The 57161-nt window shown below is 63.7% G+C and carries 51 protein-coding genes (2 of these 51 only partly in view); 26 read left to right on the top strand and 25 right to left on the bottom strand.

What is annotated here, in order from left to right:
- The 17 genes from DCM79_RS10365 to DCM79_RS10285 all read right to left on the bottom strand — a co-directional run.
- Positions 1 to 235 carry the 5' portion of a PilZ domain-containing protein gene (locus tag DCM79_RS10365; protein ID WP_257180730.1) on the bottom strand. 5 nt of this gene lie to the left of the window's left edge, so only the first 235 of its 240 coding nucleotides appear in the window; the start codon lies at positions 233 to 235; its stop codon lies beyond the left edge, outside the window.
- A gap of 25 nt (positions 236 to 260) precedes the next feature.
- Positions 261 to 575, bottom strand: coding sequence for a hypothetical protein (locus DCM79_RS10360; RefSeq protein ID WP_028136445.1), 315 nt, complete (start codon positions 573 to 575; stop codon positions 261 to 263).
- Position 576: 1 nt separating this feature from the next.
- Positions 577 to 1752: an OpgC domain-containing protein gene (locus tag DCM79_RS10355; protein ID WP_257179749.1), complete on the bottom strand. Its 1176-nt coding sequence runs from the start codon at positions 1750 to 1752 to the stop codon at positions 577 to 579.
- The gene (locus tag DCM79_RS10350) at positions 1749 to 3956 is read right to left on the bottom strand and encodes a heavy metal translocating P-type ATPase (protein WP_257179748.1); all 2208 of its coding nucleotides are present in this window, start codon (positions 3954 to 3956) and stop codon (positions 1749 to 1751) included. Before DCM79_RS10350 ends, DCM79_RS10355 begins: the two co-directional genes overlap by 4 nt.
- Positions 3953 to 7171 carry an efflux RND transporter permease subunit gene (locus DCM79_RS10345; RefSeq protein WP_257179747.1) on the bottom strand — a complete coding sequence of 1073 codons (3219 nt, stop codon included), beginning with the start codon at positions 7169 to 7171 and terminating at the stop codon, positions 3953 to 3955. Before DCM79_RS10345 ends, DCM79_RS10350 begins: the two co-directional genes overlap by 4 nt.
- Entirely contained in the window at positions 7164 to 8153 is a 990-nt protein-coding gene (gene ihpB / locus DCM79_RS10340) for a divalent metal ion exporter adaptor subunit IhpB (RefSeq protein ID WP_257179746.1), read from the bottom strand. The genes DCM79_RS10345 and ihpB (DCM79_RS10340) overlap by 8 nt, the downstream gene beginning before the upstream one ends.
- Complete coding sequence (ihpA, locus tag DCM79_RS10335; RefSeq protein WP_257179745.1) at positions 8150 to 9421, bottom strand: divalent metal ion exporter subunit IhpA; 1272 nt, start codon at positions 9419 to 9421, stop codon at positions 8150 to 8152. The genes ihpB (DCM79_RS10340) and ihpA overlap by 4 nt, the downstream gene beginning before the upstream one ends.
- 54 nt (positions 9422 to 9475) lie before the next feature.
- Positions 9476 to 9784: a hypothetical protein gene (locus DCM79_RS10330; protein WP_151650244.1), complete on the bottom strand. Its 309-nt coding sequence runs from the start codon at positions 9782 to 9784 to the stop codon at positions 9476 to 9478.
- A 261-nt stretch (positions 9785 to 10045) separates the two neighbouring features.
- Positions 10046 to 10693 (bottom strand): class I SAM-dependent methyltransferase, encoded by a 648-nt coding sequence (locus DCM79_RS10325; protein WP_257179744.1) that lies wholly within the window; start codon positions 10691 to 10693, stop codon positions 10046 to 10048.
- Positions 10690 to 11220, bottom strand: coding sequence for a MarR family winged helix-turn-helix transcriptional regulator (locus DCM79_RS10320; RefSeq protein ID WP_257179743.1), 531 nt, complete (start codon positions 11218 to 11220; stop codon positions 10690 to 10692). The genes DCM79_RS10325 and DCM79_RS10320 overlap by 4 nt, the downstream gene beginning before the upstream one ends.
- A gap of 760 nt (positions 11221 to 11980) precedes the next feature.
- Positions 11981 to 12715: a flagellar basal-body rod protein FlgF gene (gene flgF, locus DCM79_RS10315; RefSeq protein WP_257179742.1), complete on the bottom strand. Its 735-nt coding sequence runs from the start codon at positions 12713 to 12715 to the stop codon at positions 11981 to 11983.
- Positions 12716 to 12905: 190 nt separating this feature from the next.
- Positions 12906 to 13280 (bottom strand): hypothetical protein, encoded by a 375-nt coding sequence (locus tag DCM79_RS10310; protein ID WP_257179741.1) that lies wholly within the window; start codon positions 13278 to 13280, stop codon positions 12906 to 12908.
- Positions 13277 to 16525: an efflux RND transporter permease subunit gene (locus DCM79_RS10305; protein ID WP_257179740.1), complete on the bottom strand. Its 3249-nt coding sequence runs from the start codon at positions 16523 to 16525 to the stop codon at positions 13277 to 13279. Before DCM79_RS10305 ends, DCM79_RS10310 begins: the two co-directional genes overlap by 4 nt.
- On the bottom strand, positions 16515 to 17468 hold the full coding sequence (gene ihpB, locus DCM79_RS10300) for a divalent metal ion exporter adaptor subunit IhpB (protein WP_257179739.1): 954 nt from the start codon (positions 17466 to 17468) through the stop codon (positions 16515 to 16517). The genes DCM79_RS10305 and ihpB (DCM79_RS10300) overlap by 11 nt, the downstream gene beginning before the upstream one ends.
- 235 nt (positions 17469 to 17703) lie before the next feature.
- Positions 17704 to 18054 (bottom strand): hypothetical protein, encoded by a 351-nt coding sequence (locus tag DCM79_RS10295; protein WP_257179738.1) that lies wholly within the window; start codon positions 18052 to 18054, stop codon positions 17704 to 17706.
- A gap of 212 nt (positions 18055 to 18266) precedes the next feature.
- On the bottom strand, positions 18267 to 18674 hold the full coding sequence (locus DCM79_RS10290) for a hypothetical protein (protein WP_257179737.1): 408 nt from the start codon (positions 18672 to 18674) through the stop codon (positions 18267 to 18269).
- 261 nt (positions 18675 to 18935) lie between these two features.
- Positions 18936 to 19139: a hypothetical protein gene (locus DCM79_RS10285; RefSeq protein WP_257179736.1), complete on the bottom strand. Its 204-nt coding sequence runs from the start codon at positions 19137 to 19139 to the stop codon at positions 18936 to 18938.
- 332 nt (positions 19140 to 19471) lie between these two features.
- On the opposite strand from DCM79_RS10285, the gene DCM79_RS10280 reads away from it, so the two are divergent.
- The 12 genes from DCM79_RS10280 (at position 19472) to DCM79_RS10225 (ending at position 31183) form a co-directional block, all read left to right on the top strand.
- Positions 19472 to 20077, top strand: coding sequence for a hypothetical protein (locus DCM79_RS10280; RefSeq protein ID WP_257179735.1), 606 nt, complete (start codon positions 19472 to 19474; stop codon positions 20075 to 20077).
- 8 nt (positions 20078 to 20085) lie between these two features.
- Positions 20086 to 20622: a hypothetical protein gene (locus tag DCM79_RS10275; protein WP_257179734.1), complete on the top strand. Its 537-nt coding sequence runs from the start codon at positions 20086 to 20088 to the stop codon at positions 20620 to 20622.
- Between the two features lie 4 nt (positions 20623 to 20626).
- Positions 20627 to 21430, top strand: coding sequence for a metallophosphoesterase (locus DCM79_RS10270; RefSeq protein WP_257179733.1), 804 nt, complete (start codon positions 20627 to 20629; stop codon positions 21428 to 21430).
- A gap of 83 nt (positions 21431 to 21513) precedes the next feature.
- Positions 21514 to 22101 (top strand): hypothetical protein, encoded by a 588-nt coding sequence (locus DCM79_RS10265; protein ID WP_257179732.1) that lies wholly within the window; start codon positions 21514 to 21516, stop codon positions 22099 to 22101.
- Positions 22098 to 24173, top strand: coding sequence for an AAA family ATPase (locus DCM79_RS10260; RefSeq protein WP_257179731.1), 2076 nt, complete (start codon positions 22098 to 22100; stop codon positions 24171 to 24173). The genes DCM79_RS10265 and DCM79_RS10260 overlap by 4 nt, the downstream gene beginning before the upstream one ends.
- Positions 24170 to 24436 carry a hypothetical protein gene (locus tag DCM79_RS10255; RefSeq protein ID WP_257179730.1) on the top strand — a complete coding sequence of 89 codons (267 nt, stop codon included), beginning with the start codon at positions 24170 to 24172 and terminating at the stop codon, positions 24434 to 24436. Before DCM79_RS10260 ends, DCM79_RS10255 begins: the two co-directional genes overlap by 4 nt.
- Positions 24437 to 25312 carry a tyrosine-type recombinase/integrase gene (locus tag DCM79_RS10250; RefSeq protein WP_257179728.1) on the top strand — a complete coding sequence of 292 codons (876 nt, stop codon included), beginning with the start codon at positions 24437 to 24439 and terminating at the stop codon, positions 25310 to 25312.
- Between the two features lie 488 nt (positions 25313 to 25800).
- On the top strand, positions 25801 to 26007 hold the full coding sequence (locus DCM79_RS10245; RefSeq protein ID WP_257179727.1) for a hypothetical protein: 207 nt from the start codon (positions 25801 to 25803) through the stop codon (positions 26005 to 26007).
- Positions 26000 to 26764, top strand: a complete 765-nt coding sequence (locus DCM79_RS10240; RefSeq protein ID WP_257179726.1) for a Tn7 transposase TnsA N-terminal domain-containing protein — start codon at positions 26000 to 26002, stop codon at positions 26762 to 26764. The genes DCM79_RS10245 and DCM79_RS10240 overlap by 8 nt, the downstream gene beginning before the upstream one ends.
- On the top strand, positions 26758 to 29115 hold the full coding sequence (locus DCM79_RS10235) for a hypothetical protein (protein WP_257179725.1): 2358 nt from the start codon (positions 26758 to 26760) through the stop codon (positions 29113 to 29115). Before DCM79_RS10240 ends, DCM79_RS10235 begins: the two co-directional genes overlap by 7 nt.
- A 6-nt stretch (positions 29116 to 29121) precedes the next feature.
- The gene (locus DCM79_RS10230; protein ID WP_257179724.1) at positions 29122 to 30117 is read left to right on the top strand and encodes an ATP-binding protein; all 996 of its coding nucleotides are present in this window, start codon (positions 29122 to 29124) and stop codon (positions 30115 to 30117) included.
- Positions 30118 to 30127: 10 nt separating this feature from the next.
- Positions 30128 to 31183, top strand: a complete 1056-nt coding sequence (locus DCM79_RS10225) for a TniQ family protein (protein WP_028136468.1) — start codon at positions 30128 to 30130, stop codon at positions 31181 to 31183.
- Here the strand turns inward: DCM79_RS10225 and DCM79_RS10220 are convergent.
- Together DCM79_RS10220 and DCM79_RS10215 are read right to left on the bottom strand one after the other, a co-directional pair.
- A complete protein-coding gene (locus DCM79_RS10220; RefSeq protein WP_151650248.1) occupies positions 31104 to 31418 on the bottom strand; it encodes a hypothetical protein in 315 nt (104 codons plus the stop codon). The genes DCM79_RS10225 and DCM79_RS10220 overlap by 80 nt on opposite strands.
- Before the next feature lie 425 nt (positions 31419 to 31843).
- Positions 31844 to 32710 carry a ferritin family protein gene (locus DCM79_RS10215; RefSeq protein WP_257179723.1) on the bottom strand — a complete coding sequence of 289 codons (867 nt, stop codon included), beginning with the start codon at positions 32708 to 32710 and terminating at the stop codon, positions 31844 to 31846.
- A gap of 179 nt (positions 32711 to 32889) precedes the next feature.
- Here DCM79_RS10215 and DCM79_RS10210 point away from each other — a divergent pair, with 179 nt between their 5' ends.
- The 7 genes from DCM79_RS10210 to DCM79_RS10180 are packed head-to-tail and all read left to right on the top strand — an operon-like array spanning position 32890 to position 41839.
- Positions 32890 to 35184: a 4Fe-4S binding protein gene (locus tag DCM79_RS10210; RefSeq protein ID WP_373568072.1), complete on the top strand. Its 2295-nt coding sequence runs from the start codon at positions 32890 to 32892 to the stop codon at positions 35182 to 35184.
- A gap of 23 nt (positions 35185 to 35207) precedes the next feature.
- The gene (nosZ, locus tag DCM79_RS10205) at positions 35208 to 37154 is read left to right on the top strand and encodes a TAT-dependent nitrous-oxide reductase (protein WP_257179722.1); all 1947 of its coding nucleotides are present in this window, start codon (positions 35208 to 35210) and stop codon (positions 37152 to 37154) included.
- 42 nt (positions 37155 to 37196) lie between these two features.
- Positions 37197 to 38537 carry a nitrous oxide reductase family maturation protein NosD gene (locus DCM79_RS10200; protein ID WP_373568132.1) on the top strand — a complete coding sequence of 447 codons (1341 nt, stop codon included), beginning with the start codon at positions 37197 to 37199 and terminating at the stop codon, positions 38535 to 38537.
- Positions 38534 to 39454, top strand: coding sequence for an ABC transporter ATP-binding protein (locus tag DCM79_RS10195; protein ID WP_257179720.1), 921 nt, complete (start codon positions 38534 to 38536; stop codon positions 39452 to 39454). Before DCM79_RS10200 ends, DCM79_RS10195 begins: the two co-directional genes overlap by 4 nt.
- The gene (locus DCM79_RS10190; protein ID WP_257179719.1) at positions 39451 to 40278 is read left to right on the top strand and encodes an ABC transporter permease; all 828 of its coding nucleotides are present in this window, start codon (positions 39451 to 39453) and stop codon (positions 40276 to 40278) included. The genes DCM79_RS10195 and DCM79_RS10190 overlap by 4 nt, the downstream gene beginning before the upstream one ends.
- Positions 40275 to 40847, top strand: coding sequence for a nitrous oxide reductase accessory protein NosL (locus tag DCM79_RS10185; RefSeq protein WP_257179718.1), 573 nt, complete (start codon positions 40275 to 40277; stop codon positions 40845 to 40847). Before DCM79_RS10190 ends, DCM79_RS10185 begins: the two co-directional genes overlap by 4 nt.
- Complete coding sequence (locus tag DCM79_RS10180) at positions 40844 to 41839, top strand: FAD:protein FMN transferase (RefSeq protein WP_257179717.1); 996 nt, start codon at positions 40844 to 40846, stop codon at positions 41837 to 41839. The genes DCM79_RS10185 and DCM79_RS10180 overlap by 4 nt, the downstream gene beginning before the upstream one ends.
- Before the next feature lie 33 nt (positions 41840 to 41872).
- Here the strand turns inward: DCM79_RS10180 and DCM79_RS10175 are convergent, their stop codons facing one another.
- From DCM79_RS10175 to DCM79_RS10165, 3 genes are all read right to left on the bottom strand, one after another.
- Complete coding sequence (locus DCM79_RS10175) at positions 41873 to 42700, bottom strand: hypothetical protein (RefSeq protein WP_257179716.1); 828 nt, start codon at positions 42698 to 42700, stop codon at positions 41873 to 41875.
- Between the two features lie 89 nt (positions 42701 to 42789).
- Positions 42790 to 44079: a siderophore utilization protein FsrB gene (gene fsrB, locus DCM79_RS10170; protein ID WP_257179715.1), complete on the bottom strand. Its 1290-nt coding sequence runs from the start codon at positions 44077 to 44079 to the stop codon at positions 42790 to 42792.
- A 219-nt stretch (positions 44080 to 44298) separates the two neighbouring features.
- Positions 44299 to 45174 (bottom strand): AraC family transcriptional regulator, encoded by an 876-nt coding sequence (locus tag DCM79_RS10165; protein ID WP_257179714.1) that lies wholly within the window; start codon positions 45172 to 45174, stop codon positions 44299 to 44301.
- A gap of 253 nt (positions 45175 to 45427) precedes the next feature.
- On the opposite strand from DCM79_RS10165, the gene DCM79_RS10160 reads away from it, so the two are divergent.
- The 5 genes from DCM79_RS10160 (at position 45428) to DCM79_RS10140 (ending at position 51473) form a co-directional block, all read left to right on the top strand.
- A complete protein-coding gene (locus DCM79_RS10160; protein WP_257179713.1) occupies positions 45428 to 46648 on the top strand; it encodes an amino acid ABC transporter substrate-binding protein in 1221 nt (406 codons plus the stop codon).
- Between the two features lie 63 nt (positions 46649 to 46711).
- Positions 46712 to 47587, top strand: a complete 876-nt coding sequence (locus tag DCM79_RS10155; RefSeq protein ID WP_257179712.1) for a branched-chain amino acid ABC transporter permease — start codon at positions 46712 to 46714, stop codon at positions 47585 to 47587.
- Complete coding sequence (locus DCM79_RS10150) at positions 47584 to 49260, top strand: branched-chain amino acid ABC transporter ATP-binding protein/permease (RefSeq protein ID WP_257179711.1); 1677 nt, start codon at positions 47584 to 47586, stop codon at positions 49258 to 49260. Before DCM79_RS10155 ends, DCM79_RS10150 begins: the two co-directional genes overlap by 4 nt.
- Entirely contained in the window at positions 49253 to 49984 is a 732-nt protein-coding gene (locus DCM79_RS10145; RefSeq protein ID WP_257179710.1) for an ABC transporter ATP-binding protein, read from the top strand. The genes DCM79_RS10150 and DCM79_RS10145 overlap by 8 nt, the downstream gene beginning before the upstream one ends.
- Positions 49985 to 50021: 37 nt before the next feature.
- Entirely contained in the window at positions 50022 to 51473 is a 1452-nt protein-coding gene (locus DCM79_RS10140) for an aldehyde dehydrogenase (protein ID WP_257179709.1), read from the top strand.
- A 103-nt stretch (positions 51474 to 51576) separates the two neighbouring features.
- Here the strand turns inward: DCM79_RS10140 and DCM79_RS10135 are convergent, their stop codons facing one another.
- From DCM79_RS10135 to DCM79_RS10125, 3 genes are all read right to left on the bottom strand, one after another.
- Positions 51577 to 53568, bottom strand: coding sequence for a TonB-dependent siderophore receptor (locus DCM79_RS10135; protein WP_257180727.1), 1992 nt, complete (start codon positions 53566 to 53568; stop codon positions 51577 to 51579).
- Between the two features lie 639 nt (positions 53569 to 54207).
- Positions 54208 to 55272, bottom strand: a complete 1065-nt coding sequence (locus tag DCM79_RS10130; RefSeq protein WP_257179708.1) for a hypothetical protein — start codon at positions 55270 to 55272, stop codon at positions 54208 to 54210.
- A 201-nt stretch (positions 55273 to 55473) separates the two neighbouring features.
- Positions 55474 to 56280 (bottom strand): enoyl-CoA hydratase/isomerase family protein, encoded by an 807-nt coding sequence (locus DCM79_RS10125; RefSeq protein ID WP_257179707.1) that lies wholly within the window; start codon positions 56278 to 56280, stop codon positions 55474 to 55476.
- Positions 56281 to 56401: 121 nt separating this feature from the next.
- On the opposite strand from DCM79_RS10125, the gene nthA reads away from it, so the two are divergent.
- Together nthA and nthB are read left to right on the top strand one after the other, a co-directional pair.
- Positions 56402 to 57031: a nitrile hydratase subunit alpha gene (gene nthA / locus DCM79_RS10120; protein ID WP_257179706.1), complete on the top strand. Its 630-nt coding sequence runs from the start codon at positions 56402 to 56404 to the stop codon at positions 57029 to 57031.
- On the top strand, positions 57028 to 57161 hold the 5' end (the start) of the coding sequence (nthB, locus tag DCM79_RS10115) for a nitrile hydratase subunit beta (protein ID WP_257179705.1). The gene runs 526 nt beyond the window's last position; only the first 134 of its 660 coding nucleotides appear in the window; its start codon is at positions 57028 to 57030; its stop codon lies beyond the right edge, outside the window. Before nthA ends, nthB begins: the two co-directional genes overlap by 4 nt.

Raw genomic sequence — 57161 nt, 5'->3', positions numbered from 1 at the left:
CTTCGAACTCCACACCCAACCGCTTCTCCTTGACCCACGCGACACGACACGCGCGCCGTGTTCCGTCCGCCGGCACCACAAGCGTGAACTCGCGAGGGATTCCGAGCGGACTTTCAACCTCCAACATCGCGCCGCGATCGCTGAGATTCCGGATGGAGCAATCGATCGCGGAGCTTCCGAACTCGATCGATCCCTTCTTGAGAACCCTCCGGCGCTGGTCTCCACGTCGTTCCATTCCGGCTGCTCCGGCGGTCATGCGATCAGTCGACTGCCTTCTCGGCCTTCTCGCCGAGCTTGACGATGTCGCCCTGCGTGAAGAGGATTCCCTTGAGCTCCTCGCGCCACTCCTTCTTCCGCCGCAGCAGGAATTCGAGGTTCATCCCGAAATGCTTGAACTCCTCCTTCTGCGCGTTCGCCATGATGGCCTTAGCCTTCTTGTCCTTCTCGACCGACATCCGCTGTTCGTACCAATTGATCGCTTCGGCTTCCTCGATCAGCGAAGCCATCATCCGCGCGAAGGTGCGGACCTCCTGCGAAAGCTCCTGCGGCGGTTCGTGGTATTGGTCGAAACCCATCTCATCGCTCCCTTTGCGCTAGTCGTGGCTGTCGAATCCCTTCGGGCTCGACGGCCCTTCGGCCGGTTGTGGCGCGAAACTCCCTGGTCCATGTCTTGAAATAGGCGAAGGCGATCATGATGCCGATGCCGGCGACACTGACGACGATCTGGAAGGCGAGCGAATCGGAGACGAGGTCGATGGCGAAGTAGGCGACGAAGGCGAGGAATACGCCTACGCAGAAGACTTCGAGCGATCGCTCTCCGCACAGCCGCAGCGGCCGAAGCCAAGGAGCCGACAGGAACGGCGCCTCCTTCGGAATCAGTCGCGAGACGACGATCGCGAGCGCCAGAAAATGGACGACGCGGTACGGCGCGAGATGCGTCTTGTTGTTCGGAATGAACAGCGACCGGACGGGCTCGGGGACCATTTCCGCGTGGCCGGTCCGCGCTGCGAGCGTGACGATCGCGGCAAACAGGAGAAAGAGACAGGCGGCGGCAAGCGTCGTCCTCGAATAGATGAGCGTCCTCGCCGCAGTCGCGCCCCCGACCGCAACCCACGCGCCGATGACGAACAGGAACTGCCATGCGAACGGGTTGAAGTACCAATGGCCGGCGGGATACGCCCTTAGATTCCATCCCCACACCTGTGCCGCGACGTAGACGCCCGCGGAGATCGCAAGCGCGACGTTGGGCCACCTCATGAGGACCCACAGCAGCGGTGGAAACGCGATCATCAAGGCGATGTAGAGCGGCAGGACGTCGAGGTTCAGCGGCTTGTATTCGAGCAAGAGCCCGTGCTTGAGGAATTCGACCGGATCTCGAATGAGAAGCCGGATGTTGAACTCGTCGAGCAGGTGGGCGTGGCCGTACCGTTGCGCGACGTATCCGATGGTGACGACGTAGAAGACGAACAGCAGGATGTAGGCGACATAGAGCTGCCATGCCCTGCCGAGAACACCGAGGGCGGCGGCGAGGAAGCCCCTTGCCCGCGCCATACGCGCGTAGACGAATGCCACGGTATATCCAGACACGAACACGAACAGTTCGGCAGCGTCGCTGAAACCGTAGTTTCGGGCCGTGATCCAGGCGACCGCGTTGTTCGGAACGTGGTCGACGAAGATCGCCCAGTTAGCGAGCCCCCGGAACAGATCGAGGCGCAGATCGCGGTCGCCGGCTTGGACCCCGTTGGCGGTCATGTGGACGCCCCCTCGCCCGCTCCGCCGCTGCCCGGTATTGAGAGCAGCCGCAGCGCGTTCATGGTGACCAGAACGGTCGCGCCGGTGTCGGCGAGGATGGCGGGCCAGAGTCCGGTGATCCCCGAGATCGTGGTGACCAGAAAGACCGCCTTCAGCCCCAGTGAGATCGAGATATTCTGCCGGATGACACCCATCGTCCGCCTGGACAGCTCGATCATGGCCGGCACGTCGGCGACGCGTCCGTGAAGGACTGCGGCGTCCGCCGTTTCGAGCGCCACGTCGGTGCCGCCACCCATCGCCACGCCGACGTCCGCAGCGGCGAGGGCCGGCGCATCGTTGATGCCGTCGCCGACCTTCAGCACCACCTCACCCTGGTTCTTGTAGGCCTCGACGGTGCGCTGCTTGTCCTCCGGCATCATTTGCGCGCGATGGTCGATGCCAAGGTCGCGCGCAAGCGCCGCGGCGGTACGGGGATTGTCGCCCGTGAGCATGACCGAACGGACCCCGGACTCGGCCAAACGACGCAGCGCGGCGACGGCATCGCTTCGTAACTCGTCCCGCATGGCGATGCAGCCGGCGATCTCGCCATTGACGACGAGTACCGATACCGTCTTGCCCCGTTCGTTGAGCGCCTCGACGAGCTTTCTCTGGTCTTCGGCCAGCGGGACGATCCGTTCAGCCGCAGCGGGCGAGCCGAGGAAGAGCGTACGTCCCCCGAGATTTGCCCTGACACCTTCCCCCGCCACATTTATGAAGTCGTCGACCGGCTGCGGCCGAGCGTTCTTGTCGGAGGCCGCCTGCAGGATGGCGAGCGCGAGAGGATGGCTGGAGCCGCGCTCGAGCGACGCGGCAACGGACAAGATTTCGACCTCCCCGTGACCGAACCCCACGACGTCCGTGACCTTCGGTTTGCCCGCCGTGAGGGTGCCCGTCTTGTCGAAGCAGGCGACGGTAACGTCGCGCAATCGCTCGAGGACGGCTCCTCCCTTCAGGAGCAGGCCACGGCGTGCTCCTGAGGCAAGGCTCGCGGCGATGGCCGCCGGCGTCGATATCACCAGCGCGCACGGGCAACCGATCAGAAGGATGGCCAATCCCTTGTAGATCCACTCGCGCCAGGTTGCGCCTGTCCAGACGAGTGGCGGCAGGACCGCTACGATCGTGGCGACCACCACTACGCCAGGCGTATAGTAGCGCGAGAACCGGTCGATAAACCGCTCGGTGGGCGCCTTGGATTCCTGGGCCTCCTCGACCAGTTTGACGACGCGGGCGATGGTGTTGTCCTGGGCGGCAGCGGTGACCTTGATCCGGAGCAGCGCCTCTCCGTTCACCGTTCCGGCGAATACTGCCTCCCCGGCCTTCTTGCGGACCGGCGTGCTCTCGCCGGTCACGGGTGCCTCGTCAACGGCGCTGTCTCCGGAGACGATGACGCCGTCGGCAGGAATGCGATCGCCGGGGCGAACCTGGATCAGGGCGTCGACGGACAGCGTCTCGGCTTCCACTTCGCTGACTTGGCCATCGGAGTCTTCGAGACGGGCGATCTTCGGGACAAGCTTGGTCAAATCCCGGATGCTCGCCCTCGCCCGACCCGCAGCGAAACCTTCGAGAAGTTCGCCGATCAGAAACAGGAAAACGACAGTCGCCGCTTCTTCCGTTGCGCCGATGAAGACCGCGCCAACGGCTGCGATGGTCATCAGCATCTCGATCGAGAACGGTGTTCCGGCGAAGGCTGCCGAAAACGCTCGCTTCGCGATAGGAATCAGACCGACCAGCATCGCGAGCAGGAAGGCCCAGCTCTCAATGCTGGGGATGCCCTTTCCCAAGGCGAAGGCGACCACCAGCGCCGTTCCGCTTGCGATCGTCGCGTCAACTTTGCTCGACCGCCACCATAGTTCCCGGCCGGAGGCGGCGTGATGGTCGTGGCCGTGACCATCATGATCATTGCCATGATCATGATGGTGCGCCGGCTCCTCCTTGGTCTTGGGGCGTTCGTCCTCGACGACGTACCCCAAGGCCGCGATCTGGCGGCTGACCGTCTCCCGCTGGATAGCCCCCTCATGTTCGACCGAAACGCTTCCGCCGGTCACCGAGACCTCGACGGCTCTCACTCCGGGCATTCGCGAGACGGCGTTCTCGATCTTCGTGGCGCAGGCCGCGCAGTCCATCCCGCCGACCCGAAGTCTCATCTTCTGGGCTGCTTCGGTCATGCGTGGCTTTCCACGGCAGCGCCTTCGACATCGTCCGGCTTAGGGGCCGGCGCGGAGTCCTTCCGGAACAGCACGTAAAGGGCCGGCAGCACCAGCAGCGTCAGGATCGTCGAGGAGATGATGCCGCCAATGACGACGGTGGCCAGCGGCCGCTGCACCTCCGCGCCGGCGCCGGTCGCGATGGCCATGGGAACGAAGCCCAACGATGCCACCAGCGCCGTCATCAGCACCGGGCGCAACCGGGTCACCGCCCCTTCATGGACGGCCTCGAGCACGGACTTTCCTTCGTGCCGGAGTCGTTCGATGAACGCGATGATAACCAGACCGTTGAGGACCGCGACGCCCGATAGCGCGATGAACCCGACCCCCGCGCTGATCGACAGCGGGATGCCCCGCAACAACAACGCCAGCACGCCGCCGGTCAGCGCCAGCGGCACGCCGCTGAACACCAGAAGCGCATCGGCGATCGATCCGAAGCTCATGAAGAGCAGCAGCAGCACCAGCAGCAGCGCCACTGGAACAACGATGGTCAGCCGCTTGGTCGCCGAGACCAGTTGCTCGAACTGCCCTCCCCAGCCGATCCAGTAGCCCGCCGGGAGCTTGACCTTCTGTGCGACCGCGCTCTGCGCTTCGGACACGAAAGAACCGAGATCCCTCTCGCGTACGTTGGCCGTCACCACGATGCGCCGCTTGCCGTTCTCGCGGCTGATTTGGTTCGGACCTGGCGCGGAATCGACCGTCGCTACCGACGATAGCGGCACGTAGCGAGGTTGTACTCCGGACCCTGCCGACAAAGCGGTCTTGGTGATCGGAGCCGATCCTGGCTCCTCGGCAGGCAACGGAATCGGGATCGCACGAATCGCTTCGATGTTGCCGCGCAGACGCTCCGGAAGCCTCACGACGATATCGAATCGCCGATCGCCCTCGAAAAGCTTGCCGACGCTCTTTCCGCCGACGGCGATCTCCACGATGTTCTGCACATCGCCGACACTGAGGCCGTAGCGGGACAGAGCCCGCCGGTCGAGCTTGACGGTGAGGATCGGCAGGCCCGCGACCTGCTCGGTCTTCACGTCGGTAGCCCCTCGGATGCCCTGAATTACGGACTGCACCTGACTGGCCGCTCCTTGCAGCACGTCGAGGTCGTCGCCGAAGATCTTGATGCCGACGTCGCTGCGGACGCCTGAAATCAGCTCGTTCACGCGCAACTGGATCGGCTGCGAGACCTCATAGTTGCTGCCGGGAATGTCGTTGGCGGCCTTCTCGATCTCTTCGACCAATTCCGCCTTCGGCTTCTCCGGGTCCGGCCACTCGCTGCGCGGCTTGAGCATGATGTACCCGTCCGACATCGACGGCGCCATCGGATCGGTAGCGACCTCAGCCGTGCCTGTCCGGGTGAAGAACTCCTTCACCTCGGGCAGTTGCTGGATCCTCTTTTCCAGCGCCATCTGCAGATCTAGCGACTGCGTCAGGCTCGTTCCGGGAATCCGGATCGCGGCCAAAGCGACGTCGCCCTCATCGAGGCTCGGGATGAACTCGCCACCCATGCGGCTCGCGGCGAACAAGCTCGCGCCGACGATCACAACCGCCAAGACCGCCACGACGCCCCGGAAGGCGATCGCACGGTCTAGAAGCGGCAGATAGACGCGCTTGGCGCCGCGCATGAAGAAGTTCTCCTTCTCGGACACCTTGCCGGTGACCACGATCGCGACGGCTGCGGGCACGAAGGTGACGGAGAACAGCGCCGCTGCGGCAAGCGCCATCAGCACGGTCAGCGCCATCGGCGTGAACATCTTGCCTTCGACCCCTGTCAGGGTCAGCACCGGCAGGTACACGACCGCGATGATCAGCGTTCCGAATAGGCTCGGTTTGATGACCTCTGCCGAGCCGTTGCGGATCGTCTCCAGCCGCTCTTCCAGACTCAGCAGCCGGCCCTTCTCATGCTGCGCCTCCGCGAGCAATCGGAGACAGTTTTCGACGATGATGACTGCACCGTCGACGATGATGCCGAAGTCGATGGCCCCGAGGCTCATCAGGTTGGCGCTGACCTTCGTTTCGACCATGCCGGTGACCGTCATCGCCATCGACAACGGGATGACGCAGGCCGTGACCAGGGCTGCCCGGAAGTTGCCGAGGATGAGGAACAGCACGACGATGACGAGGATCGCGCCCTCGACGAGATTCTTCTCGACCGTCTTGACCGTCGCGTCGACGAGGTGGGTCCGGTCATAGACCGCGCGGGCGACGACGCCGTCCGGAAGCGATTTGGCGATGTCGTTCAGCTTGGCTTGAACCCGCTGGGCCACCGCACGGCTGTTCTCGCCGATCAGCAGCATGGCGGTACCGAGAACCGTCTCCTTCCCGTTGAGGGTCGCTGCGCCGGTGCGGAGATCCTTGCCTTCGGTGACCTGCGCCACGTCCTTGACCCGTACCGGGACGCCGCCGCGCGAGCCGATCACGATGTCCTCGATCTCGGCGATGTTGGCGACCTGGCCCGGAGTCCGGACCAGATACTGTTCGCCGTTCCTCTCGATGTAGCCGGCGCCGACGTTGGCGTTGTTGGCGGCGAGCGCCGTCATCACGTCGCGGAAACCGAGCTTGTAGGCCATGAGCTTGCCCGGATCAGGCAGCACGTGGAATTGTCGCTCGAATCCGCCGATCGTGTTGACTTCGATGACGCCCGGCACGTTGCGGAGCTGCGGTTTGATGATCCAGTCCTGGATCGTCCGCAGATCGCTCGGCGTGAACTCCTTGCCGCCCGGCGCCTTCGCCCCCGGCTTGGCTTCGACCGTATAGTGGAAGATTTCCCCGAGGCCCGTCGCGACGGGGCCCATGGCGACTTCGACGCCGACGGGAAGCTGATCCTTGACCTGCTGGATCCGTTCGTTGACGAGCTGGCGCGCGAAGTAGATGTCGGTGCCGTCATGGAAGACGACCGTCACCTGGCTCAGCCCATATCGCGACAAGGAGCGGGTGTATTCGAGCTTGGGCAGCCCGCCCATTGCCGTTTCCACCGGGAACGTGATTCGCTGCTCGGTCTCCAGCGGCGAATAGCCTGGAGCCTGCGTGTTGATCTGCACCTGTACGTTGGTGATGTCCGGCACCGCGTCGATCGGCAGACGGGTGAAATTCCAGCCACCGAAGGCCAACAGTCCCATCACGAAGAGGATCACCAGCCAGCGCTGGCGGATGGAGAATTCGATGAGGCGCTCAATCATGCTCGGCCTCTCCTTTGCCCATCTCCGCCTTCACGACGAACGAATTCTCTGCGACATACCTTTCCCCGGCGGATATGCCGGCGCGGACCTCCACGAATTTCTGGTCGGAATCTCCGAGCTCGACGGGACGCGCCTCGAGCTTGTCGTCACCCTCGCGCACGAACACAACGCTCTTGTTCTCGAACGTCTGGATCGCGCCGGTGCGCACGGCGACCGCGACCTTCCGCTCAGCAAGGATCAGACGAGCAGTCACGAACAGTCCGGGCCGCAGCCGTCCGTCCGGGTTCGAGAGAACTACGCGCGCGATCGCCGTCTGGGTCTCGCTTGCGCCGACGGGTGCCAGGTAGGAGATCTTGCCCTTGATGTCTCCCGCGCCATCGTCCGGATCGATCAGGACCTCGTCCCCGATCCGAACGCGCCTGAGATCCTGACGGTAGATCGAGAGGTCGACCCAGATCGTCGACAGGTCCGCCACGACGAATGACGGCTTCTGCTCGGAGACGTATTCGCCGAGCGATATCTGACGGTCGATCACCGTGCCGGCGATCGGCGCCTTGAGATCGTAGACCGTCAGGCTCTGGTTGCTTTCGATGGACGCCAGCAAGTCGTCCTTGCCGATCACGTCGCCGATCCGCCGCTTGATCGCACGCGCGATACCGGGGAAGCGCGGCGTGACCTGGACGACGGTCTCCTGATTGGCGCGTAGCACGCCGTTGAACGACAAGGTTTCGGTCAGGGTCGCAGGACCCGCTTCGGCGAAGGTGGCGCCGGCGGCCGCCAACTTGACATCGCTGATGACGATGCGGTCGGCGCCATGCTCGTCCTTCTCGGCGTGCTCGTTGCCGGCCTTCTCCTCCTTCGCGTCCTGCTTCGCGGCCTGCTGCGTCGCGGCGGGCGCGTCCTTGGGCGCCAGCATGCGATAGCCGAAGGCGCCGGCGGCGGCCGCGACCAGTGCGAGGACGATTGCGCTCGAAGTCTTCATCGTGCGCTCTCCCGCGCCAGAGCGAAGGGATTGCCGACGAGTCCTTCGATCGTGGCAACGGCGACATGGTAGTTCTGCAGCGCCTCCTGCTCCCGCAGACGAGCCTGGGTGACGTTGGCCTGCGCGTCCAACACTTCGAGCAGCGAGAAGCGCCCGGCGCCGTAACCCTGTTCGATCTCGTTGGAGGCGGCCTGGGCCTTCGGGATGCCGGAGTCGCGAAGGATCGCGAGCTCCCGCAGCGAGCCCTGCACGTTATCGTAGGCCCGGCCGGCGACGACGATCAGCGTGTTGCGGTTCGCCTCGCGTTCCGCCCGCGTCTTGGCGAGGTTCTGCTGTGCCGAGAGGATGTTGCCCTGGTTCTGATCGAAGATTGGGATCGGAACCGTGAGGCTGAGCCGCACCGCGTCGTCGTTGGTCTCGTTGTAATGTCGCCATCCGGCTGAAAGGCGAACGTCAGGATAAGGCCTGAGCCGCGCCAGCAGCAGTTCGGCGTTGCGTTGCGCATAAACCGCATTCCAGCGCACCAGTTGCGGGTTGGCGTCGATGGCGGCGATCACCGTCTGAAACGACGGCGCGCGGGTGGTGGCGTCGAGGCGTCCGGAGACGTTGCCGAACTTCGGGGAAGTGTCGCCCATGAGCACCGCCAGTTCGCGGCGCGCGCTGGCCAGGTTCGCCTTGGTGCGCTCGCGATCGGCCTTCACCAGCGCCGCTGCGACTTCGGCGCGACCGGTCTCGGCAGGCGACGAAGCACCGGCATCGACCCGGCGCTGAAGCAACGGCGTCAGCCGCTCAAGGGCGGCGACCTGCTCGTCGAGGATCTGGATCCGCCGCTGCAGCCCGAGCACGTTCAGAAACGCGATGGCCGTTTCCGACAGAATCTGCAGACGTACCGCCTGGCGCTCGATCGTCGCCCCGTTGACGCCGGCTTGGCCGGCCGCGATGCGGGCCTCGCGCTTGCCGAACAGCTCGAAAAGCTGGCTGATCTGCAGCGTCGTCTCGGCCGACTTCGTCCCGCGATAGATGCCCGAACCGAATGAGTTATCCTGTTCGTAGCTCAGTTCCGGATTGAGGAGCGCCCCCGCCTGAATGCGCTGGCCCGTCGCGATCCCGATATCGCGTTCGGCGGCGGTCAAGCGGGGGCTGGTCGCGAGCGCGCGCTGCAGCGCCGCCCCGAGATTGAGGGTCTGCGAATGCGACGCCGCCGTCAGCCAAGGACTGACCAGCAACGCCGTCGCGCACGCGAAACGCGTGACGCACTTTGAAAACATGATGAAAACCTGACGAAAGACGGAATCAGAGCGCGATGCGCCCAGCGGTCATTTTCAGGTCAGGAACTTCGGTGGGGGCGGATCGAGACCGCGCACGGTGTCGGTCAGAGGGGCCGTCGCCCGGATGAGGACCGCCAGCTTGGGTTCCATCACAGTCATGACTTGCTGCGGAGGCGCTGCAACGGAAACCGCGAAGCAGCCATGGCAGTGATGGTCGACGATGGCACCGGTCTCAGGGCCGCTATCGGACTTGGTATCGACCATCCAAGCCACCGGGGAACCGGTTGGATTTGTCACGTCAAGGTCGAGACACCGATGCAGCGCACCCGACATCAGATAGGTCACGATCAGAAATACGGACACGATCCCGCGCAAAGCAGGAACATGCCTCAATCCAGATCTGATCCGACCAATCGTCAATGACCACACTCTACGTTCGCGAGTTGGTAGGTAGCATGGGCGCAAGGCTCGCGTCGACCCGCAATATTATAACAATCCCAAACATTTGTTGCGTGTCAATCGCAACTTCTAGGAATCGAGCATGCGGGTAACCCTGTCCCAGTTCTGGGACGTAGCTGCAGGCTTTTCTTCGGAGGCAGCGTACCCGTCTTATGCGACGTTCTTTCACGGCTTCCTAAACGATAGCATTGCAACCCGTCCGATCCGCACCGAATGCGAGGACTGCAGTTTGGCCCCGGCAAAGCCCGCCTTTTTGAAGAGTTTGCCCCAAGTTCCATCGACGTGGGATTGAACCGCAATCCTGCTTGAAATCTGCGCTGCAAGGTTGAGGACGATGCGCTCTTCGCGGCCGGTCGGTCGGTCATAGTCCGCAACATAAAATACACCTCCACGGCGCAGGATTCGGAAAGTTTCCTTCGCCAAGGCGATCTTTTCATCGGGAGTTCTCAAATGAAAGGCGAGTACGCACATCGCGCGGTCGAAGCTGCCAGTGTGAACCGGAAGGGCCACAACGGAAGGTGCGTCAATGAACGTAATATTCTCGATGTGCTGTTCTTCGATCGCTCGCTTTGACTTTCGGACGATCGATGGATCGGGATCCGCTACAACGATACTGAGCTCCGTGAACCGCTCCGCAAGCGAGATCGCCGTCGCTGCGCTTCCCCGTCCGAACGCCAAGAGGCGCTCTCCGCGCTTTGGAGACATCAACTCGAACAAGGGCTCCTGCCACGACGTGTCGCGCAGCATTGCAGCGGCGAATCGGTAGTAGAGCGGTTTGAGCGCCGCCACGACCAAAATCGATAGAAACTTCATGCGGTGTCGCGACCGCGAGGCCAATGGCGGAGCGCGTCCGAAGCCGTCAGAAGCTTCGCGCGCTTGAGGACGCTCTTCAGCTCCTCGAGTTCTGCGAGAAGCCGGTGCGCCTTGCCGCTCGCGTTATTGGCAACATACGCGTTCGCTGCGTTCATGGAGCCAGACAGGTTTTCTATCTGCCACCGAGCGTTGCTCGAGAGCGCAAGGAGAACAACACGGCGATCGGTAGCGCTCGGCTTGCGGCGGATCAGTCCTTTGGACTCGAGCAATTGAGACTGCGCCGTGACAAAGGACCCGTCCACGGCGAGCTTGTCCGACACCACGCTGACCCGCACCCCCTCTTCGTCCGCAAGATGCGATATCGCCATCAGAATGTTCCATTGAGCCACCGTGACACCCAGGCCGGCCGCCCAACACTTCTGCACTTCGCTCAAACAGCCGTGAATTTGCTTCACCTCCCAGGACAATCGCTGCAAGAGGTCGTCCGGCGCCGAAGTCTGCGAACCTTCAACTTGCTTGGTTTCCATAACGTGATCCTTCAATTCCAATGCGGCCGCCGACGGCGCCTGCAAAACGGAATGGCCCCGAAAGAGCGGCTTCTGAAAAATGCGCTGTCGATCCAGGTCGCCTGCATGCTCGCGGCCCCAGCAGCTTGGCTGAGCTCGCAAAGGCTTTGAGAGCGACGCCGTCGCCATCCCAAAGGCAGGGACGACAGCATCGCGCTGCGGCGCGAGGGAGGTTCGACGGAAAACGGAAACAGGACGCGCGATGCGTCCCGCGTCGTTCGCCTTAGGTCAGAGATTTCGGCGGGGGTGGATCAAGACCGCGAACATTCCCGTATAGGGGAGCCGCCGATTTCGGCAACTCGGCGGGCTTCAAGTCCAGGGCGAGTTGAGCCTGTTGTGCAGGCGCCGGGACCGATACCGAGAAGCAACCGTGACAGTGGTGATCGGCTACCAAACCCCGTTCGGGCGATTGGGAGGTTTTGCCGTCCGTGGCCACGATCGCCAAGGATGATCCGGAGCGAATGGCGGCGTCGACATCAACGAGTCCGTGCAGAACGCCAGACAGGAGGTACACCAGGGTCAGGAGAACGGACACGATCCTGCGCGACGCAGTAACGCGCTGAGTTCTCGATATGACCTGACTACCTGACAATGATCACGCTCTTGGTGAGACGACGACGCTACCTAACATGATGGCTACCTTTCGTCGATCCGCAAAATATCGCGAGCGCGTTCGTCGCTTTTCGAAGGGTTCCACTTGGGCCTGCCCCCGAGTGGTGGCTTACAAATCCTCACCAGCTAACTTTCTGAGTTCGTTCTTGTCGTCTTCGCGCAGGATCGTGTTGGCAACTTGATCGTAGGCCCGGGTAGCAGCAACGAGACTGCTCATCTCATGGACCGCGTTTACGTTCGCCCCCTCCAAGGCTCCCGTAGCGAGCCGAATCTGCGCCGGAGGCACCTCGTTCGCAGGCAACTCCGATGAAAACAGCGTGCTTCCCTCGGCGCGCAACTTGGCATTATCCTCGAACTTCACCAGGCGCAGACGTCCTATCGGTCCCCTCGCCGTCGAGATGGTCCCATCGGCTCCGATGCTCACCGGCCCATCGCGTGGCGGAACCTGTAAGGGGCCGGTCGCAGTCAAGACGATATCGCCCGACAACGTGACCACGCGGCCTTCCTTGTCGAGCGTGAACGCTCCGTTCCGCGTGTAGCGATCTCCGGCAGCCGTCCGGATCACAAAGAAGCCGTCACCGACGACCGCGACATCCGTTCCGTTCCCGGTGGCCTTGAGGGGGCCGCCAGAAAAATCGGTGTAGCCGGTGACGGCCACAAGCGATCGCATCGGAGCCGAGGGCATGTCGTCGGCTTCCTTCGCTTTCGTGAGATATTCGCGGAACTGAAGCCCCTCGCGTTTGAACCCCGTCGTGGTTTGATTGGCAACGTTTCGAGCAACCTTGTCCAATTGCTGTTGCAACGTGATCAATCGCGATAGCCCGATGACGGTCTTGTCGGACATTGGAAGACTGCCTTTCAAACTGCCGAATGAGGCCGGTGGTCGCCGTTGCGCTGCGCTTGCTTGGTTTGAGGATCGCAGCGGGTGGGATCCACAAGGCATGTGAGCCGCCGCGCGCTCGGTTCTCGGCTTGGAGCCGACATAACTGCGCGCGGCTTTGTCTTGCCGTCGACAATGTCGTCGGATGGAGCCTTCAGCCCTTGTACTTGGCTTGGCCCGACTTGCCCGTGTCCGTCTTGATCATGAGTGTGATCGCGGTGGATGCCGTAATCGGCTTCTTCGTTTCACCCTTCAGGACGTTCTCTCCCGACGGAGAAAGGACAATCGTCTCGCGATCGTCGCCGTTCACGATCAGAGCGGAGGCCGTATAGCCCTTCGTCGACACGGGCTTGTTGTCCTCGTTGAGGACGTTGAACGTCACGGCATTTCCCGACGGCAGAAACTCGATATGCACGCCGGCCGCATCCGCAAGAACGCCGCCGTTGGGTCCCTTCGAACCGTGTGAATGTTGAGCGTGAGCCGGGACGACCGAGAGCAACACGGCCAGTATCAGCGCGGCGGGTTTCATGCAGTTTCTCCTTGTGCGGTTGCGGAAGTCGACTTCGTCGTGACCGCTTCACGACGGAAGAGCGTGTAGAGCGCCGGCAAGACCAGCAGCGTCAAAATGGTCGATGATACGATTCCGCCGATGACCACGGTGGCGAGTGGTCGCTGCACCTCGGCGCCGGCGCCGGTCGCGATCGCCATGGGCACGAATCCCAGGCTTGCGACCAGGGCGGTCATCAGAACCGGCCTCAATCTGGTCAGCGCGCCCTCGCGAACGGCTTCGACGACAGGCTTGCCCTCCGTTCGCAGCTTCTGGATGAACGCGATGATGACCAGGCCATTCAGGACGGCGACGCCCGATAGCGCGATAAACCCGATACCGGCACTGATCGAAAGCGGGATGTCGCGCAGCAGCAGGGCGGCAATGCCGCCCGTGAGCGCGAGCGGCACCCCGCTGAAGACCAACGCGGCATCGGCGAACGTTCCCAGGCTCATGAAGAGCAACACGAAGATCAGGAGCAGCGCGATCGGAACGACGATGGTCAGCCGCTTGGTTGCGGAAACCAACTGCTCGAACTGTCCTCCATAGGTGATCCAGTAACCCGCAGGCACCTTGACGCCGTCGGTGATCCGCCGCTGGGCGTCGGCGACGAACGAGCCGAGGTCTCGGCCGCGCACGTTCGCGGTGACCACGATGCGCCGCTTGCCGTTTTCCCGGCTTATCTGATTGGGACCCGGAGCTGCGTCGATCTCGGCGACCGAAGAGAGCGGGACGTAACGGACCTGCCCCAAGGGTGAATTGCCCCACGCCGCCTTGATGGCCCCAGCCTGACCTTCGCGCACGGGAAGCGGGATCGGAAGATTGCGGATCGCTTCCATATCCGAGCGAAGGTGTTCGGGCAGCCGAACGATGATTTCGAAGCGACGATCGCCTTCGAACACCAAGCCGGCGCTCTTGCCGCCGACCGCAATCTCGACGATGCCCTGGACATCGGAGATGCTCAGGCCTTGTCGCGCCAAAGCCTGCCGGTTCAATTTGACCGTGAGCACGGGCAGCCCGGAGACCTGCTCCGTCTTCACGTCCGCTGCCCCCTGCACGCCTTGCAGCACGCTTTGCACCTGGCCGGCGACCTGCAGGAGCGTGTTCAGGTCGTCGCCGAAGATCTTGACACCCACATCGCTGCGAACGCCCGATATCAGCTCGTTGAAGCGCATCTGAATCGGCTGGGTGAACTCATAGTTGTTGCCCGGCACCTCCGCGACGACCTTTTCGATCTTGGAGACGAGCTGCGCCTTGGTCATCGAGGGATCAGGCCACTGCGCGTGGGGTTTGAGCATGATGTAGGTGTCAGCGACGTTCGGCGGCATTGGATCGGTCGCCACCTCTGCCGTGCCGATCTTGGAAAAGACCTCACGGACCTCGGGCACCTTCCGGATGGCCTCCTCCAGCTTGATCTGCATATCCACGGCCTGCGTCAGGCTCGTCCCCGGAATGCGCATCGCGTGCGTGGCGACATCCCCTTCATCGAGCGAGGGTATGAACTCGCCGCCCATGCGAGACGCGGCAATTCCGCTGACGATCACCAACGCGCCGGCCGCCAGTGCGACCATGTGTCGATTGCGTATCGAGGCATCGAGAAGCGGCACATAGGCGAAGCGAGCCCCGCGCATGAACCAGTTCTCCTTCTCGGTCACTTTGCCGGTCACCAGAATGGCGACAGCGGCCGGAACAAACGTCATGGATAGGATGGCGGCGCCGCCCAGCGCCATGAGGACGGTCAGGGCCATGGGCGTGAACATCTTGCCTTCCACGCCCGTCAAGGTGAGAACCGGGAGGTAGACGACCGCGATGATGAGCGTCCCGAACAGGCTGGGCTGGACGACCTCGCCCGCTCCCGCCAGGATCGTATCGAAGCGCTCCTCGCGGCTCAGTATGCGCCCTCTGCGGTGCTGCTCCTCCGCAAGCAGCCGCAGGCAGTTCTCGACGATGATGACCGCACCGTCGATGATGATGCCGAAGTCGATGGCGCCGAGCGACATGAGGTTCGCGCTGACCTTGTTCTCGACCATTCCCGTCACGGTAATGAGCATCGACAAGGGAATGACGAGCGCGGTGGCGATGGCCGCTCTGAAATTGCCGAGGATCAACAGCAGGATCACGATGACGAGGATCGCGCCCTCGAGCAGATTCTTCTCTACGGTCGCGATCGTGGCCTCGACGAGGCGCGTACGGTCGTAGAGCGCCCTCGCCACCACACCTTCGGGTAGGGATTTCGCGATCTCGTCCAGTTTCGCCGAAACACGTTGAGCCACCGTTCGGCTGTTTTCGCCGATGAGCAGCATGGCCGTGCCGACAACGGTCTCGCGCCCATTCAGCGTTGCCGAACCGGTACGGAGCTCTCGCCCTTCGATCACTTCTGCGATGTCGCCGATCCGGACCGGGATCCCTTCGCGCGCCCCGATCACGATGTTTCGGATGTCGCTCGCGTCGCCCACCTGCCCCGGCGTGCGAACCAGGTATTGCTCGCCATTTCGTTCGATATAGCCCGCGCCGACGTTGGCATTGTTCGACGCAAGCGCGGTCATTACATCGCGAAAATTCAGCCGATACGCCATCAGCTTGGTAGGATCGGGCAGGACGTGGAATTGCCGCTCGAACCCGCCGATGGTATTGACCTCGACCACGCCGGGCACCGTCCGCAATTGCGGCTTGATGATCCAATCCTGGATCGTGCGGAGGTCTATCGGGCTGATCTCGCTCCCGTCGGGGTTTTTGGCTGCCTTCTTCGCCTCTACGGCGAACATGAATATCTCGCCGAGGCCTGTCGAAATCGGTCCCATCGCCATTTCGATGCCGTTCGGCAGGAGGTCTTTCACCTGCTGCAAACGCTCGTTGACCAACTGGCGCGCGAAATAGATGTTCGTGCCGTCGGCGAAGACGACGGTGACCTGGCTTAGTCCGTATCTGGACAGCGACCGTGTGTATTGGAGGTTCGGTAACCCGCCCATGCCGGTTTCGACTGGAAACGTTATGCGCTGTTCGACCTCCAGAGGCGAATAGCCCGCCGCGCTCACGTTGATCTGCACCTGGACGTTGGTGATGTCCGGTACCGCGTCGATCGGAAGGCGCGTGAAGTTCCACGCACCTACCGCCCCGACTGCGAGCACCGCGAAAAGGACCAACCATCGCTGACGGATGGAGAATGCGATTATCGCGGTGATGACGCCGTGCTTCCGGTCGCCGACCGGACCCTGCTCAGTGCTCATGGGCGGCCGTTCCCTTGGCTATTTCAGCCTTCACGATGAAGCTGTTTCGTCCCACGTACAGGTCCCCCTCCTCCAGGCCGAACTGCACCTCGACGTGTTCGCGATCGCGAGCACCCAGCTCGACCTCGCGCACCTCGAATTTCAGGCCATTGCGGACGAAGACGACGTTGCGGTTTTCGAAGCTTTGGACGGCGGTCGATTTGACGACGATCGGCGCGGACTTGTCCGAGAGCATCAGGCGCGCCGTGACGAACATGCCTGGCCTCAGTCTTGTCCCCTCGTTCGGCACGCTGGTGCGCGCAAGAGCGCTCTGCGTATCCGCGCTGCCGACGGGCGAAATGTAGGTCAGCCTGGCCTCGATCGGCTTCCCGCCGTCGCCGACGTCAATGACGACCTTGTCGCCTTCCCGCACCCGCTTCAGGTCCCGTCGATAGACGGATAGGTCGACCCATACGGTGGAAATATCGGCGATCGTGAAGGCTGCCTTTTGCTCCGACGCGTATTCACCGAGAGAAATTTGGCGGTCGATGACCGTGCCGGCCAACGGCGCCCGGATCTCATACGTCGTGAGACTCTGGTTGCTCTCGATCTTGGCCAGGAGGTCGTTCTTTTCGACGCGATGACCGACGCTCGCCTTGATCTCGCGGACGACTCCTGGAAATCGCGGAGTTACCTGAACGAGAGCCTCCTGATTTGGCTGCAAAATGCCGTTGAGGAGCAGACTGTCGCGAAGAACGCCGGGCGCTGCGACGAGGAGCTCGATATCGGAAGACCTGAGCTTGTCGTCGCTCATTTCGACGCCGTCGGCGTGACCTCCTTCTTCGTGGCCATGCCCCGCCTCCGATTGCTTGCCGGAGCTCTGCTGAGGCAAGTTCAACAGGAAGAAGCCGATTGCAGCCAGCGCGATAGTTGCCAGGACCGAGTTCGCGAAAAGCCGCTTCATGGCGCGCTTCTCGCTGCGCGGCGGGCGCGGTCGCGCAGCGCCAGGCAAACGAGGGTTCCCAAGCCGCATCGACCGGCCGACGACGAACGCCGCTCCCACGTCTCGAAACCCATGGGCAAAGCGACGAATACATGCGCTCGCGCTTCTCGCGCGGCAGCGATCTCAGAAGACATGGAAATAGACCTGCAAACGAAGGCAAGAAGGCGCACGGATGCGCCGAGCGGGTTCGTTCAGATCAGGCCTTTGGAGGGGGAGTATCCAATGCGGAGGAGGTGCCGGTCAGCCGCTTCGTCGGCATAGCGACTGGCTTCGTCACGGCCGCAGCGAGCGACCAGGCTGCCGTGGCCCGAGCGGGCGAGACGGAGAAGCACCCGTGGCAATGTCGTTCGGTCAGAACGCTGTCGCCACCGGTCGTGCTTCCCAGCCCTGCAGTCGAAAAGACGGTCTCGGTCGAGCCGGTGATTGCCACATGGTCGATATGGGCACTATGGAGGACGGCGGCGCTCAAATGGCCGAGCGCAAGCAACAGAACCAGCAGATCGCGCAGCCGGCGAAGTAGAGCATTGCTGGTGGCGGCGATCGGCATAACGCGAGGCAAATCCGCAGAGGCAGAAGTGGCGCTGTCGCTATGGGCGACTCGGCATACTTGGCACTCCTACACGTCGCTCGGTCGGTTGTCCTCAGCAAAAACGCGGGGTGCGACAATGTTGCCGCGCTCGCTGCGACTACCCCGGCTACAAGAAGTTACTGCAGCCACTTCGCCTTCTTTGAGTTCCGCGTTGCAACGCAAGCTCTAGCCTACGCGACGCTCCGGGTCTTTTCGGAGGGTTGAGATAGGCCGGTGGTCTCGGCTGCCTCGGATTTCGCATCGGCTATTCGCTCCACCGATCCGGCGATGCCTCGCAGCGGCGTGCCGAAGTCGGGAATGTCGATCAAAGCCAACAGCAGACCGGCGATCCAGAACGCGTGCATCCCGGTGAACAAGGAGATCAGGCCGAGCACCGCGACGAACTCGAACTGCAGGTTCTGCGACTTGTGTGCCATCCGCTCGGGCAGGCTATGCAGCTTCCAGTAAAGCACTCCCACGGAAAAGATCACCGCCACCAAGAAGAACCCCATCACCAGCAGTAGCACGTCGGAGCCATCGGCCCCCGGCAGGAAGAACGGAAGCTTATGAGGAGCCTGGGGGTGAATCTCGTTGGCCAAACCTGTCTCCCGACGAAGCGCGGAATTCTTACTTCTCTCCGAATAGGAGCGCTCGCACCGAGGACATTGATCCAAATCAACGCATAACGTCCCGCGCCCGAAGCGGCGTCCAGACGGAAATCCGATAAGCCGCCACCTACGGATTTGCGCGGACTGGACCCCGTGCGTGCTGCGCAATCTCGCGCCCGATGAGCGCGCAAAGGCCCGGAGGAACCGCGGGGCGCCGCTGGAAGGCCCCTTTCCTCCGACGAGAGAGACCTCTCACTTCGCCGAGCGGGACCTCACCTTGCGTCCTTTGAGATAAGCATCGATCGCCTTCTCGGCGAGAATATAGGCCGGCTTGCCGTCCTCGATCGCCGCCGACTTGAGAGCCTTGATGAGGTCCTTGGGCAAATAAAGCAAAATCTGCCGCCTGCCCTCCTCCCCCTCTCGGGCCTCCGACACATCGATCCTGGGCCGCTTCATTCGCCGATCTCCGCAAAGTCAACCGTGGATAGCTGACTATCAAAAGACGCATACCATCGAGACCCGTTCCCGAATAGCCGAAACAGATCATTTTAATGCCTCTGTTCACAGCTTCGTAGCACATCGCCTGCTCATCGCTGCACTGATTCCATGCCCACGATTGTACTTTTCCGCGCTTCTAGATAGCGAGCTATCTATTGACTCAACGGGGGCGCACGGCTATCTGGCTGTTATCGGATTGGAAATGCGGCGATCAACATGAACGACGACGAAGAGAACGACAGGGCGGCGGTACGGATCGCGCAGTTCATCGTCCAAGGAGTTCTTCAGTCATGTGCGTCGATATTCCCGGCCATCCGTCCGACCTCCGCCCCTTCCTGACCGCCAAAAGCCCGACGCCGATTCCGGTCGGCGACGCGGTCCGGCTCGATCTCTTGATTCAGTTGGCCCTCGATCCCGCGGTGACGGCCATCGAGCACGTCGCTTCGGTCACTCTCTGTGGGGTCGCCTACCCGCTGGATCTTCTGCTTGCGACGCGCGGTAACGCCCGGTTGATCCTCGACGTCGGACCTCCGCTTCGCGATCTCGACGACGAAGGAACACTCCTGCTCGCGGCCGACGAACTTCGGGCGATGATCGTGCCTCTCTCGCTGGACGACGTGTACTCGCGACCGCGGTCATCGAACGCCAGGCTGATCTGGGCCTACCGTAAGCGCCTGGTTCCCGCCGATGGCCGAGAGCGGATCTCCGCGGCCATCGAGAACGACCGCGACTGCACCGTTGCCAGTCTGGGCTTCGGTCTCCGCGACTGGGTCTTCGCGCTCGCCTGCGAGGGCGCCGTCGCGATCGACATCGACCGCGACCCGATCGTCGACGCCCGCGTGTGTCTTGGCCGGTTTGCCCGGGTCCCGCCACTCCGCTCCCACGCACCGCGCTGAGGTTCCGGATGTGCGAATGGCGTCAACGGCTCATCGATCGGTTTCCCGAGTTGTTCGACGGCGCCACGGTCGCCGGGCATGTCCCCGGCCTGTCGCTGGTGGATGATGGTTGGCAGCAGATCGTGTGCCGAGCCATCGCCCGGATCGCGACGGCGGTCGGTGCCTCGCCACTGAAGATCACAACGATCTCCAGGCGATCCGGGGTGCTGAGGCTCGATTACCATCGTTCCTCGTCGATCGCGCGTCTCCCGGATATCGAGGCCGCGATCCAGTACGCCATCGCGCTGGCGGAGGCCGGTTCGGCGTGCACGTGCGAGCGGTGCGGCCGCGAGGGATGTCTTCACCAAGTCGGTTCGGAACTTGTCACCGCGTGTCTGGCGCATTCGAACGGGGTGAAGGTGCGCGAGGTGCGTGGCTTCGAAAACCTGCATGTCGTGCGGTCGTTCGACGGTAAACGCCCGGGGCCGATCATTCTTGGTCGTTATGACCGAATTACCGACGTCTTCGTCGCGGTCGATCCGCGCTCGCTCCCGGCAAAGGAGTGAGCGCGTGCGCATCTGGACCATGAGCGATCTCCATATCGAAACCGCGAGGGGCTGGGACCTGCCCTTTCCTTCGCAGCGGCCCACCTATGACGTGTTCGTTTGCGCCGGCGATCTCATGCCGGGCTTCGCGCGGGGCGTGAAGTGGTTGGCCGAGCGCATCGACGACCATCCGGTCGTGGTGGTGGCCGGCAATCACGAATTCTTTGGGCGGGACATCGACCGCGAGCTCGACAAGGCCCGCGAGGCCGCCCTCGGCACCAACGTCGTCGTACTTGATGACGAAACCAAGTTGATCGGCGGCAAAGGCGGCGTCCTCATCGCCGGCGCCGTCGGGTGGACCGACTTCGACCTGTACGGCACGCCGGAGAAGTCCATGCTCGCGGCCGCCGCCGGCATGAACGACTACCGTCGGATCCGGACGGATCGCTATGCCCGGCGGCTCCGTCCTCGAGACACGCTCGCCCGCCATCGCAAGACCCGCGAGTTCATCTCGTCGACGTTCGGCGGCCCGAAGACATCGAAACGGCTGCTCGTCACCCATCATCCCCTCCACGCTTTCGGCGGTCGGAGCCGTCCGGCGTCGACCACGGACGAGCAGGATCTCTTGGGCCCGGCCTACGCTTCGCGCTGCCCCGAGGTGTTCGCTCTCGGTCTGGACGCGGCCATCAGCGGGCACACGCACGTCAGCTTCGAGCTGGCGGTCGAGGGCGTGAAGCTCATCGCGAACTGCAAGGGATACGGCCCCTGGGACGCTGTCTCGCGCTGGGAAAACGATGACTTCGATCCCTGCTTCACGTTCGACATCTAGGAGGACGCGATGGACGACGAGATCACCCCCGCGCCGCACGACAACGGTTTCTACTCGACCCAACCTTCGACCGGACATGAGCCATGCGCTTCGACCACAGGATCCGCCCCCGATCTGCCGATTTCGTTTCGCCAAAGGCTTCACGACCGATTCCGCACGCTGGCGGGATCGTCAGGGACGCCTTGCTACAGGCAACGTTGGACCCCGAGATTCTTGAAATCGGCTTCCTCGGGACGGCGGGGACCGAAGCGCGGCCGGTAGATCTTCAAGTCGTCACCTTCCGGACAAATGCCGGCTGGCGGTATCTGGACATCGAGGTCTGCCGGCCGCTGCGGTCGCTCGGGGAAGCCGATGCCTTCGATCGGGAACTTCGGGCACGCGGCCTGGCGCCCTATACATTGACCGGAGCGGATATTCTCAAGGAGCCCCGCTTCTCCACGGCTCGCGCGATCTGGACGTACCGACGCTTTTCGGTTCCGCCGGACATGCGTCACCGGCTGCTCGCGGCCTTGGCGGAGGACGGGCCGATGTCGCTCCATCATCTCTGCACTTTGGTACCCGGACCTCTCGATCCGTTTGCGTCGGTGCTATCGCTCGCATGCCGCAACGAGGTCGAGATCGACATTTCGACGCCGCTAAGCCCGTCGACGACCGTGAGGTCTCGCTCATGACCGGGGGGTTCTCCAAACTGCGGCACGGTATGTTGCCCGCTCCGGAAGACGATCCGGAGGTCACCGACCTGGAGGCAGCGATCGAAGGTCCACCGGATGAAGTTCCCGCTCGCCGCTCCGATCGACCTGACGCGCGGCTGAATGCGAAAAAGGTTCGCGGCGCGATCGTAGCCGAGGCTTTTCGGCGGGCCGCCCCTCCGTCGCTGAGGCGGGCCATTGCGGCGGGACGTCCGGTCGCGAGCGTCGTTCAGGTCCCCTCCTCGGCATGGATGGAGGCAGTCGACCAATATCTAAGCGAGGCTCGCGTCATGACTATCGCACGCGCCGGCTCGAACAAGTCGATCGACGTCAATCACGTCGGAAACGAAGAGGTAGCGAAGTGCCTGGTCGCGGGACGCAGCGTCGTCGGGATATCGACGGATCCGCAACGTTTCTTGCCGACCACTCTGCTGCTGTCGGCCGACGTCAGCGTGAAACTGGTTCCGCCCGACGCCAAGTCGGTCCGCGTCCTTCTCAGAACTCTGCTGCCACTGACGGGACGCATACCGAGCAGCCGCATCGCCGACACGTCAGGTCTCGATCTGAACGATCTGGTTTCCATCTTCAGGAGCGGATCGACGGCTTCCGACGCGCTGGAGCGGCTTGCGACCCTCGCGATGCGCCGGCGGCAGAGCTCGCCCCATGTCGAAGGTGCGTCGATCCTCTCCGACGCGATCGAGTTCGGCGGTGCCGCTCGAATTTTTGGCCTGAACTTCGTGAAGGATGTCCAAGATTGGAGACGAGGATCCATACAGTGGGCGGAAGCGGACCACGGCGCGATTCTGCATTCAGAGCCGGGCCACGGGAAAAATTTTTTCGTTAATTCTCTCGCCTTGGCGGCAGGCACCGGCCTCGTCGTCGCGAAGATCTCAGATTTTTTCGCCGAACGCGAAGGACACTTGGGCGATGTCGTCAAGTCGCTCAAGGCCGTGTTCAGCAAGGCTCGAGCGGAAGCGGCTCGTTTTGGACCGTCGGGGCAGCGCGGATGTCTTTTGGCATTCGACGAATTGGATGAACTGCCTTCTAGAAACCGGCTGTCGCGGCACAACAGCGACTTTTTTTCGGTCGTCGTAGGCGAGATGTTGACGAGTTTGGATTCCGTCATGTCCGACAATGAGAGCAACGTCGGGCTGTGCGTGTTGGGAATGACCAACCGGCTCGACGCCATCGATCCCGCACTCCTGCGTCCCGGGCGCTTCGAACGCACGATCGAGATTCCCCGACCCGACGCGGCAGGCCTGGCCAACGTCCTGCGATATCATCTTCGAGGCACGGCGCTGGAGGGTATGGATCTGTCATCCGCGGCGCGTCTGCTCGAAGGCATCTCCCCGGCCGAAGCGATGGACGTCGCAAGAGCGGCGAGGCGCGCCGCAAGGCGTGCCGGCCGGCCTCTCAACGTCGACGACCTCGTCAGGGAAGGTAGCGGGCCGGCACTTCCCCAGGCGGTCTTGCGTCGGGTGGCGGTACATGAGGCGGGCCACCTGGTCGCCAGCATCGCGACCGGGGGCAAACCTCTCAGCGCCAGGATTCTCAACCGGGGAAAGATCGGTGGCGATGCTCGCCTGAATTTCGACGACAACCGAGTGTGGACGCTCGAGCGTCTGGAGACCCATGTCGTGTTTCTGCTCGGGGGTCTCTGTGCAGAGAAGGTGGTCCTCGGCTCGGTTTCCACTGGGGCCGGTGGCACTCAGTTGAGCGACCTGGCGATCTGCACGTCGCTCCTCGCGGCCGCCTTTACGTCGACGCCCCTGCTCGGTGGGCTCGTCTACCGCGGCGCCGATGGCGAAGCGCTGGCCATGGTCAGTAGAGATGCGAGGCTCGCCAAGCAGGTCGACGACCGACTGAAAATGCTCGAGCGGCGAGCGACCGGGATAATCACGCGGCACGCGGCCGCCGTCGTCCGGATCGCGGAGGCCCTCGTTGCCCGACGTTACGTAAGCGGCGACGAAGCGATGGATCTCTTCCGGGGTCGAACGCCCGTCCGACAACTCATCGCAACTGTCGCAACCGATACGCCGAGGAATACCCCATGATCCGCGTTCATATTGAACTTCTGCCGGGAGGCTCGACGCATCTTCGGCGCTCCATCGCGAGTGTCCGGATATCCAATCTGAGCGATCTGGCGGACCGATCCGACTACGGCATCGACGTGCTGGAGACCGCCAACCCGCTCGCAGGGACCCCGCCGCGGCTCGCCAGCACCAAGGTGTTCGACCACTACCGACGGCAGTCGATCTGGGCGTTGCTGGCCAAGGTGGTGGACGCCATCGAAAGCGCCGATTTCGTGGAGCTCTGAATGAAAATCCGGTCGCCCACGACGTCGCCATTTGCTCCGGAGAGCTCGGCCTGGTTGGACGGCTTGAGAGATGCGGATGCTTCGGCGTCGACGATGGACTGTTATTCACGGGACATTCGGAATCTTGCGGCTGCGCTCGGCTCCGACGAGGTAGCCGCAATCGTGCGGATCGACCAGTCGGTCATCGACGGCATTGCGGCCACCTGGGCCGCGACCGGGACGGCGCAGTCCACCATCTTTAGACGCTTCTCCGCGTTGCGAAGTTTTGCCCGCTTTCTTAGCCTGGAGCGTTCCTATGACTGCTCGAAGCTGCTGAGCTGCCGCTTCCCACCGTGCGGTAGGGTCCGCCGCGCGGCCGTCGGCGACGACGTCATCGAGATCATGCTCGCGGTGTCGCCGAGCGATCGCGATGAGTCATGGACACACGCGCGCGATCACGCTGCGCTTCGCTTGGCTGCATCGTCCGGTCTCACGACCGCCGAGTTGGTCGCGTTGAACCGCGGCGACTACAACCCACGGCTTTCGACGGTCAGGGTAACCGGCTCCCACCTGAACGGGCGACCCGGCATCGTTTCGCCGGACGCCAAAGAGTGGCTGGAGCGCTACCTGCGAGTACAGCCCTTCGAGCTTCCGCCGAGCGCACCTTTGTTCGTTACGGCGCGGGGGACCCGCTTCAGCGCGCGATCGCTTCAACTGGCTTGCCGCCGGCTGCGACAGGCGACTGGAGTCGGTCCGGACGCCGTGCCTACGTCAATGCGCAACGCTCTCGCCGCGAACCTGGTCCGCTCCGGTGCGGCGCCCGAAGTGGTGGCAAAGACCTTGGGCATCGGCGTCGCCGCAGCGTGGCGCTACTTCAACGCGCCGGAGATGCTGTGATGTGCGCAGCGGCACGAATGCAGGAAAAACGCAAGAGCGCAAAATCTGGCGACAAACGTAGAGCCGCCCTGAGAATTTTTAGGAAATGCTCCGAAACGGCTCGAAGAAATCCACGGGATTCATTTCGCTAGGATTCCGGAAGGCCGATGGTATTCAATGAGATACGCCGCAGCGGCGACACCACGGGGACAGCGGAATGATCTAGTCAATGGACTATGCGCGACCGGAGCGGACTCCGGTCGCGCAGGTATCGAAGGATCTCCGGACCACGCCCGCAAAGCCGTTCCGAGAAATCCAAGTCCGCAAATCCCGGACGAAAGTCCGGCATCGCTCGGCAGTAACGACCAAGAAGAACTCTTGGACGACAGGAGAATCGCACGTCCGATTCCAAGTCGCAAGCCCTTCTTGAATCCTTTCCGCCGAACAAAAGTCTCGCTGGGTATCGCTGCGCGAGTCCTTCGGACACGGCAAGAAAGGTCTGCGACAAGGTGCGTTCCGTCCATAACCATCTCTCCCCGATCGTCGAGCGCATCTTCGGTGCCATCGATCACGCGTTCGGAATCCCTACGCGGGTCTATCGCGACAACTCGCGCGAATTCTGCAGCATTAGCACTCTGGATTCTTTTGTCCGAGAGCAGGTCGATCTCGTCTATGGAGACCTGCGCCAGCGCCCCGACGAGGACATCGATGCCTAAGAAGATCGAGCGCGTCTGGACCGCCCTCTGCGACGGCGTCGAGGTCTTCCGCCTCGAAGCCAATGAGGCGACGCGCCGCGTGATCACTGGCCGCCGCAATCACGTCGTCGGCGGTCACTATTCTATGAAGATGAACGGGCACATCGTCCACGAAGGCGGCATCGAAGAGCGCTTCGTCCGGGTCTGCGACTACGTGCTCGGCGTCAAGCGGATCTGGGCCCAGCCGGAGACGATCCGGATGAACGTCTTTCCTGAGTTCGCGAACGAGATCTACACGCCCGACTTTCTCGTCGAGCACGACGCCGGCTTCGTCCGCTACGAAATCAAAGAGTGGCGCGAACTTCGTCCGCCGCGGCCGACCGTCGGCGACGAAAAAGCGCAGAAGCGCTGGGATGACGCGGTCCTGCTCCGCGCGCGTCTCCGTCGCATCCGCGAAGCCTACCGGCGGGCTGGCCTTCCTTTTCGCGTCATAACGGAGCGCGGCATCGGCTTGCGTTGGGGAGACCGCGACGTCGTGGACGAGATCGCGGCCAACGACCGGTGGGACATCGAACCGGAGGAGCTCGACCGGCTCGTCACGGCGCTGAACGACGCCGGCGGCTCCCTGCCCCTGTCGCGTTGCCAGGCCCTCTTCGAGGAGGCTCCCCATCCGCGCGGCGTCGTGCTGTCGCGCATCCCGGAGCGCATCGTCTACATCGACCTGTTCGCCCCGATCGGACCCGAGACGATCGTCCACAAGGGAGCGATCTCATGCTGAAGATTCTCGATGCGAGCGAGGCCGCCGCCTTGTCCACGCCCGTGGACGAGGAACCGCGTCCCACCATCGACTACCTTCTCTTCGATAACCTGACGCCCAACCAGACTGTTCTCATCGACAGCAAACCTCACCAGTTCTTCAAGAAGATGGAGGGCGAAGGCCCCCACCTCCTCATCAACCACCATACCGGCGAGACCGCGCGCTTAACAACGACCCGGCTGATCGAGCTATTCCAGGAGGGGCGCTACTACAACCCTCTGAGGAAGCCGCCTCTGGTCGACGAGAAGAAGAGTATCGACGAAACACGCGCGTTGATCGGCAAGGTTTACCACACCCTCAACGCCAAGCCGCGCGGACGCGCGGCCGGCATCTGGCGTTACGTCGGCGCGTTCATCAACGAGATGCTTATCGCGCCGCCCGGGAAGCCGTTCTACCAGAACCATGCAAACGCTGAAACGATCATAGAACGGGTCGACGGTACGATCGACCTCGAGAACCTGAAGCGGCCGCAAGGGAAGCAGATTAAGAAGCCCAAGAAGACGACGCGAACGGTTCTTCGCTGGGTGGCCGCCGAACTGGTGCACGGCATGCAGGAAGCCACCTTCGTGCACAAGAATGCGATCAAGTCCCGCGAGCAGAAACTGCCCAAGGAAGTGTTTTCCATCATCTCCGCGACCATCCGTTACCTGGTCGAAATCTCGGCCGAGTTCGGCCCGACCAAGATTCAAATGGTGGCGAACCAGAGGATCGATGGCCGCAACGCGGAGATCCGGATCCGCAACGAGGAGATCAAAAAGCTCATCGAGAATGGCGAACTTTCGGAGAGGCGGTTGCTCGATGAGCTTCCGACCGTTGGTTTGACGACGGTACAGGTTCAGTACCGTCGCTTCGACGCGTGGATCAGGCTCGCAAAGGAGCAAGGTGTACAGGCTGCAGATCTCCAGTTCGGCGGCCAGGGAAGTTTCGAGCGTCCCAAACGCATCCTGGACGTTGTCGAGTACGATCACCACCAATTCGATTTCGCGGGCATCTTGGGCGAGACCCCGTTCGGTCGTGTCTGGTCGAAGGCCGGAATCGACAGGTTCTGGATTTGCCTCGGTTTGGATACCTACAGCGGGTACCCTGTCGGATTTTTTCCGTCGTTCGAACCAGGCGGGCTTTACCCAGCACTGGCCGCGATCGATCACGGCATCAAGGTCAAGACTTACGTCGATAAGCGATTTCCGCAGATTCGCGGATCTCTCCTGAGCTACGGCAAGCCAAGAAAGATCCGGTACGACAACGGGAAGGAGTTCGTTTCGGAACAGATGGCGCTGGCCTTGGCCCGCGTCAGGATCGGGTTCGAGATGGCGGTGCCCCATCAGCCGGACACCAAACCCTATGTGGAGCGGTTTTTCGGAACGCTCGAGTCGGATTTCGTGTCGTGGCTTAAGGGATCGACCGGATCCAGTCCGCAAAAGCGAGGCGCGCGCAAACCACTGCTCGACGCGTGCATCACGATCGACGACTTCATCATGCTGTTCCACCTCTGGCTGATCGAGGTCTACGCCCGGCGCAAGCAGGAAGGAATGGACTGGGACACTCCGGAAGAGCGGTGGCTCCGAGGTGCGTCGAGCGATTCTAGCCGCCCGCAGCCGCTCACCGCGGACGAAGCCAAGAAGTGGGACTTGATCCCGAGTTTGGAGTTGAAGCTTACCGCGGGCAAGGACGGCATCCTCTGGAACAACCTCGTCTATCAGTCACCGCAAATCCAGGCGATGCGAGCCCGATCGGGCAGCATGGGAAAGAGAAAGCGCACGAACACGCCAGTCACCGTGCGCATTCCGCTGGCGAACGTAGGCCGCTGCGTGGTGATCGATCACACTAGCCGCTTCCCCGGTAACGAACACCTCCCGGAGGAGTTCGTGGTGATGTCGACCGACGAGGAGGCGCACGGCCTCACAAAATTCCAGTGGGAGGCGCTGAGCAAACTGCGCCTCGCAAAGAAACATGCCCCCACAGAGCATCCCTCCCACAGGGTCGGATTCAACCACCTCCTCGAGGAAGCACTGAAAGCTATGGGCGCGGTCCCGACCGGCGAGCGGCCTCCGGCGAAAGCCGTGCTCTCGAACGGGTACTATCCCCGTATAGCCGGTGTCCTCGGTCGAGGCGCCGAGGAGCATGCGCTCGCCGTCACCGATGAGTTGATCGAGAGGACCGGAATCTTCAGGCCGGCCTCCGCGACCGAAGAGGTTGTCCCGCCGCCTCCCGTTCATGCTGCTCGCGCAGAAGAGACATCCGTAAAGGATACGTCCGCACCGCGCAAGAAGCTCCGGTTCGGGGTGGACGCGCCGATCATCAGGTCGCAGTAAGCGCAAATGTCCGATCTGGAAAATATCCTCAATTCTCCGCTTGTTTTGAGCAAGCTCGACGACATTAGAGGCATCTTCGTGAGGCATACGAAGGCCGAAGAAGCGCGGGAGATGGTCTTGTTGTCGCTCGCGTTCGCCAAGCGCTTGCGCGAAAACTCGAGCACGTATCTCATCGGCTGGTCGCGTTGCGGAAAGAGTGAGATCGTCAAGCGAATGCTCACAGAACGCACCGGCAAGCCCGTATCGAAGGAAAAAATTCAGCTGCTTCAGGGCAACGGAAAGCGCTACCTGTACGTCGACCTCATGGGCGGATCGACGCCGCGGATATTGGCCCGGAAGATCAACTTTAAGATCTTCAACGATCGGCTCAGCCTGCGACTCGGCGAGGAGGAAGGCACCGACGCGCTCATCGCTAATCTCAATGACAACGAAGTGGACGCGGTCTTCCTAGATGAGGCGCAGAATCTCGCGGAGGACGGTGTGAAGAAGCTGGCGAGGTTCATTCTGGCGTTCGAGAACTCCTGCAACGCGCCCTTGTTCGTCGTGGGGCCCCCGGTCCTGACGAAGATGATGGTCAAGGCGGACGCGATGGGGCAGCGGTCCGGCGGCATGAAGATCCTTTCGCCCTTCGGCTTCGCGAACGACGCCCAACGGGAGGAACATGCGGCGTTTGTGGCCGCCTTCTCGGATGAGCTTCCCTTCGAATCGAACTGGTTTAAGGAGAACGAAGACGACCACCACATGCTGCGTGCGACGTTCTTCGCACAGCGCGGACGTCCCGGCCGACATTCGCTGCTGGTGGAGGCGGCGGTACCTCACGCCTTCATGCGGACCGGCGGGGTCGAGCCGAAGGAACTGACGAAAGAAGACATCGCCGCGGGTTTCGATCGCGTCTTTCTCAGCCAGGAGATCATGCAGGGCCGTAACCCATTTCGAGGCGAAGACTACAGCAGGCTTCCTTCGTTCCCGCTCAGCGTGGAACAGGAAGCGACCACCGAGTAGGTCCGACACGATGATTCCGAACACGCCGTGGCTCAAGACCGTATCGCAGTTCGACGACGAAGCCATCGCTTCCGTCGCGGTCCGGTTGGCTCCGATGGGGCGCATCGACGCCGACAAGCTGCTCCGGCTTCATCTCGACATGCCCTGGGAGTCAGTCTCGGCGATCGCCGGCAAACCCGAGGCAGTCGCCGAACTGGCAGCCTTGGGTTCGTTCGATCTCCAAAGGCTCTCGATCGGCGCTTATAAAATATTCAAAGATCGCATCGAATTCCTTGGTCGCGAACTGCCCGTGGGTTGGTTCTTGCCAGAGCGTCGTAGGGTCGCGCCCGCTCGTTTGGCAGCGGACGGCAACGATGCTCGCATCAGGAACCGCTGGCTTGTCTCGGCCTTTCCTTGCGACGTCGAGAGCGGCGAGGTGCTGCTCGACAGATGCCCGTCGTGCATCAACCTGTTGGGCTGGAGAAATATGACCAACGTTTGGTCCTGCCAGATCTGTGACTTCGACATGCGGACTGCGAGGCCAAAGGCCTGTCCGCATGAGATCGTCGCCGCTGCCAAGGAGCTGGCCGACTACATCTTTGACTATGATCTTAGATTGCCGGGTCCTCTCGGCGACCTGTCGTCGGTGGACATTCTCAAGCTCAGCGGATGGATGGCCTACTTTAGAGCTATTCCTCAGGAGCTCTTCCTCGGCATCACCGTGAAAAACGCCGCCGCAGGATTTTCGCAACTCAAGCGATGGCCTTGCTCGTTCGATGAGATTGTCCTCGACCTCCTCGGGGCCTCGACCGCAGCCGACCTGGCTGTCGGGGATACGATCTCGCGTTATAAGGCCGCCGCGGGGATCATGGCCTCCATCGACCGCCTGCCCTCGCTCAACGCCCGCGATATCCTGAAGTCACGCCTGATGGAACTTCTGCACCTCGGTCACGGCTTCGCCGAAGCCTTCCTCAACGTAACGGAACCGGTGCTGCCGCTCGGGCTCGCTATTTCAGGGCTCGACCGTCGACGATCGAGTAAAGCCGCTCGAGCCAAGACCGACCGAGGTCTAATCCCGTCGGATTGAACACGTAAACTTTGCCCTCGCGCGTCTCTTTCTCCGCAACCAGCCCGATGGTGTGCAGGATTTCCATCACCTCGACGATGCGAGCGGTGGAGGTGTCCAAGACCAGCAGCAGATCCCCACGCGAGCAAGGACCATGGGCCAAGGTTTCAAGGATCTTGCGGGTATTGACATTGGCGAGGGCCTGGAACACCCGCGTCAGAAAAAGCTGGTTGTTAGGATCGTCAAAGTCGACCATGCCAAACCTCTGTCGGTTAGCACGCCACGACTTCCGAGCGCGCTGCGGCCTAGCGAGACCGCGCTCTTAACCCGACCCTAAAGCGCCCGAAAGTCAACGGAACGGCCATCCGGGAGCCGGGAAAACCCACCTCTTTTGGACGTGTCAACAGTGCCAAAATGGAGTTTCAGAAATGACGGCAGTGCCAAATTTGAGTCTTGAGTGCCAAAATCTGCTAACTGCATGAAAAAAAAGACTGAACAAACCTAGGCACATAGCGTGTGGATAAATCGGCTCTAGTGCCAAAATCTAGCGCGGATTACATCCTGCCAAGACCTCGCGTGATGTCCCCCCGCGGTTATGGATGTGTTCTGAATCATCGTCGAAGGCTCCCGCTCGACTGCTCGACGACCAGCGCAGCAGCTGCCGTGGTTGCCGCAGGCGCCTCAGTCCGCCGCCAGCGAACGCAGCCAGGCCAATCTCGAGATCGCGTGCTCGGCAAGCTGCTGCAGGCGTTCGAGATCGGCTGCATCGCTCGACCGCTCGGCGCCCTCGAGGTAACCATCGACGAGCGCTTCGGCGACCTCCAATGGGCCCTTGCGTTCCATGGACGCCGGAAAGCTCCCGACGCCCGCGGCGGCGCCGGCCATCTCGACCGTCTGTTGGCGAATGTCCCGGATCCGGAGCGCCGCCGGTCCGCTCAGGCGTTGTTCCATCTCGCCGAGCTGCGCAGCCAGGCGGCGCTCGAGCCGAGCCGCGTCGATGCGAGGCAATGCCGTCTCGGCATTGCTGCGGTCGTGCTCATGATGATAGGCGCGCCGCCGCTCCTTCCGCAGTGTGGCGACATGGCCGAGCTCCTCCCTGGCCATGGCCTCGGAGGCCTTCTTGACCTCGGGATCATGCGAGTAGGCGGCCAGATAGGACCAGAAGGCGAAAGCGCGCTCCTCGTTGCGCACCGCGATGGCGAGCGCGCGATATGGCGTCATCAATTGTGACGTTTTGACCTCGGCGGCGGTCTCCGGAGGCAGCGCTTCCGGCGCCTCCCAGCGCACCATGGCGGGGTCCGGGCGCTTGCCGCGGCGCGATTGCGACCACTGCGTCACATTGTCCACGTGCTCGCGCTCAGCCGCAGCGAGATGTGCGAACACCTCTGCCAGATCATCCTTGCCCTGCCCGCGCATCTCTTCGGCAAGAGAATCGTATTTGCTGGCCGCTTCCTGCTCCATTGCATGCGCTAGCGCAAAGAGCTCGTCGACCGACTCCAATACACCGGCGGGCTCGGCATTGAGCAATGACGTGCGTAGGAATGGCATACCAAGGACTCCACATGCAGATTTCTGATCCGGTTCCGCGCGAACACAAATCTCATCAGCGGGGTTGACAGAGTCAGTCGCGCACTATGAGCTTTGCACGTCAGCGGCGACAAATCATCGACGAAGAATCTCAAGACATGCACGGTCGCGGTGATCGCGCAGATGGCATTTGAATCGACATGTTGAAGCGACCGGATGACGATACCGCCTTCGCAAGGCGTGCTGCGCTAGCGCTCGCCGCCTTGCTGCTGATGTGTCTGACATATATTTCGCCTGCATGCGCCGCCGGTGACTTGCCGACCTACCTGCCGAAGATCGCGCCTGCGGATTTCTTCCCGGGCGCGGATCGCTTCGGCCCCCCGCAAGGCGATCCGCCGATCGTACCCGTATACCGCGGCGACCAACTGCAGGGATTTGTCTTCCTCAACTCCGATTTCGCGAACTCGGTCGGCTATTCCGGCAAGCCGATCCACCTGCTCGCTGGTATCGATCCGAAAGGCGTCATCACCGGCATCAAGCTGGTCGATCACAAGGAGCCGATCGTTCTGGTCGGCATCCCGGAAGCGCGCATCGTCGCGGCCGTGAACGGGCTGATCGGCAAGGACATGAAGCCGGTCGCAAGTGGTGCCGAGCGGCCGCCGCAGGTCGACATCGTGAGCGGCGCAACCGTCACCGTGCTGGTGATGGGCGACAGCATCGTCCGCGCCGCGTCCAAGCTCATCCGCAGCGGTCGCATCGGCGGCGGTGACGGTGCTGCGGTTTCGGCAGCCCTGCCCCCCGTCATCAAGACGCTCGATCTCGAACGCAGTGAAGTCCGCGACTGGGAAAGCCTCGTCGGCGACGGATCGATACGCAGGCTTCACCTCAGCATCGGCGACATCAACGATGCCTTCGCAAAATCCGGCAGCGCTGCGGCGATCCAATATCCCGAGCCGGGCGAAGCCGACGACACCTTCATCGACCTCTACGTCGCGCTTGTGAGTGCGCCAACGATCGGCCGCAGCCTGCTCGGCGAAGACGGCTATCGGCGGCTGAAGGACGGCCTGAAGCCCGGGCAGCAGGCCATCGTCGTCGCCGGCAACGGTCCCTACTCTTTCAAGGGCTCGGCCTATGTCCGCGGCGGCATCTTCGACCGCATCGAGATCCTGCAGGAAGGCAACAGCACCCGCTTCCGCGACCGCAACCATACCCGCCTGGGCGCACTCGACGCGGTCGGCACGCCGGAGTTCAGGGAGGTCGGCTTGTTCGTCACCCCTCCCGAGTTCACCCTCGATCCGACGCAGCCATGGCAGCTTCAGCTGCTGGTGCAGCGGAGCCTCGGCGGCCGCGACAAGGCGTTCCTGACTTTCGACCTCGGCTACGCCCTGCCCGACAGCTACATACGCCGCGAGCAGCGCGCGGTGACGGTGCCGGAGAGCGCGGCGCCTCCGCAGTCCCAGGCGAAGGCTGATGCTGCGCCGCCGCCGGAAGCAGATGAGCCGCTCTGGATGCGGATCTGGCGCTCGAGCACGGTGTCGATCGGCATCACCGCCTTCATGCTGGCCGCCCTCACCGGCATCTTCTTCTTCCAGAACCTCTTGGTGCGCCGGCCGGTATTGTACACGTGGGTGCGACGCGGCTATCTCGCCTTCGTTCTGGTCTGGCTCGGCTGGTACGCCAACGCCCAGCTCTCCGTCGTCAACGTCGTCACCTTCACCAACGCGCTGGTGACAGGCTTCCGCTGGGAGTTCTTCCTCGCGGCTCCCCTGATCTTCATCTTGTGGGCTGCGACGGCCGGCGGGCTTCTGTTCTGGGGCCGCGGCCCGTTCTGTGGCTGGCTGTGTCCCTTTGGCGCACTCCAGGAGCTCACCAACACGGCCGCGAAATGGCTGAAAGTACCGCAGATCACCGTGCCGTGGGGACTGCACGAGCGGCTGTGGCCGATCAAGTACATCATCTTCCTCGGTCTGTTCGGCCTGTCACTCTATTCGGTGGAGATGGCCGAACGGTTCGCCGAGGTCGAACCGTTCAAGACCGCCATCATCCTGAAGTTCTCGCGCAGCTGGCCGTTCGTCGCCTACGCGGTCGCCCTGCTCGTCATCGGCCTCTTCATCGAGCGCTTCTTCTGCCGCTACCTCTGTCCGCTCGGCGCGGCGCTTGCCATTCCCGGCCGCATGAGGACGTTCGAGTGGCTGCGGCGCTGGGAAGAATGCGGATCTCCCTGCCAACGCTGCGCCAAGGAATGCCCGGTGCAGTCGATCCATCCCGAGGGTCACATCAACGTCAACGAGTGCATCTATTGCATGCACTGCCAGGAACTCTATTACGACGACCACCGCTGCCCGCACATGATCCAGGTGCGGCTGAAGCGCGAAAAGTTCGCGGCCATGTCCTCGCCCTCGATGCGCTCGAGCGGCAAAGGCCCTGCAACCGTCATCACCGCCGGCGGCAAACCTGTCGGCGCGGCGGCAGTCAACTCTCCACCACCAAACTGAAACCGGAAGCCGAGGAGGCAATCATGAGCGACAACGACAAGGCAAAGGGCGTCAGCCGACGAACGGTGCTGGGAACGACGGCCGCCGCGGCGGGCGTGGGCCTCGCCGGCGGAGTGGCGATGAAGGACGGCGGCTTCGTCTCGTCTGCGGACGCGCAGACCAAGACTGCTGCGTCGAAAGCGCCGGCGGCAAGGCCCGCCGTGCACAAGACCGAGGTCGCACCGGGAGAGCTCGACGAATATTACGTGTTCTTCTCCAGCGGCCAGTCCGGCGAGATGCGCATCATCGGCCTTCCCTCGATGCGCGAATTGATGCGCGTGCCGGTGTTCAACCGCTGCAGCGCGACCGGCTGGGGCCAGACCAACGAAAGCATCAAGGTCCTGACCGAAGGGATGCAGCCCGCGACCCGCGAATTCCTCAAGAACCGCGGCGGCACCTACCTGAACGGCGACCTCCATCACCCGCACATTTCGTTCACGGACGGCACCTATGACGGCCGCTATGCCTACATGAACGACAAGGCCAACAGCCGCGTCGCGCGCGTGCGGCTCGACATCATGAAATGCGACAAGATCGTCGAGCTGCCCAACCAGCACACCGTCCACGGCCTGCGCCTGCAGAAATATCCGCGCACCGGCTACGTCTTCGCCAACGGCGAGGATGGCGTGCCGCTACCCAATGACGGCAAGGTTCTCGACGATCCCAAGCAGTATCGCTCCATCTTCAGTGCGATCGACGGCGACACGATGAAGGTGGCCTGGCAGGTGATCGTCAGCGGCAACCTCGACAACGTCGACGCCGACTACCAAGGCAAATACTGCTTCGCGACCTGCTACAACGGCGAGGAAGGCGTCACGCTGGCGGAGATGACCGCCGCCGAACAGGACTGGGTCGTCATCTTCAACATCAAGCGGATCGAAGAGGCCGTGAAGAAGGGCGACTTCAAGGAAATGAACGGCGTGCCCGTGATCGACGGCCGCAAGGGCTCGGCCTACACCCGCTACGTTCCGGTCTCGAACAATCCGCACGGCATGAACACCGCTCCCGACGGCATCCACATCGTGGCGGCCGGAAAGCTGTCGCCGACCGTGACCGTGATGGACGTGCGCAAGTTCGACGATCTGTTCGACGACAAGATCAAGCCGCGCGACGTCGTCGTCGCCGAGCCCGAACTCGGCCTTGGCCCGCTGCACACCGCCTACGACGGCAAGGGCAACGCCTACACCACGCTGTTCCTCGACAGCCAGGTCTGCAAGTGGAACATCGAAGCCGCCAAGCGCGCCTTCAAGGGCGAAAAGGTCAATCCCATTCTCCAGAAGCTCGACGTGCATTATCAGCCCGGTCACAACCATACCTCGATGGGGCAGACCAAGGAGGCCGATGGAAAGTGGCTCATCTCGCTGAACAAGTTCTCGAAGGATCGCTTCCTGAACGTCGGCCCGCTCAAGCCGGAGAACGATCAGCTGATCGACATCTCGGGCGATCAGATGAAGCTGGTACATGACGGCCCGAGCTTCGCCGAGCCGCATGACGCCACCATCGTCCACCGCTCCAAGATCAATCCGATCTCGATCTACGACCGCGCGGATCCGATGTTTGCGGATGCGGTCAAGCAGGCCAAGGCCGACGGCATCAACCTCGAGGCGGATTCGAAGGTCATTCGCGACGGCAACAAGGTGCGCGTCTACATGACGTCCACCGCCCCCGCCTACGGTCTCGATCAGTTCCAGGTCAGGCAGGGCGACGAGGTCACCGTCTTCGTCACCAATATCGATGCGGTCGAGGACCTCACGCACGGCTTCTGCATCGTCAACTACGGCATCAACATGGAGATCGGGCCGATGGCCACCTCGTCGGTGACCTTCACGGCCGACAAGCCAGGCGTCTACTGGTACTATTGCTCCTGGTTCTGCCACGCCATGCACATGGAGATGAAGGGCCGCATGTTCGTCGAGCCCAAATCTGTTTGAAGTCGGTCTGACCGGAGCGACCTCGTGGGTCCATTTTTACGCATGTTTCCGGCGGCGCTGGTCGCCGCCGGATTGTCGGGCTTCGCCAGTGCGGAGACATTGACGGCTGCGCCCGGCCAGTCACTGCAAGCGGTGCTGAACGGCGCGCGCGCCGGCGACGTCGTCGAACTCGCTCCGGGGCACTATCGCGGCTCTATCCGGATCGAGCGTCCCCTGCAGCTGGTCGGGAGCCGCGAGGCATTGCTCGACGGCGACGGTGCCGGCAACGTCATCACGGTCAGCGCGCCCGACGTCACCATCCGCGGTCTGACCATCCGCGCCTCCGGCCGCGACCTGCAGGCGATGAATTCGGGGATCTTCCTGCAGAAGACGGCCGAGCGCGCGACCATCGAGAACAACCGGCTGGTGGACAACCTGTTCGGCATCTATGTGCACGGCGCCCAGGGCTCGCGGGTCGCCGGCAACGAGATCGAGGGACTGCGTGGCGGGCGGCTCAGCGAGGCCGGCAACGGCGTCTCGCTGTGGAACGCGCCCGACGTCACCATCGCCAACAACAATTTTCGCTACGGCCGCGACGGCATCTTCACCATTTCAAGCCGAAAGGACCGCTTCGTCGGAAACCGCTTCGAGCAGGTGCGCTTCGCGATCCATTACATGTACACCAACGACAGCGAAGTGAGCGGCAACGTCTCGATCGGCAACCATGTCGGTTATGCCATCATGTATTCGAACCGGCTGGTGATCCGCGACAACATCTCCGATCACGATCGCGGCTATGGGATGCTCTTCAACTACGCGAACTATGCCCAGATCGAGAACAACCGGGTGACGGGCGGCCCGCTGAACACGCCGATGCAGGCCATGCAAGACAGCCCCGACGACGAGCGCGGCATGCTTCCGCAGCAAAAGCGGGAGAGCACTCTGAAGAGTGGCCCGGAGAAATGCGTGTTCATCTACAACACCAATCACAACAAGTTCCGCGACAACTGGTTCGAGCGCTGCGCCATCGGCGTGCACTTCACGGCCGGGTCCGAAGGCAACGAAATCGCCGGCAATGCCTTCGTCAGCAATGCCAACCAGGTGAAATATGTCGGCACCCGGCACCTCGACTGGTCGACCGGCGGGCGCGGCAATTATTGGAGCGACAATCCGGCCTTCGACCTCAACGGGGACGGCATCGCCGACACGGCCTACCGGCCGAACGACCTCATCGACCGCGTGCTGTGGACGGCGCCCGCTGCAAAAGTCCTGATCAACAGCCCTGCCGTCCAGGTGATCCGCTGGGCGCAGGCGCAGTTTCCGGCGTTGCTGCCGGGCGGCGTGGTCGACAGCCGTCCACTGGTGTCGCCGCCGCGGAGCGCGGCGGCCAGGGAGACGCGATGACCAGTACGGTACGCGTCAGCGACGTCACCAAGATGTATGGCCGGGTCGAGGCCGTGCGCGATGCCTCGTTCTCGCTTGGGCAGGGCGAGCTGGTCGCCTTGATCGGCCACAACGGCGCCGGCAAGACCACGCTCATGAAGCTCATGCTCGGGCTGATCCGGCCAACCAGCGGCTCCATCGAGGTTCTCGGAGACAATCCGGCCGCCGGCGAATTCGCCGGCCGGCGCCAGCTCGGCTATCTGCCCGAGAACGTCTCCTTCGACCCTGCCCTCACCGGCCGCGAGACGCAGGCCTTCTACGCCCGGCTGAAGCGCGAGCCGGTGCCCAAGGCGCTGGAGCTGCTCGATGCCGTCGGCTTGGGCGCCGCCAGCCGGCGCCGAGTGAGCACCTATTCGAAGGGCATGCGCCAACGGCTGGGGCTCGCGCAGGCGCTGCTTGGTACCCCGCGCGTGCTGCTGCTGGATGAGCCGACCACCGGCCTCGATCCGGAACTGCGGCAGACCTTCTACGACATCATCGCACGGCTCGCGGCCGGCGGCGCAACGGTGCTGCTGTCGTCGCACGCGCTCACCGAGCTCGAGGAGCGCGCCGGCCGGGTCATCATCATGAACCGCGGCATCAAGGTCGCGGACGGATCGATCGACGAGCTGCGTCGTCTCGCCCGGCTGCCCACCAGGATCCGTCTCAAGGTGGCAGGCCTCGCCCCAAGCGAGATGCCGGGCTGGGCTCCGCAGGATGCGACCTGCCGCCGCCTCAACGGCCACATCGTCGAGATCGACGCCGCGCCGGAGCGGAAGATCGAGCTGCTGCACCGCGCGACTGCCGCCGGCAATGCCGTCGAGGACGTCGACGTGGTGCCGCCGACCCTCGACGAGCTCTACGCTCACTTTCTTCGGCAATCGGAGCAGGCGCCATGAACGTCCTGATCATCGCAGCCAAGGAAATCCACCAAGCCATCCGCAATCGCTGGGTGCTGGCCGCAACGCTGCTGCTCGCCGGGCTCGCGCTGTCGCTGACCTTTCTCGGCAGCGCGCCGACCGGGAACGTGGGTGTTCGCACGCTGGACGTGGTCGTCGTCAGCCTGTCGAGCCTGACGATCTTTCTCGTTCCGCTGATCGCGCTTCTAATCTCCCACGACGCCATCGTCGGCGAGATGGAGCGGGGGACGATGCTGTTGCTGCTGAGCTATCCCGTGGCGCGCTGGCAAGTGCTGCTCGGCAAGTTCCTGGGCCACCTCGCCGTGCTCGCCTTTGCGACCTGCCTCGGTTATGGCGCGGCGGTCGGAGCGCTGGCGGCGACCGGCAGCCAGATCGATCGCGACAGCTTCCTGGCCTTCGCGTCCATGGTGGGTTCCTCGGTGCTGCTCGGCGCCGCTTTCGTCGCCATCGGATATCTGGTCAGCGCGCTCGTGCGCGACCGCGGCACGGCGGCCGGCATCTGCATCGGATTGTGGCTGCTGCTGGTGCTGATCTACGACATGGCACTGCTCGGTGTGCTTGCGCTCGATCAGGGCCGCAGCATCTCGGCAGCGGTGCTCAACGCCATGCTGCTGGCGAATCCGACCGACGCCTACCGGCTTATCAACCTGACCGGCTTTGCCAATGTCAGCACCTTCGCCGGCATGGCCGGTCTTGCCCAAACCACGTCCCTGACGATTCCGGTTCTGCTGACCGCCCTGCTCGGCTGGACGCTGCTGCCGCTGGGACTGGCCGCGCTCGCCTTCTCGCGGAGGGAGCTATGAAGCGCCGAACGTTGCTTCTTGCCCTGCTCGTGCCGCTGGCGCTCGCCGGCTGCAACGACAAGCAAGCCGCGAAGGCCCCTCTGCCGCATCGGATGACCGCGGAAGACATCGGCCATTACTGCGGCATGAACGTGCTCGAGCATCCCGGACCGAAGGGCCATATCTTCGTCGCGAGCCTGATCCAGCCCGTCTGGTTCTCGTCGGTGCGCGACACCATCGCCTTCACCATGCTGCCGGACGAGCCCAAGGACATCCAGGCGATCTACGTGTCCGACATGGGCAAGGCGGCCGACTGGGACAAGCCCGGCGCCGACAATTGGATTGAGGCGCGCAAGGCGCTGTTCGTGATCGAGAGCCGGGTCAAGAGCGGCATGGGCGGCGACGAGGCCGTTCCGTTTTCGGAGCGTGCGGCGGCGGAGAAGTTCGCCGGCGAGAACGGCGGCAGGATCGTCGGCTTCGACGAGGTGCCGCGGGACTACGTCCTGGCGTCGGCAAATGCCACTGGCGCCGCCGTGTCCGACCAAACCGCCGAGGGCTCGCCAAGCGGCCCACCGAGGAGGACGCCATGACGCGCAACCTGACGCGACGACGCTTCATCCGGATCAGCGCGGCGGCAGCGGGCCTCGGCGCGCTCGCCCCGTGGCATCTCGTTCGTGCGGAGGTCGCGCCGGTGACCTGGCGCGGCACGATGCTGGGCGCGGTTGCGACGATGGAGATCCACGACGAAGATCGCAGCCGGGCGGAGCGACTGATCGCGCTGGCCTGCGCCGAGGCGCGGCGGCTCGAGCGGCTGTTCAGTCTTTACCTCGAGGATTCCGCCCTGGTCGCGCTGAACCGGACGGGTGTCTTGATCGATCCCGCCGCGGAGATGGTCGATCTGCTGTCGGCCGCGCAGCGTTATGCCACGCTGACCGGCGGCCTGTTCGACGTCACCGTGCAGCCGATTTGGGAGCTCTATGCCGGTCATTTCGCGCGAGATGACGCCGATCCGGCGGGGCCTGCGCCAGCCGCGATCGAGGCCGCGCTGGCGCGCGTCGGCAGCCACCGGCTGTCGGTCAGCCGCGACCGGATCGTGATGCCCCGGGGCATGGCCGTGACCCTGAACGGGATCGCGCAAGGCTACGTCACTGACAAGGTCGTGGACTTGCTCCGGACACATGGCGTCTCCCACAGCCTGGTCGACATGGGCGAAGCGCGCGCAATCGGCTCGCGTCCGGACGGACACCCCTGGGAGATCGGTATCGCCGATCCGGACGTTGTGGGCCAGACGAAAACTGTGCTGCCGATCGTCGATCGCGCCGTCTCCACCTCGGGCGGCTACGGCTGCCAGTTCGATTCCGGGGCGCGCTTCAACCATTTGTTTGATCCCAAATCGGGTTGCTGTGCGCGCCGCTATCGCAGCGTGACGACGGTTTCCCGCAGCGCGACCGCCGCGGATGCCTTGTCGACGGCGTTCAGCCTGATGCCGCAAGACGGGATCCAATCGTTGCTGCCGCGCGTCGATATCGACCGCGTGCACCTGATCGATGCCGCCGGCAAGACGGTCGAATTATCGGCGTAAGCTGCGCCTGTTGTTGAGCATGATCGTCACGCCTTAGCGCAACGGCAGCAGGTCCAGTTGGCTCTGCGCCTTCCTGACCGCCGCCGCGTACCAGCTCTGGCTCGGCGCTTCCTTGGCGAAGCATTTCGTGTAGGCGTCCATCGCCCGGTCCTCCCTGGCCATGTCGCCGCGCGGATCCTTCTTGTTGACGGGCTTCGCCATCATCTGCGTCCACACGCGCTCGCAGGCGGGGATCTCCGCCGTCTTCACGGCGTCCCTTGCGGCGATGAAGTACACCCTGTCGCCACTTATCGCGACGACGTCGATTTCATCGGGCGCACCCTTGAGCTCGCCATTGCCGCGCAGGCCGAGCACGGCGAACGCGGCGCTCGCGGATGCGGGCTTGGTGACCGGCAGCTCGGCATATTTGGCGAAGGCGGCATCCTGGATCGCGTGATAGTAGAAGCGGTCGGACTGGAACGCGGCGCTGCTCTCCTGCGGCATGCCGTCCGCGCGATGCTCGCGCAGCCAGTGCATGAGCAACGCGGTCGTGGTCACCACGGCTTGGGTCTTGTCGCCGTCCGCGGCGAAGCTGAGCCCGTCGAGATGACCGAAGCCGATATCGCTCCGGAACAGCGTGTCGACGTTCGACCTGCCGTCTGCGGAAAATCCCTTGATCGCGACCGGTCCCACCAAGCCGCGCAGCACGCCTGCCAGCTCCTTCAGGGCGGCCTCGTGCTGCTTGTAGATCACCTCGCTCTCCTTGGCCTTCGAGAACTTTGCGATGTAGCGATCGCGCAGGTCGAGATAGTGCCGCTCGGGCGCGGCCGCATGGACGGGCAGCGCGAGGACGAGCAGGCAGAGCAAGGCAGGCAATCTCATTCAAGGTCCGCGGATTGGAGGCGATCTGCCATCTTTGTGCGGCTGCGAGGCGCGAAGGTTCATCCGCAACGAACCGCGCTCTTCGCGCCCTACTCCGCCGGCGTCAGCTGCCGGGTCAGGCGCACCGCCGCGGTCTCGCGGACACGGACCCGGGCGCGGCGCTTGCGCCACCAGATCACGACGCCGGTGACGGAGAGCGCAGCGACCACGAGGCCCATGATCGAGATCAGGATGCGGCCGAACAAGCCGACGATGCGGCCCGAATGCAGCGGGAATTGCGCCTGCACGAAGATATCGGCGGCGGTGCCGACCCAGGGCAGCCGCTCGCCGATCGGGCGGCCATCCTCGCTGTCGTAATAGAGCTGCGCCGGGCCGACGCCGCCGGCGCCGTGATCGTCGCCGGGGTGGAAGAACGCGGCGGCATAGACGCCGTGGGCCGGGCCGTAATTGATCGAGCCGACCGGGATGGTCCAGCCCCGCGCCTTGCCGTCGGCCGCCGCGCGCGCGGCGATCTCGGCGAATGTCATCTTGGGCTCGATCGGATTGTCGAGATCGCGATAGGGCCGCTGCTCATAGGGCGTCGGCGTATAGTTCGACACCATCTTCATCAGCGGCGAGAACACCTCGAAATAGAGGTTCAGCGAAAAGGCGGTGAAGGCGATGATGAAGAGCACGCCCCAGGTCCACAGGCTGAAGGCGCGATGGATGTCGAAATTGATCCGGTAGGCGCTGCCTGAGGTCTTGATGGTCCAGGCCGGTGCCCAGCGCGCCCAGAAGCCACGCTCGAGCTGGCGCGTGACGCTAGGTGCCCGCGCCGCCTTGGCGCGTCTGCGCGAGGGCAGCGTCAGATAGAAGCCGACGAAGCAATCGATGGTCCAGATGATGGCGATCACGCCGAGCACGCGCATGCCCCAGCGGTCGCTGCCCCAGAACTCCGGGATGTGCATCGTGTAGTGCAGCTTGTAGAGGAAGGAGACGAAATTCTCCCGCGTCACCGGCCACACCGCGCCCCAATAGCGCCGGCCAAGCTCCGCGCCGGTATTGGGATCGAGAAAGACCTGGTTGTAGTCGAGCGTGTAGCGCTTGCCGGTCGCAGGATCGATCCGCGGCATGACGAAGAACCACAGCGAGTGGCCCTCCTCCGGCGTCATGAAGAGGTAGACGACGCGCGCGCGGGGATCGCGCTGCTCGATCGTCTTGGCGAGCTCGATCGAGGGTATCGCCGGGCCCTTGCTGGTGACGTCGAACAGATGGCTGTTCAGGATGTCGTCGAGCTCGTGATCCCAGGAGATGATCGCGCCGGTGATGCCGGAGAAGAACAGGAAGGCGGCCGTCAGCAGTCCCGCCCAGCGATGCAGTTTGCCGAATATCGCTCTCATCGCTCAGATCTCATTCCAACCGGGATCCGGGCCCTCAATTCCCGGAACCGTCTTCGCTCGAACCATCGGCCGCCGGTCTGCTTGCTGATGGCCTTGCGTCCATCGCCTAACGTACGGATCGCTTCAGTGCGAGTGCGGCAATATTAGAATCTATCGAGACTGGAAAACGAGCCCTGCGACAAGGCGCTCGGCGCGATCGGCGGCTCGCTTCTCAATCGCTCACGGCCAGTCGGCGAAATTCAACGTTGGCCTCGATCGCCCGGCTCGCGCCCGTGCCACGACGCGCCGACGCCATACGCCCGGTGCCTCTCCGGTATGCTTGCGGAAGAAGCGACTGAAATACGCCGTGTCCGTGAAGCCGAGCGCGAACGCGATCTGCTTGACGGCAATGGTTCCCGCCTCGAGCCGCGCCGCCGCTTCCTTGACGAGACGCTGCTGGATCAGCTCGCTCGGCGAGCGCTTCAGCTCGCGGCTGCACAGCGCGTGCAGGCGATCGGGCGTCATGCCGAGCAGCCTGGCGTAATCGCTGACGCGGAGGTGCTGCTGGTAGCGCTCCTCGAGCAGCCGGCGGAAGCGGCTCAGGATCTCCGCGCTGCTGCCCTCCTCGTTCCGATTGCCGTCGCCGGCGAACAGACGCCAGAAGCGCAGCACGCACAGCGTCAGCTCGGCCGACATGATCGAGGCTGCACCACTGCGGGCGGGCGAGGCGATTTCGGCGGCGATCGCGGCGATGGAACGTGCCATCGTGGCGGCAAGGTCGGGTTCGACCGGCAGCGCCATGATGCCGCCGGCGCCTTCGAGCGCGAGATAGGGCGCCTCCGCCGAGGGCGGGAGATAGCGATGCCATGTGCCGGCCCGCAATTGCAGCAGCTCCGCGGTCGTTCCCGCCGCCACCTCCAGATAGTCGGCCGATCCCGCCGGCAGCCAGGCCATTGCGGGCCCCGCCAACGGAATCGTCTTGTCGGCCCGAGCGATCTCCACGGTCCCGCCGCCGTGAAGGCAGAGCAGATGAATGAACGGCCGGGCCGCGTTCGACATCAGCATCCAGCGCCGTGCCGCATAATGCGATCTGATCAGCTCGGCACCGACGGGCACAGCCCCGCTCGCGCCGGCTGCCGCGGGCGGTCGGGTGGCCGCGACGCCTCGACGCAGCTGGCCATCGTGACCAGAAACGTCCAATCTTTCCCCGGATTTGTCCATTGTGCGAACAAAGCCCGGGATGCTTGCTAGGTCAAGTCCTGGTCGCGGTCGGCGCGATGACGCCATTCCGAAGAAATCAGGGCCAGAGGAAACGACCACTCACATCGATGCCGACAATCGCTTGAGTGCCACAGGAGGGAGACACGACATGTTTTCGACCAACCGTCGAACGTTACTTCGCGCCACCGGCCTTGCCGCTCTGACCGCGGCGCTGGGGATCTTTCCCCCCACGGCCGATGCGCAGGAGAAGATCCGGATCGGCTATGCCATCTCCAAGACCGGTCCCTATGCCGGCGGCGCCGGCATCACCACCCTGCCCAATTACGAATTGTGGGTGAGGGACGTGAATGCCGCCGGCGGCATCAAGCTCGGTGACAAGAAGCTGCCGATCGAGATCGTCGAATACGACGACCGCAGCAGTTCCGAAGAAGCAGTGAAGGCGATCGAACGGCTCGCCAACCAGGACAAGGTCGATTTCATCCTGGCCCCCTGGGGCACCGGCCTCAACCTCGCGGTCGGCCCGACGCTGAACCGTCTCGGCTACCCTCACCTCGCGGTCACGTCGGTGACGGACAAGGCGCCGGAGCTCGCCAAGCGCTGGTCCAACGCGACGTTCTGGCTCGGCACCTCCGCGCAGATCTCCGAGGCGCTGGCTGATCTGCTGGGCAAGCTGAAGGGCGAAGGCAAGATCGGCGGGACCATCGCGATGGTCAGCATCGCCGATCAGTTCGGCATCGAGCTGTCCGCCGCCGCCCGCGCGGCTTTCAAGAAGCACGGCTTTACGCTCGGCTATGACAAGACCTATCCGATGGGGACGCAGGATCTCCAGCCGCTGCTGAAGGACGCCGTCGCATCCAACCCGGATACGTTCATCGCCTTCAGCTATCCGCCGGATACGATCGCGCTCACCGAGCAGGCGCAGCTGCTGAAGTTCAACCCGAAGATCTTCTATGTCGGCGTCGGCACCGCCTTCCCGCTCTACAAGGGCAAGTTCGCCGCCAACAGCGACGGTGTGATGGGGATCGGCGGCTGGAACGCGGACTCGCCGCAGCTGAAGGACTATCTCGCGCGCCACAAGGCGGCGACCGGCAAGGAGCCGGATCGCTGGGCCAGCTCGATCACCTATGCCAGCCTTCAAGTGCTGCAGCAGGCGATCGAAAAGGTCGGCAAGCTCGATCGTGCCGCGGTCGCGGCGGAAATCCGCGCGGGTACGTTCGAGACCATCATCGGCAAGGTCAAGCTCAAGGACGGACTGCTCCAGGAGGTGTGGAGCGTCGGCCAGTGGCAGAACGGCGAGTTCTACGCCCTTGCGCCGACCTCGCAGCCGGGCGCGCGCGCCGCGGTCGTGCCCAAGCCGCAGTGGCAATAAGACCGGCCGGCAGGCCTTCGATCGCAAGGCCTGCCTGCCGTCCGCTCCGGGGGATGCCGCTTCATGCTGCTCGTCGATATCGTCCTGCCGGGCCTCGTGCTTGGCGGCATGTACGCGCTGATCGCGCTCGGGCTGACGCTGCAATATGGCGTGGCGCGGATCATGAACCTGTCCTACGGCGAGTCGCTGGTTGCGGCCGCTTTCGGCGCGTTCTCGCTCTACAGCGGACTTGGGCTGAGCCCGCTCGCGGCGCTGCTGCTGGCCGTGCCGGTCGCGATGGGGCTGAATTGGCTGCTCTATCGCTTCCTGCTGGAACGGCTGATGCGGCGTGGCAAGGACCGGGGCGCACAGGAAATCGACAGCATCCTCGTCACCTTCGGCGTGTTGTTCGTCATCCAGGGGGCGATGCTGGTCGCCTTCGGAGGGCAGTATTACAGCTATAGCTACCTCTCGATTCCGCTGACGATCCTCGGATCGACGCTCGCGGTCAATCGCCTGGTCGCGTTGCTGTTCGCAGCCCTGGTCGGCGTTGCCGTCTATCTGGCCCTCACCCGCACCCGGATCGGCACGGCCGTCCGGGCCATCGCGGTCGATCCGAACGCCGCGCGCCTCGTCGGGATCGACGTGGCCGCGCTCTCGGGGCTGGCCTTTGCGTTCGGCGGTGGCCTCGTCGCCATCGGCGGCGTGCTCGTCAGCATGTTCCTCACCTTCAATGCCGCCATGGGGGTGGTCTTCACCATGAAGGCGCTGGTCGTCGTCATCATGGGGGGCGTCGGCAACGTCATGGGCGCGCTGGTCGCAGGCCTGCTGCTGGGCGTGGTCGAAACCGCAGTGGCGCGGCTGATCGATCCCGGCCTGACGCTGGCGGCCACCTACACGCTGTTTCTCGGCGTGCTCGTGATCAGGCCGACCGGCCTGTTCGGGCGGGCCGCGTCATGACCTTGTCCATCCGGATCCTGCTGTGGTGCGGCGGCCTTGCCCTCGCCGCTTGCCTCATCACCTACCCGCTCTATGCCAACGGCTATTATCTCGCGCTCGGCATCAGCGTCCTCTATTTCACGATCCTGGCGACCGCGTGGGCGATGTTCTCCGGCCCTACCCGCTACATCTCGCTCGCGACGGTCGCGTTCTTCGGCTTGGGCGCGTACACCGCTGCAGTGCTCGGCGAGACCATGTCCTGGCCGATCGTGCTGCTGGCCGCGGCCGGCATGGGCGCACTCACGGCCGCGATCACCGGACTGTCGACGCTGCGCCTCTCCGGCATATATTTCGTGATCTTCTCCTTCGGCCTTGCCGAGCTGATCCGCCAGCTCGTGATCTGGTACGAGGTCAACATCCACAAATCGGTCGGCCGCTACCTGTTCAGCGAGGTGACGCAGGATATTCTCTACTGGCAGCTGCTTGGCCTCGCCGCGCTTGTCTTCCTGGTCGGCTGGCTGCTTGGGCGATCGCGCTACGGGTTGGCGCTGCGCGCCATCGGCGCCGACGAGACCGCGGCCAGCCATTCCGGCATCGACGCCACGCGGGTCAAGCTCGGCGTGTTCATGCTGAGCGCGACCTTCATGACGATGACCGGCGCGGTGATGGCGCCGCGATGGACCTATATCGATCCCGCCATTGCGTTCAATCCGGCGATCTCGTTCCAGGTCGTGATCATGGCCTTGCTGGGCGGCGCCGGCTCGCTGTTCGGGCCCGTGCTGGGCGTCATCCCGCTGGTCCTGCTGTTCGAGGTGCTGACCGCGACGCTGCCCAACCATTTCAGCATCGTGCTCGGCATCATTTTCGTCCTCATCGTCATGGTGCTGCCGAACGGGGTGATCGGACTGCTCGGGGTCGGACGCCGGCGCGTCCCGGCCGAGAGGTCCGTCACTGCGGCCCGCACCAAGGATGCACCGCTCCTCGCGGTCGACGGCGTCAGCAAGTCGTTCGGCGGGTTGCGCGCCGTGGACGGGGTCAGCTTTGCCGTCGCGCCCGGCGAAATCGTCGGCGTTATCGGCCCGAACGGCTCCGGCAAGACGACGCTGCTCAATACGCTGTCGGGTGCCCTGAAGCCCTCGTCAGGCACGATCCGGCTCGGCGGCACCTTGCTCAACGGCCTGCCGGCGCACCAGATCGCGCGCCTCGGCCTCGCCCGCACCTTCCAATTGGTGCGCGTGATGCCGGACCTGACTGTGGCCGAGAACGTTGCAGCCGCGCGGCTGTTCTCCGCAGCGCCCGGTCTTGCGGCCGCTTCGGAGGCAGAAGGCGAGCTGCTCGACCTCGTCGGGCTCGGTGCGATGCGCGAGGCACCCGCGGGCGAGCTGACCTATATCGACCAGAAGCGTTTGGAGCTTGCCCGTGCGCTGGCGCTGCAGCCGCGCCTCGTGCTGCTCGATGAATGGTTGGCCGGCCTCAATCCGAGCGAGCTCGAAACAGGCATCGCGCTGATCGCGAAGCTGCGCGAGCGCGGCCTCACCGTCATCATGGTCGAGCATGTCATGGATGCGATCCGCGCACTGTGCGGCCATTGCGTCGTGATGAACGCCGGCAAGGTGATCGCGCGCGGGACGCCGGACGCGGTGCTGTCCGATCCAAAGGTCGTCGCCGCTTATCTCGGAGACGACGATGCTTGAGGTCGCCGCGCTCTCCCATTTCTATGGCAAGCACCAGGCCCTGGCCGACGTCTCGCTGGACATCAGTCAAGGCGAGATTGTCGCCATCCTCGGTGCCAACGGCGCGGGCAAGTCGACCCTGCTCAAGAGCATTGCCGGCCTGATCAGGCCGGCCCCCGGCGCGAGAATCGCGTTCGACGGACAGAGCATCGCCGAGCTGCCGGCCCATCTGATCGTGGAGCGCGGCATAGCGCTCGTGCCGGAGGGCCGCGGCGTCTTCGGCGACCTGACGGTCGCGGAGAACCTGCAGCTTGGCGCTTATCCTGCCCGCGCCCGTGACGGCGAAGCGGATCGGCTCGCGCAGGTCCTGCAACTGTTCCCGCGCCTCGCCGAGCGCATGAGGCAGTCCGTCCGCACCATGAGCGGCGGCGAGCAGCAGATGGTGGCGATCGGCCGCGCGCTGATGTCGAACCCGCTGCTGCTCCTGCTCGACGAGCCCTCGCTCGGCCTGTCCCCCCTGCTCAGCCGCGAGGTCTTTCGCGCACTGACGCAGATCCGCGCCGGTGGCGTTGGCGTCTTGCTGGTCGAGCAGAACGCGCGCGCCAGCCTCGACATCGCCGATCGGGTCTACCTGATCGAGTCTGGTCGCAACACCGGCAGTGGCGCTGCGGCTGCGATGAAGAACGATCCCGAAATCCAGCGCGCCTATCTCGGCAAGGCGCGCACCGCATCGTCCCCACAATGAAGCCCAGCAACCCCTCCCGCAATTCCTGGAGAGCTCCATGAACGCCATCGACCTTCTGATCGCCGGCAAGGACCAGGCGGCCAGCAACCAGCGCACCTTTCAGCGCCACAACCCGATCTCGGGCGAGATTGCGACCATCGTCGCGGCGGCCTCGATCGACGATGCGATGCGCGCCGCGGACGCTGCGGCGGCCGCGTTTCCTGCCTGGTCGCAGCTTGCTCCGTCCGAGCGTCGCAAGCGGCTCAATGCGGCCGCCGACATCCTGGCGCGCCGGGCGGCGGAATTCACCGCTCTGATGGTGGCCGAGACCGGCGCCACCGCGGGCTGGGCCGGCTTCAACGTCCATCTGGCCGAGGGCATGCTGCGCGAAGCCGCGGCCATGACGACGCAGATATCAGGCGAAGTCATTCCGACCGACAAGCCCGACAACCTCGCCATGGCGTTTCGCCAGCCGGTCGGTGTCGTGCTCGGTATCGCGCCGTGGAATGCTCCCGTGATCCTCGGCGTGCGCTCGGTCGCGATGCCGCTCGCCTGCGGCAATACCGTGGTGCTGAAGGCGTCCGAGATGAGCCCGGGCGTGCATCGGCTGATCGGAAGCTGCCTGGCGGAGGCCGGCCTCGGCGACGGCGTCGTCAATGTCGTGACCAACGCACCCGAAGATGCGCAGGCGGTGGTCGAGGCGCTGATCGCCCACCCTGCAATCCGCCGCGTCAACTTCACCGGCTCCACCCGTGTCGGCAAGCTCATCGCGCTGGCTTGTGCGAAGCATCTGAAGCGCGCACTGCTGGAGCTTGGCGGCAAGGCCCCGCTCGTCATCCTGGACGATGCCGATCTCGACGCCGCCGTGAACGCGGCAGCATTCGGCGCATTCATGAACCAAGGCCAGATCTGCATGTCGACCGAGCGGATTGTCGTCGACGACAAGGTGGCGGACGCCTTCATCGCCAAGTTTGCCGCCAAGGCGAAGAGCCTTCCCCACGGCGATCCCCGCAAGGGCAATGTCGTGCTCGGATCGCTGGTCAGCGGTGCGGCCTGTGACCGCGTCCGGGGCTTGATTGACGATGCGCTCGCCAAGGGCGCGGTGGTCGCGGCCGGCGGGCACGGCAGCGGCACCATCATGCCAGCCACGATCATCGATCACGTCACGCCGGCAATGCGCATCTATGGTGAGGAGAGCTTTGGTCCGGTGGTGACCGTGGTCCGTGTCAGCGGAATAGACGAGGCGGTGCGCGTCGCCAATGACACCGAATACGGCCTCTCCTCGGCCGTGTTCGGCCGTGACATCGCCCGTGCCCTCGGCGTTGCCAAGCGGATCGAGGCGGGCATCTGCCATATCAACGCCCCGACCGTGCATGACGAACCGCAGATGCCGTTCGGCGGAACCAAGGCATCTGGTTATGGCCGCTTCGGCGGCAAGGCGGCAATCGACGAATTCACGGAGCTGCGCTGGATCACGGTGCAGACTGGGCCGCGGCACTATCCGTTCTGATCGCCGACAGCCGCCTCCGTGGCGGCACGGTCCGCCGGCCCCTTCTGCCGCATGGGCGGCACCGGATGGTCCGGCTCGTACGCCGGACCATCCGCACCTGAACTCACCAGCGGTAGGTCAGCTTGCCGATCGCTTTCCGTCCTTCGGCATACATGCAGCCCGACAGGCCGTAGCAGGCGGCGACATAACGCGTGTCCGCCAAATTGGTGACGTTCACCGACAGACGCCAATTGTCCCTGGTATAGGCAAGCAGCGCGTCCAGCACCGTGGCCGATCCCACCTTGAACGTGTTGGCATCATCGCCCCAAGTGGCGCCGACGTAGCGGATGCCGCCGCCGAACTGCAAGCCCGCCAGCAGCCCGCTCTGGAGCGTGTAGTCGCTCCACAACGAAGCGCGGTTGAGCGGCACGGTGACTGGCGCCTTGCCGACATTGACCGGATCCTGCGTGACGACGGCATCGACATAGGCATAGGCGGCACGCAGGTTCCAGCCGTCGGCGAGCGACATCGAGCCTTCGAGCTCGATGCCACGCGATTTCACCTGCCCGATCTGTTCGTAATAGGCGGCCGCAGGCACGTAGACGCCGACGTTGTCGCGCGTCAGGTCGAAGGCGGCGAAGGTGAACAGCGCGTTCCAGCCGAGCGGCTGGTATTTGACGCCGACCTCGTACTGAACGCCGGTCTCGGGATTGAGCAATTGTCCGGCCGGACCGGTCGCGAGCACCGGCAGGAACGACTCCGAATAGCTGAAATAGGGCGCGATGCCGTTGTCGAAATTGTACATGACGGCGGCGCGGCCGGTGAAGGCCGAGGCATCCTTCGTGACCGACGAGGGGGTGAATACGTCGGTATCGACCTGGGTCGTCACGAAGTCCTCGCGACCTGCGAGCAGGAACGAGAGCCGGCCGAGCTTGATCTGATCCTGCGCGTAGAGGCCGAGCTGCGACTGCTTGACGCCCTTGTTGTCGTACATCCCGCCCATGGTCCAGTCGTAGCTGTAGACCGGGTTGAAGACGTTGATCTCCGGCGATGAGGTCGTGACGGCAAAGGCGGTGTCGCGGAACGTGGTGTTGCGATAGTCGAGCCCGACCAGGGTATTGTGGCTGAAGATGCCGGTGACGAACTTACCCTGGAGCTGGTTGTCCACCGCGAAGGAGTTGATGTACGAGTTGCTGTAGCTGCCGAAGCGCCCGAGCTGTCCCGCCGCTTCGTTGGTGTATCCGGTGCCGTAGAAAACCTTCTCCTCGTTGTGCTGGTAGGCGTAGCGCAGGTTCTGCCGGAACGTGATGTTGTCGGTGAAATTGTGCGACAGCTGATAGCCTGCGGTCGCGATCTCGGTGTTGAACGCATCGAAGCTCGGCACGCCCGCAAAGAACGAGACCGGGATGGTGCGGCCGTTGTTCGGCCAGACCGTGCCCGAGGCCGGCAGGAACTGAAGGCCCCACCCTGCCCGGTCGCGCTGAAAATTGGCGAGCAGGGTGATCGTCGTGTCCTCGTTCGGCTTGAACGTGACCGCGGGCGCGATGAAGACGCGGTTGTCCTTGGTGAAGTCGACCTGAGTCTCGCCGTCGCGGATGACGCCGGTCAGGCGCCACAGCACGGTGCCCTCCTTGTTGGCGGGGCCGCCCATGTCGAACTGGCCCTGGTAGCGGTTGAAGCTGCCGCCGGAGATCGAGGCCTCGCCGAACTGCTGTGCGGTCGGCAGCTTCGTCACGTAGTTGAGGATGCCGCCGGTGCCGCTGCCGCCATACATCGCCGAGGACGGCCCCTTCAGCACTTCCAGGCGCTCGGCGCCGTAGGGATCGAGACCGTTGAAGTGCACGTAATTGCTCGAGGGAATCCGCAGGCCGTCGATGTAAAGGCCGGACATGGTGGTGTCGAAGCCGCGAATCTGGAGCGCGCCGAAGCGGGTGTCGGAACCGCCATTGACGTCGCCGCTGACGCCGGCGGTGTAGCGCAGCGCCTCGCCGATCGAGACCGCGCCCTGGTTCCTGACCTGGTCGGTGGTGATCACGGAGACCGACTGCGGCGTTTCGATCAGCGGAATATCCGTCTTGGTGGCGGTGCCACTGCGCGTGGCAACGAAGCCGCGCACCGGACCATTGGCGCGCTCGCCGGTGGCGCCGCTCGATGATGCCGACTGGGTGGGTGCGGCCTGCTGCGCGGGGGACCGGCGATTGGCGCGCGCGGTTCGTGTCGTCGCCGCCCTTCGCGACGAAGCGATCGCCGCAGGACGGGCGCGCTGAGCAGGCGCATCGACGGTGACGGCCGGAATCTGGGTCTGGGCCTCCGCGGACCCGACGGGAATGGCGAGACAGAGCGTGCTGACCGCTCCGAGGCAGAGAATCTGGATCTGGCGAGAACGCGTGTTGCCACGCGAAGAAGATTGGAAGTCGGTCACGTCGTTCGAAGCCCCCACGCACTGCCGGCTTTGCCGGTATCGTTCTTGATATTCCGCCCTAGCTCAGGCGGTTTCGGAGTGCGATAGGAACGCGGTTAGAATTTCTCCAGACCTGTGCGCAGCACCTGCGGTGAATGCGCTCAGCCGCGGCGAGAGGCGCGCAGATTTGGAATCTTTCTAGACGACGGTGGTCGACCGACGAGGCGCGAGCACCAGGAACATCGAAGGCGGACGCGGAGAACAAATCCTCTACCATGACCCCGGCGCAACGCCGTCTGGCGCTTCGACGCCCTGCTCGCCAGCCTCGTGGCAACGGACCCCGGCTCCATTCTCTCAATCGTCGGTCTTCCAGAACGTGAAAGTCTCTTCCGGAATGTCTTTCATCGGAATCTTGACGGCGCGATTGAGCCACTCATACTCGCCGGTTTTGCTTTCGTACTCAGCGCGCCTCTTCTTGCTCAGGTTCTTCGGGCTGGCCCAGTGGTTGGCACCGTGGGTCGGATCGCTCTTCGGTTCATCCAGACGTGCGCGAACGGCCTCCAGACTCTCGGCCACGCTCCTGATGTACTTGACCTGATCGCTTTCCTTGGGATCATCGAAGCGCTTCTCGCTCCGAGTGAAATCGCTGATCTCGGCTCCTCGTGGAGGCCGCAGGTCACCTTTTGTCAAATTGAGGTAGGCGTAAGCGAGGCACTTCTTGATGTAGGGGTCCTCTCCCCTGGCTTCGTTCATGATGACGTCGGCAATCAGCTCCACCTTCTCGGGGTCACTCCGTCCCGCAACGGCGGCCGCGTGGGCCGCCGCGAGTCGGGCCGCAGCCTCCCCGTAGCGCGCCTTGTTGCTCTCGAGTTTGTCCAACGCCGCCTTGCGCCTCTTGATCTGGCCTTCATCCAGCTTGCCGCTTTCGTCCGTCTTGCCACCCTCGAGACGCACGAGGTCGTCGCTGTCGGTCTTGTGCTGCGCAGCCATCGACTGGAGCTTCTGATAGAGATCGTTGTATTGGACTTTGAGTGATGCGAGCTTTTCATTCTCCTCTGCGGTGCGGTTCTTGTTGCTCTCCAGAGCCTTGCGCTCGTTTGCGATCTCATCAAACCGCTTCTTCAAAGGCCGATAGATTTCCTCCCGCGCGCGGGCAGCATCGCGCTTGGCGGTGAGCTTCTGCAGCGCTTCGGCCTCCTTCTTGCATGCCGCTTCGCCCTGTGCCTCTTGTTCGGATAGCCAGTTGTCATAGTGGCCGTAACCGTGCTTGGCGCACTGCGCACAGAGCGACCGGCTGCCGATGTCACCGCTGCTCCTGTTCTTCGCGAGAATCTTCGAGCCGGTCGGGCAATCATCCTGATTGTGATAAACGTCGCGATCTTCATCGGTGGTCGTGAAGTAGGCCGTCGTTCGTGCCATCTGCGCCTCCCCAAAAGAGGCGCGCCACGCGCGCCTCGGATAGACGAGCATCGCGAGACGCACACAATTTTTCGTTGATTTCGATCAATGCCCGGCCCGAGAACGAACAGCGTCGTTCGATCCGGCGGATTTTACGTCCACCGGCGTCGACCATACTGCCACGGCGCGCCAGATAGTCGCCGGAGCGCTGGACGAGCTGAGCTATCGCCCCTTGAAGCGCGGCTTGCGCCGGCCCAGGAACGCCTCGACGCCCTCCTTGTGATCCTCGCTGAAGCTGGCGAGCGCGAACTGGTCGACGTCCATGTGGCTGGCGAGATCGTCCAGCGCATGCGCGAGCCGGTTGACGGTGAGCTTCGTCATCGCAACCGCGAGCGGCGGCTGCGCGGCGACCTTGCGGGCGAGCTCCATGGCGGCATCGAAGGCATGGCCGGGATCGGTCACCTGCTCCACCAGGCCCCATTCATAGGCCTCATCCGCCGAGATGCGCTGGTCGGCCAGGATCACCGCCTGCTTGGTGCGGGCGGGTCCGATCAGATGCAGCATGCGCGGGATGCTCTGCCAGCTCATGTTCATGCCGAGCCCGATCTCGGGCACGCGCAGATGCGCGTCGTGTCCCATCACGCGGAAATCGAGCGCCACAGCCAGCGCGACGCCGCCACCGACGCAAAAACCCTCGATCGCCGCGATCGTGATCTGCTCCATCTCCTGCCAGGCGTGCGTCAGGCGCGGCCCGAGCTTGAGGTGCCGGCGCAGCGTGCCGAGATCCATCTCCTTGCGCGAGCGGCCCTCGTCGTCCTTCAAGTCGAAGCCGGCGCTGAAGGCGCTGGTGCTGCCGGTCAGAACCACCACCGAAGTCGCCGCATCGTCTTCGAAGCTGCGCGCCGCCGCCGTGAGCTGGCGCAGTGCTTCCGGGGAGAGTGCGTTGATGCCATCGCCGCGGTCAAATCGCACCACTGCGATCCGTCCCTCCGGCCCGAGGCCCTTTTCGATCTTCACATAGTCGGTCACCAGCATCTCCCAATCAGCTTTGCGGCGACCCTAGCCTACATCCGGCCTCACGAACATGGGACCCAGTCGCGCTGTCCGGCATACTCGACAGGCCCGGGCCATTGCGCCTATCCTTGGCGCCATGAGCCACGATCACGACCATCATCACGATCACGACCATTCCGAGCTGTCGGAGACCGAGCTGCGCGTGCGCGCGCTCGAGACCATCCTGACGGAAAAGGGCTATGTCGAGCCTGCCGCGCTCGACGCCATCATCCAGGCCTACGAGACCAAGATCGGCCCGCACAACGGCGCACGCGTCGTCGCCAAGGCCTGGACCGATCCGGCCTTCAAGAAGGCCCTGCTGGAGGACGGCTCCAAGGCGATCGGCACGCTCGGCCATGTCAGCCGCGTCGGCGACCATCTCGTCGTCGTCGAGAACACGCCCGACCGCCACAACATGGTCGTGTGCACGCTATGCTCCTGCTACCCTTGGGAGATGCTGGGGCTGCCGCCGGTCTGGTACAAGGCCGCGCCCTACCGCTCGCGCGCGGTGAAGGACCCGCGCGGCGTGCTCGCCGATTTCGGCGTCACCCTGCCGAAGGACATTGAAATCCGGGTGTGGGATTCCACCGCCGAGACCCGCTTCCTGGTGCTGCCGATGCGCCCGGCGGGCACGGAAGGATGGAGCGAGGAGCAGCTCGCCGAGCTCGTCACCCGCGACTCCATGATCGGCACAGGCTTTCCCAGGACGCCGGGAGCGCCGTCATGAACGGCGTGCACGACATGGGCGGCATGGACGGGTTCGGCAAGGTCGAGCCCGAGCCGAACGAGCCGATGTTCCACGAGGAATGGGAGTCCCGTGTGCTCGCGATGGTGCGCGCGATGGGCGCGGCCGGCGC

The sequence above is a fragment of the Bradyrhizobium sp. WBOS07 genome (assembly GCF_024585165.1).
Taxonomy (GTDB): domain Bacteria; phylum Pseudomonadota; class Alphaproteobacteria; order Rhizobiales; family Xanthobacteraceae; genus Bradyrhizobium; species Bradyrhizobium japonicum_B.
Note: the sequence above shows the minus strand (reverse complement) of the source record. Positions and strands in the feature narration are given on the sequence as shown.

Excerpts from the sequence above, each read along its gene's own strand:
- DCM79_RS10360 (WP_028136445.1), bottom strand. The coding sequence starts at position 575 with ATGGGTTTCGACCAATACCACGAACCGCCGCAGGAGCTTTCGCAGGAG.
- DCM79_RS10355 (WP_257179749.1), bottom strand. The coding sequence starts at position 1,752 with ATGACCGCCAACGGGGTCCAAGCCGGCGACCGCGATCTGCGCCTCGAT.
- DCM79_RS10350 (WP_257179748.1), bottom strand. The coding sequence starts at position 3,956 with ATGACCGAAGCAGCCCAGAAGATGAGACTTCGGGTCGGCGGGATGGAC.
- DCM79_RS10345 (WP_257179747.1), bottom strand. The coding sequence starts at position 7,171 with ATGATTGAGCGCCTCATCGAATTCTCCATCCGCCAGCGCTGGCTGGTG.
- ihpB (WP_257179746.1), bottom strand. The coding sequence starts at position 8,153 with ATGAAGACTTCGAGCGCAATCGTCCTCGCACTGGTCGCGGCCGCCGCC.
- ihpA (WP_257179745.1), bottom strand. The coding sequence starts at position 9,421 with ATGTTTTCAAAGTGCGTCACGCGTTTCGCGTGCGCGACGGCGTTGCTG.
- DCM79_RS10325 (WP_257179744.1), bottom strand. The coding sequence starts at position 10,693 with ATGAAGTTTCTATCGATTTTGGTCGTGGCGGCGCTCAAACCGCTCTAC.
- DCM79_RS10320 (WP_257179743.1), bottom strand. The coding sequence starts at position 11,220 with ATGGAAACCAAGCAAGTTGAAGGTTCGCAGACTTCGGCGCCGGACGAC.
- flgF (WP_257179742.1), bottom strand. The coding sequence starts at position 12,715 with ATGTCCGACAAGACCGTCATCGGGCTATCGCGATTGATCACGTTGCAA.
- DCM79_RS10310 (WP_257179741.1), bottom strand. The coding sequence starts at position 13,280 with ATGAAACCCGCCGCGCTGATACTGGCCGTGTTGCTCTCGGTCGTCCCG.
- DCM79_RS10305 (WP_257179740.1), bottom strand. The coding sequence starts at position 16,525 with ATGAGCACTGAGCAGGGTCCGGTCGGCGACCGGAAGCACGGCGTCATC.
- ihpB (WP_257179739.1), bottom strand. The coding sequence starts at position 17,468 with ATGAAGCGGCTTTTCGCGAACTCGGTCCTGGCAACTATCGCGCTGGCT.
- DCM79_RS10295 (WP_257179738.1), bottom strand. The coding sequence starts at position 18,054 with ATGCCGATCGCCGCCACCAGCAATGCTCTACTTCGCCGGCTGCGCGAT.
- DCM79_RS10285 (WP_257179736.1), bottom strand. The coding sequence starts at position 19,139 with ATGAAGCGGCCCAGGATCGATGTGTCGGAGGCCCGAGAGGGGGAGGAG.
- DCM79_RS10280 (WP_257179735.1), top strand. The coding sequence starts at position 19,472 with ATGTGCGTCGATATTCCCGGCCATCCGTCCGACCTCCGCCCCTTCCTG.
- DCM79_RS10275 (WP_257179734.1), top strand. The coding sequence starts at position 20,086 with ATGTGCGAATGGCGTCAACGGCTCATCGATCGGTTTCCCGAGTTGTTC.
- DCM79_RS10265 (WP_257179732.1), top strand. The coding sequence starts at position 21,514 with ATGCGCTTCGACCACAGGATCCGCCCCCGATCTGCCGATTTCGTTTCG.
- DCM79_RS10260 (WP_257179731.1), top strand. The coding sequence starts at position 22,098 with ATGACCGGGGGGTTCTCCAAACTGCGGCACGGTATGTTGCCCGCTCCG.
- DCM79_RS10255 (WP_257179730.1), top strand. The coding sequence starts at position 24,170 with ATGATCCGCGTTCATATTGAACTTCTGCCGGGAGGCTCGACGCATCTT.
- DCM79_RS10250 (WP_257179728.1), top strand. The coding sequence starts at position 24,437 with ATGAAAATCCGGTCGCCCACGACGTCGCCATTTGCTCCGGAGAGCTCG.
- DCM79_RS10240 (WP_257179726.1), top strand. The coding sequence starts at position 26,000 with ATGCCTAAGAAGATCGAGCGCGTCTGGACCGCCCTCTGCGACGGCGTC.
- DCM79_RS10235 (WP_257179725.1), top strand. The coding sequence starts at position 26,758 with ATGCTGAAGATTCTCGATGCGAGCGAGGCCGCCGCCTTGTCCACGCCC.
- DCM79_RS10230 (WP_257179724.1), top strand. The coding sequence starts at position 29,122 with ATGTCCGATCTGGAAAATATCCTCAATTCTCCGCTTGTTTTGAGCAAG.
- DCM79_RS10225 (WP_028136468.1), top strand. The coding sequence starts at position 30,128 with ATGATTCCGAACACGCCGTGGCTCAAGACCGTATCGCAGTTCGACGAC.
- DCM79_RS10220 (WP_151650248.1), bottom strand. The coding sequence starts at position 31,418 with ATGGTCGACTTTGACGATCCTAACAACCAGCTTTTTCTGACGCGGGTG.
- DCM79_RS10215 (WP_257179723.1), bottom strand. The coding sequence starts at position 32,710 with ATGCCATTCCTACGCACGTCATTGCTCAATGCCGAGCCCGCCGGTGTA.
- DCM79_RS10210 (WP_373568072.1), top strand. The coding sequence starts at position 32,890 with ATGTTGAAGCGACCGGATGACGATACCGCCTTCGCAAGGCGTGCTGCG.
- nosZ (WP_257179722.1), top strand. The coding sequence starts at position 35,208 with ATGAGCGACAACGACAAGGCAAAGGGCGTCAGCCGACGAACGGTGCTG.
- DCM79_RS10200 (WP_373568132.1), top strand. The coding sequence starts at position 37,197 with ATGTTTCCGGCGGCGCTGGTCGCCGCCGGATTGTCGGGCTTCGCCAGT.
- DCM79_RS10195 (WP_257179720.1), top strand. The coding sequence starts at position 38,534 with ATGACCAGTACGGTACGCGTCAGCGACGTCACCAAGATGTATGGCCGG.
- DCM79_RS10190 (WP_257179719.1), top strand. The coding sequence starts at position 39,451 with ATGAACGTCCTGATCATCGCAGCCAAGGAAATCCACCAAGCCATCCGC.
- DCM79_RS10185 (WP_257179718.1), top strand. The coding sequence starts at position 40,275 with ATGAAGCGCCGAACGTTGCTTCTTGCCCTGCTCGTGCCGCTGGCGCTC.
- DCM79_RS10180 (WP_257179717.1), top strand. The coding sequence starts at position 40,844 with ATGACGCGCAACCTGACGCGACGACGCTTCATCCGGATCAGCGCGGCG.
- DCM79_RS10175 (WP_257179716.1), bottom strand. The coding sequence starts at position 42,700 with ATGAGATTGCCTGCCTTGCTCTGCCTGCTCGTCCTCGCGCTGCCCGTC.
- fsrB (WP_257179715.1), bottom strand. The coding sequence starts at position 44,079 with ATGAGAGCGATATTCGGCAAACTGCATCGCTGGGCGGGACTGCTGACG.
- DCM79_RS10160 (WP_257179713.1), top strand. The coding sequence starts at position 45,428 with ATGTTTTCGACCAACCGTCGAACGTTACTTCGCGCCACCGGCCTTGCC.
- DCM79_RS10155 (WP_257179712.1), top strand. The coding sequence starts at position 46,712 with ATGCTGCTCGTCGATATCGTCCTGCCGGGCCTCGTGCTTGGCGGCATG.
- DCM79_RS10150 (WP_257179711.1), top strand. The coding sequence starts at position 47,584 with ATGACCTTGTCCATCCGGATCCTGCTGTGGTGCGGCGGCCTTGCCCTC.
- DCM79_RS10145 (WP_257179710.1), top strand. The coding sequence starts at position 49,253 with ATGCTTGAGGTCGCCGCGCTCTCCCATTTCTATGGCAAGCACCAGGCC.
- DCM79_RS10140 (WP_257179709.1), top strand. The coding sequence starts at position 50,022 with ATGAACGCCATCGACCTTCTGATCGCCGGCAAGGACCAGGCGGCCAGC.
- DCM79_RS10130 (WP_257179708.1), bottom strand. The coding sequence starts at position 55,272 with ATGGCACGAACGACGGCCTACTTCACGACCACCGATGAAGATCGCGAC.
- nthA (WP_257179706.1), top strand. The coding sequence starts at position 56,402 with ATGAGCCACGATCACGACCATCATCACGATCACGACCATTCCGAGCTG.